General features: G+C 57.3%; 51 protein-coding genes (1 of these 51 running past the window's edge). 35 read left to right on the forward strand and 16 right to left on the reverse strand.

Annotated elements, in window-relative coordinates; translation table 11 throughout:
• Together HRF49_05090 and HRF49_05095 are read right to left on the reverse strand one after the other, a co-directional pair.
• On the reverse strand, positions 1–1184 hold a 1184-nt coding region (locus tag HRF49_05090; GenBank protein ID MEP0814021.1), incomplete at its 3' end, for a zinc-ribbon domain-containing protein.
• Positions 1185–1208: 24 nt separating this feature from the next.
• Complete coding sequence (locus HRF49_05095) at positions 1209–1937, reverse strand: zinc ribbon domain-containing protein (protein MEP0814022.1); 729 nt, start codon at positions 1935–1937, stop codon at positions 1209–1211.
• 180 nt (positions 1938–2117) lie between these two features.
• Between HRF49_05095 and HRF49_05100 the strand changes: the two genes are divergently transcribed.
• Positions 2118–2999 carry a VOC family protein gene (locus tag HRF49_05100; GenBank protein ID MEP0814023.1) on the forward strand — a complete coding sequence of 294 codons (882 nt, stop codon included), beginning with the start codon at positions 2118–2120 and terminating at the stop codon, positions 2997–2999.
• Between the two features lie 39 nt (positions 3000–3038).
• Positions 3039–4058, forward strand: a complete 1020-nt coding sequence (locus tag HRF49_05105) for a PD40 domain-containing protein (protein ID MEP0814024.1) — start codon at positions 3039–3041, stop codon at positions 4056–4058.
• 24 nt (positions 4059–4082) lie between these two features.
• Here HRF49_05105 and HRF49_05110 read toward each other — a convergent pair whose 3' ends face one another.
• Entirely contained in the window at positions 4083–5222 is a 1140-nt protein-coding gene (locus HRF49_05110; GenBank protein MEP0814025.1) for a hypothetical protein, read from the reverse strand.
• 163 nt (positions 5223–5385) lie between these two features.
• Between HRF49_05110 and HRF49_05115 the strand changes: the two genes are divergently transcribed.
• From HRF49_05115 to HRF49_05165, 11 genes are all read left to right on the forward strand, one after another.
• On the forward strand, positions 5386–6654 hold the full coding sequence (locus HRF49_05115) for a tyrosine--tRNA ligase (protein MEP0814026.1): 1269 nt from the start codon (positions 5386–5388) through the stop codon (positions 6652–6654).
• Positions 6655–7239: 585 nt separating this feature from the next.
• The gene (locus tag HRF49_05120; GenBank protein ID MEP0814027.1) at positions 7240–8019 is read left to right on the forward strand and encodes a flagellar biosynthetic protein FliR; all 780 of its coding nucleotides are present in this window, start codon (positions 7240–7242) and stop codon (positions 8017–8019) included.
• 41 nt (positions 8020–8060) lie between these two features.
• A complete protein-coding gene (gene flhB / locus HRF49_05125) occupies positions 8061–9137 on the forward strand; it encodes a flagellar biosynthesis protein FlhB (GenBank protein ID MEP0814028.1) in 1077 nt (358 codons plus the stop codon).
• A gap of 33 nt (positions 9138–9170) precedes the next feature.
• The gene (flhA, locus tag HRF49_05130; GenBank protein ID MEP0814029.1) at positions 9171–11291 is read left to right on the forward strand and encodes a flagellar biosynthesis protein FlhA; all 2121 of its coding nucleotides are present in this window, start codon (positions 9171–9173) and stop codon (positions 11289–11291) included.
• Entirely contained in the window at positions 11281–12567 is a 1287-nt protein-coding gene (flhF, locus tag HRF49_05135) for a flagellar biosynthesis protein FlhF (protein ID MEP0814030.1), read from the forward strand. Before flhA ends, flhF begins: the two co-directional genes overlap by 11 nt.
• A 9-nt stretch (positions 12568–12576) precedes the next feature.
• Positions 12577–13467 carry a MinD/ParA family protein gene (locus tag HRF49_05140; protein MEP0814031.1) on the forward strand — a complete coding sequence of 297 codons (891 nt, stop codon included), beginning with the start codon at positions 12577–12579 and terminating at the stop codon, positions 13465–13467.
• 81 nt (positions 13468–13548) lie between these two features.
• Positions 13549–13899: a hypothetical protein gene (locus tag HRF49_05145; protein MEP0814032.1), complete on the forward strand. Its 351-nt coding sequence runs from the start codon at positions 13549–13551 to the stop codon at positions 13897–13899.
• The gene (locus tag HRF49_05150; protein ID MEP0814033.1) at positions 13896–14654 is read left to right on the forward strand and encodes a FliA/WhiG family RNA polymerase sigma factor; all 759 of its coding nucleotides are present in this window, start codon (positions 13896–13898) and stop codon (positions 14652–14654) included. Before HRF49_05145 ends, HRF49_05150 begins: the two co-directional genes overlap by 4 nt.
• Positions 14655–14713: 59 nt before the next feature.
• Positions 14714–15007 carry a hypothetical protein gene (locus HRF49_05155; GenBank protein ID MEP0814034.1) on the forward strand — a complete coding sequence of 98 codons (294 nt, stop codon included), beginning with the start codon at positions 14714–14716 and terminating at the stop codon, positions 15005–15007.
• A 28-nt stretch (positions 15008–15035) separates the two neighbouring features.
• The gene (locus tag HRF49_05160; GenBank protein MEP0814035.1) at positions 15036–15581 is read left to right on the forward strand and encodes a hypothetical protein; all 546 of its coding nucleotides are present in this window, start codon (positions 15036–15038) and stop codon (positions 15579–15581) included.
• A complete protein-coding gene (locus tag HRF49_05165; GenBank protein ID MEP0814036.1) occupies positions 15578–16141 on the forward strand; it encodes a hypothetical protein in 564 nt (187 codons plus the stop codon). Before HRF49_05160 ends, HRF49_05165 begins: the two co-directional genes overlap by 4 nt.
• A gap of 14 nt (positions 16142–16155) precedes the next feature.
• Here the strand turns inward: HRF49_05165 and HRF49_05170 are convergent, their stop codons facing one another.
• From HRF49_05170 to HRF49_05185, 4 genes are all read right to left on the reverse strand, one after another.
• Positions 16156–17040 (reverse strand): HD-GYP domain-containing protein, encoded by an 885-nt coding sequence (locus HRF49_05170; GenBank protein MEP0814037.1) that lies wholly within the window; start codon positions 17038–17040, stop codon positions 16156–16158.
• Positions 17041–17258: 218 nt separating this feature from the next.
• Entirely contained in the window at positions 17259–18206 is a 948-nt protein-coding gene (locus tag HRF49_05175; protein ID MEP0814038.1) for a hypothetical protein, read from the reverse strand.
• 46 nt (positions 18207–18252) lie between these two features.
• Positions 18253–19884: a hypothetical protein gene (locus HRF49_05180; protein ID MEP0814039.1), complete on the reverse strand. Its 1632-nt coding sequence runs from the start codon at positions 19882–19884 to the stop codon at positions 18253–18255.
• Positions 19885–19990: 106 nt separating this feature from the next.
• On the reverse strand, positions 19991–20548 hold the full coding sequence (locus HRF49_05185) for a methylated-DNA--[protein]-cysteine S-methyltransferase (protein ID MEP0814040.1): 558 nt from the start codon (positions 20546–20548) through the stop codon (positions 19991–19993).
• A 91-nt stretch (positions 20549–20639) separates the two neighbouring features.
• Between HRF49_05185 and HRF49_05190 the strand changes: the two genes are divergently transcribed.
• From HRF49_05190 to HRF49_05295, 22 genes are all read left to right on the forward strand, one after another.
• Positions 20640–21980, forward strand: a complete 1341-nt coding sequence (locus HRF49_05190) for a thymidine phosphorylase (protein MEP0814041.1) — start codon at positions 20640–20642, stop codon at positions 21978–21980.
• Between the two features lie 350 nt (positions 21981–22330).
• Complete coding sequence (locus HRF49_05195; GenBank protein ID MEP0814042.1) at positions 22331–22915, forward strand: AbrB/MazE/SpoVT family DNA-binding domain-containing protein; 585 nt, start codon at positions 22331–22333, stop codon at positions 22913–22915.
• Positions 22872–23876, forward strand: coding sequence for a 16S rRNA (cytosine(1402)-N(4))-methyltransferase RsmH (rsmH, locus tag HRF49_05200; protein ID MEP0814043.1), 1005 nt, complete (start codon positions 22872–22874; stop codon positions 23874–23876). The genes HRF49_05195 and rsmH overlap by 44 nt, the downstream gene beginning before the upstream one ends.
• A 3-nt stretch (positions 23877–23879) precedes the next feature.
• Positions 23880–24356, forward strand: coding sequence for a hypothetical protein (locus HRF49_05205; protein MEP0814044.1), 477 nt, complete (start codon positions 23880–23882; stop codon positions 24354–24356).
• Positions 24357–24374: 18 nt separating this feature from the next.
• Positions 24375–26225: a penicillin-binding protein 2 gene (locus HRF49_05210; protein MEP0814045.1), complete on the forward strand. Its 1851-nt coding sequence runs from the start codon at positions 24375–24377 to the stop codon at positions 26223–26225.
• 49 nt (positions 26226–26274) lie between these two features.
• A complete protein-coding gene (locus HRF49_05215; GenBank protein ID MEP0814046.1) occupies positions 26275–27822 on the forward strand; it encodes a UDP-N-acetylmuramoyl-L-alanyl-D-glutamate--2,6-diaminopimelate ligase in 1548 nt (515 codons plus the stop codon).
• Between the two features lie 76 nt (positions 27823–27898).
• Complete coding sequence (locus HRF49_05220; protein ID MEP0814047.1) at positions 27899–29395, forward strand: UDP-N-acetylmuramoyl-tripeptide--D-alanyl-D-alanine ligase; 1497 nt, start codon at positions 27899–27901, stop codon at positions 29393–29395.
• The gene (locus HRF49_05225) at positions 29388–30398 is read left to right on the forward strand and encodes a phospho-N-acetylmuramoyl-pentapeptide-transferase (protein ID MEP0814048.1); all 1011 of its coding nucleotides are present in this window, start codon (positions 29388–29390) and stop codon (positions 30396–30398) included. The genes HRF49_05220 and HRF49_05225 overlap by 8 nt, the downstream gene beginning before the upstream one ends.
• Before the next feature lie 39 nt (positions 30399–30437).
• Positions 30438–31832 carry a UDP-N-acetylmuramoyl-L-alanine--D-glutamate ligase gene (murD, locus tag HRF49_05230; GenBank protein ID MEP0814049.1) on the forward strand — a complete coding sequence of 465 codons (1395 nt, stop codon included), beginning with the start codon at positions 30438–30440 and terminating at the stop codon, positions 31830–31832.
• Positions 31829–33136, forward strand: a complete 1308-nt coding sequence (locus tag HRF49_05235) for an FtsW/RodA/SpoVE family cell cycle protein (protein MEP0814050.1) — start codon at positions 31829–31831, stop codon at positions 33134–33136. Before murD ends, HRF49_05235 begins: the two co-directional genes overlap by 4 nt.
• A 129-nt stretch (positions 33137–33265) precedes the next feature.
• Complete coding sequence (gene murC, locus HRF49_05240; protein MEP0814051.1) at positions 33266–34675, forward strand: UDP-N-acetylmuramate--L-alanine ligase; 1410 nt, start codon at positions 33266–33268, stop codon at positions 34673–34675.
• The gene (locus HRF49_05245; GenBank protein ID MEP0814052.1) at positions 34672–35691 is read left to right on the forward strand and encodes a D-alanine--D-alanine ligase; all 1020 of its coding nucleotides are present in this window, start codon (positions 34672–34674) and stop codon (positions 35689–35691) included. Before murC ends, HRF49_05245 begins: the two co-directional genes overlap by 4 nt.
• Before the next feature lie 53 nt (positions 35692–35744).
• Positions 35745–36533, forward strand: a complete 789-nt coding sequence (locus tag HRF49_05250; protein MEP0814053.1) for an FtsQ-type POTRA domain-containing protein — start codon at positions 35745–35747, stop codon at positions 36531–36533.
• Positions 36530–37291, forward strand: a complete 762-nt coding sequence (locus tag HRF49_05255; GenBank protein ID MEP0814054.1) for a DUF881 domain-containing protein — start codon at positions 36530–36532, stop codon at positions 37289–37291. Before HRF49_05250 ends, HRF49_05255 begins: the two co-directional genes overlap by 4 nt.
• Complete coding sequence (locus HRF49_05260; GenBank protein MEP0814055.1) at positions 37288–37671, forward strand: DUF1290 domain-containing protein; 384 nt, start codon at positions 37288–37290, stop codon at positions 37669–37671. Before HRF49_05255 ends, HRF49_05260 begins: the two co-directional genes overlap by 4 nt.
• Before the next feature lie 5 nt (positions 37672–37676).
• Positions 37677–38945, forward strand: coding sequence for a cell division protein FtsA (ftsA, locus tag HRF49_05265; protein MEP0814056.1), 1269 nt, complete (start codon positions 37677–37679; stop codon positions 38943–38945).
• 53 nt (positions 38946–38998) lie between these two features.
• Complete coding sequence (gene ftsZ / locus HRF49_05270) at positions 38999–40129, forward strand: cell division protein FtsZ (protein ID MEP0814057.1); 1131 nt, start codon at positions 38999–39001, stop codon at positions 40127–40129.
• Complete coding sequence (locus tag HRF49_05275) at positions 40129–40851, forward strand: YggS family pyridoxal phosphate-dependent enzyme (protein ID MEP0814058.1); 723 nt, start codon at positions 40129–40131, stop codon at positions 40849–40851. Before ftsZ ends, HRF49_05275 begins: the two co-directional genes overlap by 1 nt.
• 56 nt (positions 40852–40907) lie before the next feature.
• On the forward strand, positions 40908–41336 hold the full coding sequence (locus HRF49_05280; protein ID MEP0814059.1) for a cell division protein SepF: 429 nt from the start codon (positions 40908–40910) through the stop codon (positions 41334–41336).
• A 9-nt stretch (positions 41337–41345) separates the two neighbouring features.
• Entirely contained in the window at positions 41346–43046 is a 1701-nt protein-coding gene (locus HRF49_05285) for a ribonuclease J (GenBank protein ID MEP0814060.1), read from the forward strand.
• 12 nt (positions 43047–43058) lie between these two features.
• Positions 43059–43883 carry an undecaprenyl-diphosphate phosphatase gene (locus HRF49_05290; GenBank protein ID MEP0814061.1) on the forward strand — a complete coding sequence of 275 codons (825 nt, stop codon included), beginning with the start codon at positions 43059–43061 and terminating at the stop codon, positions 43881–43883.
• Between the two features lie 406 nt (positions 43884–44289).
• Positions 44290–45696, forward strand: a complete 1407-nt coding sequence (locus HRF49_05295; GenBank protein ID MEP0814062.1) for a sugar transferase — start codon at positions 44290–44292, stop codon at positions 45694–45696.
• 248 nt (positions 45697–45944) lie between these two features.
• Here the strand turns inward: HRF49_05295 and larA are convergent, their stop codons facing one another.
• The 9 genes from larA to HRF49_05340 all read right to left on the reverse strand — a co-directional run.
• On the reverse strand, positions 45945–47384 hold the full coding sequence (gene larA / locus HRF49_05300) for a nickel-dependent lactate racemase (protein ID MEP0814063.1): 1440 nt from the start codon (positions 47382–47384) through the stop codon (positions 45945–45947).
• A 77-nt stretch (positions 47385–47461) separates the two neighbouring features.
• On the reverse strand, positions 47462–48340 hold the full coding sequence (locus HRF49_05305) for a hypothetical protein (protein ID MEP0814064.1): 879 nt from the start codon (positions 48338–48340) through the stop codon (positions 47462–47464).
• A 12-nt stretch (positions 48341–48352) separates the two neighbouring features.
• Complete coding sequence (locus tag HRF49_05310; GenBank protein MEP0814065.1) at positions 48353–50419, reverse strand: AAA family ATPase; 2067 nt, start codon at positions 50417–50419, stop codon at positions 48353–48355.
• A 14-nt stretch (positions 50420–50433) separates the two neighbouring features.
• Positions 50434–51018 (reverse strand): L,D-transpeptidase, encoded by a 585-nt coding sequence (locus tag HRF49_05315; protein ID MEP0814066.1) that lies wholly within the window; start codon positions 51016–51018, stop codon positions 50434–50436.
• 25 nt (positions 51019–51043) lie between these two features.
• Complete coding sequence (gene cdd, locus HRF49_05320) at positions 51044–51451, reverse strand: cytidine deaminase (GenBank protein ID MEP0814067.1); 408 nt, start codon at positions 51449–51451, stop codon at positions 51044–51046.
• 17 nt (positions 51452–51468) lie between these two features.
• Positions 51469–52608, reverse strand: coding sequence for a hypothetical protein (locus tag HRF49_05325; protein ID MEP0814068.1), 1140 nt, complete (start codon positions 52606–52608; stop codon positions 51469–51471).
• Positions 52609–52732: 124 nt separating this feature from the next.
• On the reverse strand, positions 52733–53158 hold the full coding sequence (locus HRF49_05330) for a hypothetical protein (protein MEP0814069.1): 426 nt from the start codon (positions 53156–53158) through the stop codon (positions 52733–52735).
• 172 nt (positions 53159–53330) lie between these two features.
• Positions 53331–54197: a hypothetical protein gene (locus HRF49_05335; protein ID MEP0814070.1), complete on the reverse strand. Its 867-nt coding sequence runs from the start codon at positions 54195–54197 to the stop codon at positions 53331–53333.
• Between the two features lie 217 nt (positions 54198–54414).
• Positions 54415–57671 carry the 3' portion of a VCBS repeat-containing protein gene (locus tag HRF49_05340; GenBank protein MEP0814071.1) on the reverse strand. The gene runs 436 nt beyond the window's last position, so the window shows 3257 of its 3693 coding nt (coding positions 437–3693); its start codon lies off the right edge, out of view; the stop codon is at positions 54415–54417.

The following is a 57671-nucleotide window of genomic DNA, read 5'->3' on the forward strand; positions in this document are numbered from 1 at the left end:
ATTGGGGACTTTTCGCACGGCTCCTCTTCCGGCGCCGTATCGCCGTAGTCGTACGCGCCCTCGCCCTGGATTTCGCCCGACTCGTCCACCCAGACCTGCCCGCCGCCGGGCAGCGTTATCGTGGCCCTGTACGTCTTGCCGTCCGTCTGGAATTCGAGCGTCATCCCTTTGACGCCTTCGAGATCGGTTATCGAGTTCGAGCCGTACTTCTTGTCCAGGTAATCCTTTTCCGCGAGCGTGGGCAGGTCGGCGTACGCGTTTTCGGTCGCGTAGTAAAGCGATTCCGCGAGCCGGATTTGAATGAGCGCGAGGTTCGCGCTTAGCTTCGCGGACGCGTCGGCGAAGTCGCCTTCCAGGATTTCGTCCGATTTCAATATGCCGGTGAACGCCTCGCCGAAATCCGCCATCCCTTCGGTGCTGATATTCCCGGTTTCGTCGAGCGTCATAGTCCCGCCCAGCGGCAATATTGCATAAGCGGTGTAGGACTGCTCATCCTCGGCAACCGATAAGGTGATCGAAACTCCCCGGTCGAAAAACGCGCCTCCCGCAAATCGCGAATCGAGAAATCCCGCGGACGCGAGAGCCTCGAAATCGCCGTATTTTCCGTTCTTGATGTAGTAGTTCGCCTCGGCCGCCCGAATGGACACCAGCACGTCCTCCGTGAACTGTCTGACCTCCGTTTCCTTCGATTTAAGAAAGATGGGAACGGAGACAGCTATTACAATCGGCAGGAAAAACATCCCGATCAGCATCACGATCGCGGAATAGACCAGAAATCCTACTCCTCCGCGTCTGCGGTTGGCCGCCCAGATTATTCCGAAAATGAGTCCGATAATCGGGCCGAGAACCGGGACGAGCAGCACGAGACATCCTCCCCCGTACAGCGCGCAGCCCGATACCGGCTCGCCTTCCGGCTTGGGCGGCTGTGCGTAATACCGGCCGGATGGCTGCTGCGAGTATTCCTGTCGCGGCGGCTCGCGGCTCTCCTGCGGCTGGGGATAAACCTGTCCGGCTTGGGAAACCTGTTGGGTTTCGGCTTGCGCATCGTCCGCGTGCGGCGAAGCGGCCTGCGCTTCCGGTTCCTGCGGCGGCGAATAGGGATGCAGTATCTGCGCGCCGCAGTGCGCGCAGAATTTAGCGTCTCCGGAATTCGAAGCTCCGCAACTCGTGCAGTGAAGAGGCATTGATTTCTCCTCGAGCCGGCCTCGTTACAATTCAAGATACTGCCGTTCAAATTCCGTCCGCTCGAACGCGATCGGGGCAACCGACTCTTCCGCAGCGGGCGGGGATTGGGGAGCCGGTTTCGATTCATCTTCCATGGTCAGACCCAGAACCAGCAGAAACCAAAAGAAACCGGCGATCATATTGACGATGACGGTGAACACGAGGAAGCCTATCGCGCCGGGACGCCGGGCTTTGAGCCAGTTGACGCTGAAAAAAATGCCCGCGACGGGAATCAAAAGCGTCAGGCATCCAGCTCCGAATGCCTCTCCCGCTCCGACGGGCCTGCCGGCTGCAGGCTGCGTGAATTGCGTTGCAGGCCTGGCGGCGGGCGCGGCGTCCATCCTTGATTCGTGGATTGCGACGCCCGCATCGGATGCCGAATACGTCTGCGCATCTTCGATGCCAAGCGTTGCGATCAATTCCGCCTTTATGTCCGCGGGATTTCGTTCCGAAAGCCGTCCGGTGCCTTCGAACCGCGTTTCGGCGTTGTCAATTTCCGGCGGCTCCGGCCACTCCAGCGGTTTGAATCCGGGCAGCTCATTTTGGGAATCGGCTTTTTCGGATTCCGGCGCGGTTGAAGCAACCGATGCCGAGGCCGCAAGGTCGTGGGACTGCGGCCGTTCGTAGGGAGAAACGAGCTTTGCCCCGCAATTCTGGCAGAAGTTGGCATCCCCCGAATTGGATGCGCCGCAGGCGCTGCAATGAAGTGGCATATCCGTCACCTGGCGGGCGCTGCCGCCGGGAAATCAATTTAACACAGCGCGCGCCGCGCCGCAATCGCACGTATGGATCGCACACCTGCGGCGCGGAATTTTCCGCGCGGCCGCAACCGAGGCGAGAATCTTCCCAGCGGCGTGGTAGTAATCCTGGTTTAATCGCAAGGAGCAAATAGAATGACAAGGATTTTCACGGGTACGCTGTCCGCTTTCGCAGCTTTGCTTATCGTTTGCGGAGCGGCGTCTGCACAGAATAACGGTTCTGAAGGAAACGCAACACAGGAGGACGTAATGAGCTACGGACCGCCGGAAGGATACGAAGGCCATCATTTTTGCTGGGTCGAGTTCGGCTATGCCGACAAGGACGCCACCACGAAGTTTTACGCCGATTTGTTCGGCTGGCGGTTCACGCCGTTCGAGGAAATGCCTGAATACGTCTTTTTTCAGGCTCCGTCGGGGCTGATGGGCGGATTCAACGGCCAGGGATTCGGCCGGATGCAGCAGACGATTCCGTACATTTACGTCCCGGAAATCGACGCGGCGCTTGCGGAAATCGAAGCCGCGGGGGGAAAGACGATCGTTCCCAAGATGGCGGTCGGTGGCGAAGCCGGGCACATCGCTTTGTTCACGGACCCCGCGGGAGTCACCTACGGGCTGGCGGACATGTACATGCCTCTTGAGCCGAGTCCGAATCCGTTTACAGGAACCGAAAAGCCCGAGCCCAACACGATTTGCTTTTTTGAAATTTTCGGCGGCGATTTCGAGGCGACGAATGCGTTTTTCACGAAAGTATTCGGATGGACGACTACGCCGACGCCGGGGCACACGGAGTATCTTGGCTTCAATCCTGGCGCCGGACTGGAAGGAGTATTCCAGGGTCATACCAAGGAAATTCCTGTGATGGCGTATATTTGGGTGGACGACGTCGCGGCGACGCTTGAAAAGGTCAAGGCCGCGGGCGGCACGCCATCGGGCGAGCCGATGGTCTCCGAGATGGGCGTGTTCGGCTATTTCCAGGATCCCTCGGGCGTGTGGATCGGCCTGCTGGGAGCGGCCTAGCCGGACTGGTACAATTGCAGCCTTCCAAAGGAGACTGCAATGAGTTTACGGGGATTGCCCTTTTTGCTTTTGGCGGCGGCTGTGTTGCTGCTGACCGCGGCGCCCGCTTTTGCAAACGGCTACGGCGAATATCCGCCTAAGCTGGTTTGGTCGCCCGACGGCTTCCATCTTGCGGCGGTCGTCGGTACCGAGCTTTGGATTGTAGATGCTTACGGCTCCGCATACGGGATCGCTTACGAGTCCCCGTCGTCGCCGTCGTGGAGTCCGGACGGCTCGCAGCTCGCCTACGTTCAGAACGGAAAGCTGTTCATATACGGCTACAGCTCGGACTTGAGCCAGCAAGTGCGGATGCTTTCGGGCGTACTGGACTGCGCATTCCTGCCCGACGCGGACAATCCGAGAGTGTTGGTCAGCTACGGCGAGCGGTTTTACGGCTGCGACATCGGGTTGTACGAGGTGCGTACGGGCAGGTTCGAGCCGCTCGTCGAAAGCCGCGACCAATCGGAGTGCTCGCCCGTGCCGAATCCGGACGGCTCGGGATTCGCTTACCTCGTCCAGGGCGACGGTATGCCCGGCGGCTACGAGCAGATTTTCTACAAGCCGTTCGGCAGAAAGCCGGGACGAGCGCTGACCGGCATCGCGGATTTCGGCGAGTGGGGCTACCACGAATCGAATCCCCGCTGGACGGGCGAAGGACTTCTCTTGTTCGAACGCGGCGGATGGGGAGACTGGCATCTGTATCAGTTCGATGTTGAATCCGGCACGGAGGAGCTTTTTCTTGCCGATGCCGAGCAGCCGGCTCTATCGAAATATATGGGGATGATTGCGTTCGTCCGCCGCGATCCGGAGTTGAAGGCCGAATACGAGTACGACTGGGAGATCGCGCCGTCGGTCTGGTTGCGCCATCAGGAATCCGGCGACGAGTTCCAGATAAGCCCGCCCGGCACTTGGGCCGAGTATCCCGCCATTTCGCCCGACGGGACTCATGTCGCCTGGATCGAAATACATGCGGAGATGCCGCAGGTCGTGATCCGCACGGTCGTCAACGCGCTGGGCTAGCCGGTTTCGGCGGCTGAATGCGGCTCAATAGTTGACAAGCGGAGTTTTCGGCAGTTCGGTGCCAAGCGGCGCTTCTTCTTTTTGCTCCTCGACCGGCTCCGGTTCGGGCTCGCGGATTGCCGGTTTCGCAAGTTTGCGGATTCCTTTCGGCGTCCACTCGCCTTCGTCTGTCAGAACATACACCACGCCGTCCGGCTTACCGTCCGGGTTGCCCACGACCAGCCTGCCTTCCTCGTTAAGTCGAAGCGGGCTGCCGTTGCCGGATTTGTCGCTTGCGACGAGAAAGCCTTCCGGCGCAGGGCCGAGTATGTCGTACCCCTCGTCGTAAAACGAACCGTACGCGCCGAGTACGAAGTGGCTGGTGCCATCCACGGAATCGCTCCATTCCTTGTAAAAGAACATTCCCGGAAGGAAAGGAAGCTTGCGCTCTCCGATTTCGCCGCCTCCCCAGGCGCTGTAACAGAACGAGCCGTGATTGCTGCGCACGTCGCCCAGCACCGAGCCCATCCGGAGCGCGTCGAATTCAGATGCGGTTCCGAACCGGGCAAGGGTGCTTTTGCGGTCGGAGTAAGGATCTCCAAGCTGGTACTGCAGGTCGATGGCGAAATTTTGGCCGAAGTGGCAGGGACGCTTGTCGTCCTGCAGACACTCCGTCAAAAAAGTTTTGGGATAAGTTACAAAGCTGCCCGGAACGCCGTACGGGTTTACGGGATACGAAATGATGGCTCCTTTGGCGATAAGCGGATCATCGGAAAGCTCCGTCGGGCCGGTCTCGACGCCGCCGATGAGGTAGGGAGGATACGCTCCGTTGTCCAGCTTGTATTTCCCGATCGCGTCGGCGATTGCAAGCAGGTTGGATTTCAGCTCCTGCTTTTTCTTGGCCAGCGAGTAGAACCCGACGATGCCCGGAGCCGCGAACCATCCCGCGAAAAGCCCGGCGATCGTGGCCAGCGAAAGAACGGCTATCGGCCATTTTTCCTCGAACGCCTGGTACATCAGCGCAGCCGCGAGTATAAAGCTGCATATCAGCGAAAAGAGGAAAAAGAACATGATAAACGGCGAGACCAGCTTGCCTAAAGTGAGTAACGTCGCGCATACAATGCTGACCAGGGCGCTGGTGAGGAACTGCGCCGCGTAATACATCGAAGGTCTTGTCTCTTCCACGCCAAAGTATATCGGAGCGGTAGGAATTGCGCCATAAACGATCGCGCGAATTCGCGTTTTGCAACAAACGGACGGATCGCGGTTTGGAGTCGGAAGCAGTTTCAAAGCCGTCTCCCCGGGTCTTTCCGCCTGGCGCTTGTGCTAGTATTTGTGCGGGATATCGATGCGCGTTTCACCCGAAGAACAGGTTGCAATCCTTATGCGCGGCACCAAGTTCGCCGACGAGAGCGCGGAATTCGGCGACCCGGGCGGCGAGAGCGTCCTGCGCAAACGATGCCAGGCGGAGCTGCTCGCGCGCATAAAATCCGCTGCGAAAGAAGGCCGCCCGCTGCGCGTATACCTCGGCGTGGATCCGACGCGGGAAAGCCTTCACATAGGCCACATGGTGCCTGCGCAGAAGCTCCGCCAATTTCAGGAGCTGGGCCACCAGGCGATATTCCTCATCGGCGATTACACTGCCCGAATCGGCGACCCGACAGGCCAAAGCAGGGAGCGCGCCGAAATATCCGGAGAGGCAATCGATAGGATGGCGCAGCTTTACACCGAGCAAGCTTTCAAGCTCCTTGATCGGGAGAAAACGGAAATCCGGTTTAACGGCGAATGGCTTGCCAAGCTTTCGTTCGAGCAGATAATTGACATAGCAAAGATCTTCCCGTTCAAGCGGATAATCAGCAGGCGTGATTTCCAGATCAGGCTGGAATCGGACGAAGAGTTCAGATTTCATGAAGCCCTGTACGCCTTGATGCAGGGTTATGACGCATACGTGCTTAGATGTGACGTCCAGATCGGCGCGTACGACCAGCATCTCAATATGCTAGCCGGCAGAACCGTCCAGGAGCACTACGGCGACCCGCCTCACGTTATGCTCACGATGCCCATCCTCGCCGGCACCGACGGGCGCAAGATGAGCAAAAGCTGGGGAAATACCATTGATTTGCTCGATGCGCCGGAGGACATGTACGGCAAGTGCATGCGCATCTCCGACGATTTGCTGCCGCAATATATCGAGCTTGCGTGCGATTTTTCCGCTGCCGAAAAGGATGCGCTGCTGGCGCGCCTCGAATCCGGCGAAAACCCGATGAATGTCAAAAAAGAAGTCGCGTGGAAAGTGACCCGGCAATACAACGGAAAGGAGGCTGCCGACCGCGCCGCGGAGCATTTCCGCGCGACGGTTCAGGAAAAAACCGCGGACGAGGACGCGCCGACAATCAAAGTCGGCCCGGAATGGTTGGACGGCAGTCGCACGCTTTTCGAATTCATCGTTGAACACAAGCTGTTCGACGGAAGCAACCGCGAACTTCGCCGCCTTTTCGAGCAGGGCGGTGTGAAATTGGGGGAAGCGGCCGTTTCCGATTCCAAGTCCGCGATGCCGGACGAATTGCCGGCCGTCGTGCGTATCGGGAAGCGCGGCTTTTTCCGGCTTGCAAGGTGATAATACGGGCGGAGCCTGCAGGAAGAGGAAAAAGGGCTTGTATAAGGCGCCGCCGGAATGCACTTGATTTGCGCTGTATAACTGCGGAAACATAACATACTGCAGGTCGAGCAGGTTTCCGCGCCCGTTTTCATCCCCCGTTGCCGCTGCTAATTACCATGTTTAATTACATTTCGCGCCCGCGGCGCGGCTTGGGCGACTTTCGCGGACTATCGCGGCCCCGAGATTGGTTTGCGCGTCGCGCGCGCGACCGCAATCGCGCGCGGTTTTGGAGCGCAAAACGCGGCGTTTTGGCGGGATTCGCGAGGTTGTGAATTTTGAAACGTTCGCCGTCACATCAAACCCACCTTTTATGTTGATAAGTGTTGATAACCTGGTTGTTTGTGATACAATATCGGAGGGATATCCGGCCGGGCGGTTGGGGCCGCCCGACATCACGCGCCGCAAGGCTCGTTTCAAGGGGAATTGGCGTTGTCGCCCGTGCAGGTGGAGTGCGGGCAGGCGGGCCGGGATTTGTTTCGGAAGCCGCGGCGTTATGCTGCGGCTTTTGGGGCGCCGGGCCGCGTTGAAATGCGGTGATTCTCGTTGAATTTGCTCGATCTGACGGCGGTGCAGTTTCAGGCTTTTCTGCTCTATTTTCTGCGCGGGGCGGGCTTCCTGTTCGTCGCGCCGGTAGTTTCCGCGCGCAGCGTGCCGTCTCAGTTCAAGGTGGCGCTGGCTGGCGGGCTTGCCCTGATGTTTCTGGCTCTCAATCAGCCGGCGCTTCCGGCGAGGCCGTATGAAACGGCGGTGTGGGCGCCGATGGCGGTGGGGGAGCTGATTATCGGGCTTGCGGTCGGTTTTCTGGTCGGATTGATTTACGTTGTTTTCGAGTTCGCCGGGCGGATATTCGGATTCCAGATGGGATTCGGAATCGTCAACGTGCTCGATCCGCAAAGCCAGGAGGAAGTCAGTCTTACGGGGGAGTTTCTGTTCACGATTGTTTCGCTCGCGATTCTCAATCTCAATTTGCATCATGCTTTTCTTCTGTATTGGGGCAGGTCGTTCGAACTCGTTCCCGCGGGCGGCATAGACGCCGCGGGATTCTCGATCGAAGCGTTCGGCGGGATGCTCACGACGCTGTTCGTGGTCGCGCTTCAAATCGCCGCCCCGCTTCTGGCGATTCTGTTCATGCTCGATTTCGGGCTGGGGATTATCGCGCGCGTCGTCCCGCAAATAAACGTTTTTCTCGTGGGGATTCCGCTCAAGATCGCCGGCGGGCTTTTCGTGATGGCGATGGTCGTCGGGTTGCTGAATCCGGTCGTATGGCGCGTGGTGGATAAGTTTCTTACCGACGCGATGTCGGTTGTGACTTCATTCGGGTAATCGCAATGGTGAATAATTTTTGCAGGGAGGTGATTTGCTAGTTGGCCGAAGGCGGCGAGAGAACCGAGCGGGCGACTCCGCGGCAGCGGCGCAAGGCGCGAGAGCGCGGCCAGGTGGCGCGCTCGAACGAGTTGACCAGCGCGCTGCTTCTGTTGGCGCTTTTCGTCACGCTTTCCGCGGCGTCCGATCGCACGGGAGGGCTTTTCCGCGCTCTTACGTTGGACACCATCGGCCGTGCGGACCAACTTCGGCTCGACCAGTCCACGATAATGCGTTATACGGCGGAATGGGTAGCCGCATCGCTCAACATTCTCGCCCCGTTTTTCTTGGTTGCGATTGCCGTGGGCCTGCTGACCCAGGTCGCCCAGACCGGCGGCATCGTGTCTGCGCATCCGCTGCAGCCGGATTTATCCAGGCTCAACCCCGTGCGCGGCTTCCAGCGGCTCTTCAGCCTGCGCGGATTCGTCGAGCTCGCGAAAAGCTTGGCCAAGCTCGCGGTCGTGGGAATCATCGTGTACGTGATTCTCAAAACGGAGATGTTCAACTTTCCCGGATTGATCGGCGCGTCGATTGAGTCGAGTTTCGCGTCGAGCTTCGGCATCGCGCTTCGAATAGGGATTTGGACAAGCGTCGCGCTTCTCATTCTCGCGATATTCGATTATGCGTACCAGGTTTACGAGTTCGAAAAAGGCATCCGGATGACGAAGCAGGAGGTGAAGGACGAGCTGAAGACCGAGGAAGGCGATCCGCTGATCAAGCGCACTCTGCGGGAACGCGGGCGGCAGATCGCGTTCACGCGGATGATGAAACGCGCTGCCGAGGCGGATGTTGTCATCACGAACCCGACGCACTATTCCGTGGCGATTTTGTACGAATTCGGGATGACCGCGCCGCGGGTAACCGCCAAGGGCAAGGGATACATCGCGCTCAAAATCCGCGAGGTGGCGCGCGAAAACGGGGTGCCGATCGTCGAAGACCCGCCGCTGGCGCGCGCTCTGTACGCGACGGAAATCGACGACTACATCCCGGCGGAGCATTTCCGCGCGGTGGCGCAGATTCTTGCGTTCCTCGCGCGCAGCAACGAACGCATCAAGGCGCGCCTGGTGGCGCAGCAATAAAATCCGGCCGCGGCTTGCGGCGGAGTTTTGTAAATGGAAGGTCGAAGCATACCTGCAATCGGTGAATTCGCTGGGATAGCCGGTTCCGCGCGCAGGAATATCGAGATGGCTGTGCCGCTGATATTCCTGGCGAGCCTGCTCTTGATGATCATCCGGTTTCCGCCTTTCATGCTGGATGTATTCATCGCGGGAAGCTTGATTGCGGCGATATTGGTTTCCGTATTGACGATGTACGTCCGGGAGCCGCTGGACTTCAGTATATTCCCGACGGTTATCCTGCTCACGTCGGTATACCGTCTGTTCCTTAACGTCGCGACAACGCGCGCGATTTTATCTTCGGCGAACGCGGGCCACGTCATCCAGACTTTCGCAAGCTACGTGGTCGGCGACAGCTACATAGTCGGCATAGCGATTTTCGCAATCATCATCATAATCAATTTCGTCGTCATCACCTTCGGCGCGCAGCGCATAGGCGAGGTGGCGGCGCGGTTCACGCTGGACGCGTTGCCCGGCAAGCAGATTTCGATAGACGCCGATTTGAACGCGGGGATAATCAACGAAGAGCAGGCGCGCGCGCGCCGCAAGCGCCTAGAGGACGAGGCCGACTATTTCGGAGCGATGGACGGCGCGTCCCGGTTCGTGCAGAGGGACGCTTTGGCGACGATAATCCTGATTTTCGTGAACATCATCGCGGGATTCGCGATAGGCATTACGCAGATGGGGATGACCTGGCAGGAGGCGCTGCAGACCTTCACGCGGCTCACGATCGGAGACGGGCTGGTCGCGTCCATTCCCGCGCTGCTGATCAGCACGGCAACGGGCATAATGGTTACGAAATCGGCCGCCGAAGAAACCGTCGGCGAAAGCGTCATCGGCCAGCTGTTCGCGCAGGCCAGGGTAATGTGGATTGCTTCGGGATTTCTATTTGTAGTCTCGATGGTTCCAGGAATGCCGAAAATAATCCTGTGGCCCGCCGCCGGGATTCTCGCGTACCTCGGCTGGCGCGTGTCGCAGGAAAGGAAGCGAAAGGAAGAGGCGGGCGAAATCGCGATTGCTCCTTCCGCTGCGGCCGCAGCGGAATCTCCCGCCGACCGGCAGCGCCGGCAGCTTGAAGAAATGCTTCAGGTGGACCAGCTTGAGCTCGAAATAGGGTACGCGCTCATTCCGCTTGTGGACGCCGAGCAGCAGGGCGACCTTTTGGAGAGGGTGAACAACATCCGCCGGCAGATCGTGAACGATCTGGGATTCATCGTTCCGCCCATGCGGATAAGGGACAACATCGCGCTCGCGCCGGGCGGATACGTGATCAAAGTAAAGGGCACGACGGTCGCGACGGGAGAGCTGCAAATTGACAGGTTTCTGGCGATGAATCCGCGCGATCCACAGGCGGAATTCGAAGGACTCAAAACCAAAGAACCCGCGTTCGGAATCGACGCGTATTGGATCGAAACGCGCGATCGCGCGCGCGCGGAGGCGGCGGGATTCACCGTGGTCGATGCTTCCACGGTTCTTGCGACACATTTGACCGAGGTCATCAAAAATTACTCGGCGGAGATTTTGGACAGACAAGCCGTCAAGACGTTGCTGGATAATCTTAAAGAGCGGTTTCCCGCGCTCGTGGAAGATCTTGTACCCGGAAAGCTTTCCATTGCGCAGGTGCACAAAGTGCTTCAGCTCCTCCTGCGCGAACGCGTGAGCATCAAAAACCTGGCGGTGATTTGCGAAGCGCTTGGCGATTACGCCACGGAAGTTGAACGCAATCCGGAAATATTGACCGAATACTGCCGTCAGGCACTGGCTCGCCAGATAACGGCGCAGCATACGGGCGCGGACGGCGTATTGGTGGTTTCAACGCTCGATCCGGCAATCGAGGAAAGGATTGCGGCGAATCTCCAGCAGACGCCGTCCGGAACGGTGCCGGTGCTCGATTTGAAATACAACAAAGCGTTAATGGAGAACGTTGGAAAACAAATCGAAAAAATGGTGAGGGCGGGAAATCCGCCCGTGTTCCTGGTCAGCCCGCGCGTTCGGCCGTATTTCCGCAAGCTCGTCGAGCGCACCTATACCGGTGTGACGGTGCTATCGTACCTGGAAGTGACGAAGGACGCGCAGCTGAGAACCGTGGGCTACGTGGAGAATCCAGATGCAGGCTAAGAGATACGAAGCGAAACTCGTGGATTACGGCGATCTCCTCGGCAGAATCAAGGAGGAGATGGGGCCGGACGTCCTGATTCAAACGCGGCGGTTTCAGCGCGGCGGATTCCTGGGGCTTTTCGGAGTTCAGGAGTGGATCGAAGTTCTCGCGGCGCCGAAATCGCAAGCGAAGGACCGCGTCGAAATTTCGGGCGACGCGGCTCCTCGCGCGGGCGGACAGGTCGAGCCGGGCAGACGGTACGTGGGCGCTCCTCCCCGGGTTTTCGCGGCTGAAAGGCGCGTTGAAACGCAGGAAACATCGGCGGCTTCGGTCAACTCCGGTTCGTCAAACGGAAACGGAAAAGATTCGATCGCTGCCGAAATTAGGCAGCTCAAATCGCTGGTGGAGGGACTGGCGCAAAAATTGGAAGGCTTGGAGCGGGAGACGAAATCCTTCAAACCCGCTGCGGAAACGGCATCCGCTTCGGCGCCCGAAACGAAATCGCGTATCGAGAGAACAGTTTTGAACGAAGTAATCTCATGGGACATATCGCCCGATCGCGCCGCCAAATTGGTCGAAAAGGCGATCGCGCTGAATCCCGCCAACAAAGAGGCGCTTACGCCCGAAATGTTGATGAACCGCGTGAAACGCGTCGTAATCAGCGAAATCCTGCTCGCGGGAGGTGTCAAGCTGCCGGCCGCGGGGCAGGGGATGACGATCGCTTTCATCGGGGCGACCGGCGTGGGCAAAACGACGACCATCGCAAAGCTCGCCGCGCAATGGGGAATAAAAGAAGGCCGCAAGATCGCGCTGGTCAGCCTTGATACTTACCGTATCGCTGCGGCCGAGCAGCTGCGGACTTATGCCGATATCATGAAGATGCCGATTTCGATCGTGTTCACGCCGAAGGAATTTGGTGATGCGGTTGCGAAATACGCAAAAGACCATTTGGTGCTTGTGGATACGGCGGGACGCAGTCCTTTCAACGTCGAGCATATGGAGGACTTGCGCAATTACTTCCGCGTCGCCGCGCCGGACGCGACCGAGCTTGTTATCGACGCGCACACGAAAGCGGACGACATTCGTTTGATGCTTGAAAAGTTCAGCGGGATAGGATTCGACCACATAATCGTAAGCAAGCTTGACGAGACGGGCAGCCTTGGCAGCGTTTATGCGATAAACTGCCTCACGAACCGGCCGGTCAGCTATTTCACGATCGGCCAGAAGGTGCCAGACGACATAAGGGCCGCTTCGGTGGATTTCATCCAAAAGTGGGCGGCGACAGGAAAGGTTTAGATGCACACAATGGATCAGGCATCGGAGCTGAGACTTCTGGTTGCGGGCAAGACCGCCGCCGATGTCGCATCGCGCGGCGGAGCCAAAGTCTTGGTTGTAGCGAGCGGCAAGGGCGGCGTCGGCAAAAGCACGGTGGCGCTGAATCTCGCGCTCGCGCTGAACCGAATGGGGAGGGGCGTCGTTCTCGTTGATGCCGATCTAGGGCTGGCCAATTTGGATCTTATGCTGGGGATAACTCCCAAGCTTACGCTTTGGAACTTCATCCACCAGGGAATTCCGCTGACGGATATCGTAATCAAGGGGCCGGAAGGATTGGTGCTTCTTCCCGGTGGCAGCGGATTCGAGGATATGGCCAATCTGTCGCCGGACGGAACAAAACGGCTGCTGGAAGGGCTTGAATCCGTTATTCAGGCATCGGATTACGTCGTCGTGGATACTGCGGCGGGAATCGCCCACCAGGTGACATCGTTCGCCGCAGCGGCGGACGAAGTTGTCGCGGTCGTGGCTCCCGAAAGCACGTCCGTGATGGATGCATACGGGCTGATAAAGGTGACGTGTGCGCATCATCCGGGCCAGCGGTTCGGCGTGGTCATGTCCATGGCGGGAGACCAGGGAGAGGCAAGAAGGCATTATGAAGCTCTTTCGCGCGTGTCGGGCAAGTACACGACGGCGAAGATGCGGATGCTGGGACATGTCCCGCGCGACGAGGCCGCCAGGCGGGCTGTGAATATGCACGTTCCGTTGCTGGTGGAATTTCCAAGAAGCATCGCGGCGCTGAGCTTTCAAAAAATTGCCCAGAACGCGGTCGCCGAGCCCGCGTGGGCGGCTTCGGAAGCGGCGGAAGGCGCGAAAAGCAGATTTATTGGCAGGCTTTGGCGCTCTTTATCCGCCCGAAATTAAATTTTCGCGCCAAATGGGCTTCATTGCGGCAATCTTGGCGATGTTATAATTCCCGTTCGTCCGCATCCGCGGTGCATTTCCATGCCTAAAACGCAACAGCAGAAGCGCAATTACCGACAGGCGATCATAAGGATCGGGCACTCCTTCGTCTGGGCGGTCGTATGCTTGTGGCTGATCGTCACGGGCATTATCGGCATCGTCAAGGACATGCCCGCGGCCGCGCTCGCGCAAATGATGCTCGGCGGCGCGGTGTTGCTCCTGATCGGCGGAATGCTTGTCGCCTCGATCGCCATACACCTGGTTGTTGCGTCCATTACCTCCGAGCGAAAGAGGAAGGTCGAGCGGCTTACGGAGGAATTCACGCGCCTTATGATTTCGAACCCCGGCTCGGGGGGCGATGCTGATCAGGCATCTGGCGGTGAGGAGTATTGACTCATGGCGCGCCTTTAAGCGGCGGAAAGGAGCAGTACGCCGACGCGCACGCAAGACGCGCCGCGCTGGAACAGCTTGTCAAAGCCTATTCCCATTTGGTCGAGTATGTCGTCCATCGGATAATGGTTGACCTTCCCGCAAGCGTTGATCGCGCCGACCTTGTCAGCGAAGGCAAAATCGGGCTGATTGAGGCGATTAACCGCTACGATCCGGAGCGGAACGTCAAATTCGAAACGTTCGCGACATGGCGTATCCGCGGCGCCGTGCTGGATTATTTGCGCAAGCTGGATTGGTCCCCGCGAAGCTTGCGCAAACGGGCGCGGGAAATCGGCGCCGTCCAAGATTCCCTTACCAAGAAACTTGGCCGCCCCGCGTTTGACGAGGAAGTCGCAAAGGAGCTCGGCATCTCTGAAAGCGAGTACCGCGACTCATTGTCGAAAATCAGCGCGCTGTCGGTGGCCGGATTCAGCGACCTGGACGAGCGCACGGCGGCATCGTTCGAGGACAAGGGCAGAACGCCGGAGGAATCGGCCTCCGAAGAGCATTTCCTTGCGAATCTGGCAGCCGCCATAAAAAAACTCCCCGAACGCGAAAAACTGGTGCTGGATTTGTATTACTCCAAGGAGCTGTCCCTTAAGGAAATAGGCGCGATTCTGGATTTGTCCGAATCCAGAATCTGCCAGATACACGGTTCGGCTGTAATACGGCTGCGTTCCGCGCTTGCGGATTGGACGGGCGGCGCCGCCGGAAAGTGATCGGGCTTGCGATCGCGCGTAGGTCGGGTATCATTAATGGCTAGCCGGGATTGAACGAAATGGTAAGGCCTGTGGACCTTCAGGTGAATTTGCTCAAGCTGGACGAAATCGTCCAGCACCAGCGCATCGCTCAAACGCAGGCCGTTCTTTCGGAGCACGAGCAGGACAAGCGCACCCAAGTGCAGAAGGATGTTTTCGAGCGCACGGTCGTCCGCACCGAGCAAGCCGGACAGGAAGGAATCGTGCGGGAACGCGAAGAGCGCCGGCGCAGGGGAAGGGAAGGGCGCGGCGGAGCGAAGGACGAGCGGGAAGGCTGCGCGCCGCCGCGCAAGCACATAGACATCACAACCTGAATCCGGAGCATGGATTAGGGAGGATCGTTTGGTTGTAGTCGCATATTTGGGAACTAGAGGCTGGCCGGACGGTAGACTTTACGGTGCCATTTTGGCCGTGGATGAACTTGGATTGCCTGTTGAGTTCAAGCATACGGAGCCGGTAGCTCCCGCAGGTTTGGTCGCGGCGCTGCACGGCCGCAAGCTGGACTGGCACTTGAAGTTGAACGTAATCGGCGCGCCGCTGATATCCGCACTGGGCGCGCAGGCGGCGGCTGTGATTTGCGACGAGGCTGTGTACCTGAAACTCCAGCCAAAGGTCAAGCCGCCTTTGGTGCTTGTTTCGCAAACGACGCAGCAGCCGTTGCCCGAATCGGGCAAGGCGGAGGATGTGGGGCAGGGGCGGTTTTTGGTTTCGCTTTCGCCCACCGAAAGCCCCTACATTCTCACGCCCGCCGAAGGACAGGAAAAGGCGATTCCCAAAATCGCTGAAGCTATGACCGCGATCGCCAAATCCATTTCGATACTGGAGCCCATGGACAGGCTGGCGAAAGCCCTCGAAATAATCGCGTCGGAAAGAAACGAGCATAAGTGACGAAGATAATCAACCTGCGGATTGTCGAGGAACCGGCCGGCATTGATCTTACCGGGACGCCGCCGGAAATAATCAATGAGCAAATTCCCGCAGACGCGCCCGTCCCGGTGAGTCGCGAGTTGGCGGTGGATTTCCGTCCGCTCGTTTCGACCCCCACTTCGATAATGTCCGCGGTTGCGGGAAGAAATCCCGCGCTCGGCCGCGCCGCGGTTTTCAGGAAACACTGCTCGTTGATGGAGGCAAAAGTCGTTTCCGCGGATGCATTCGGGCTGCCGATCCGCTACCGGATGGTGCCATGGATGCATAATCCCCCCGAAATCCGCGGCAAGGGCGCTTCCGCCTTGCTCGCGGCGTCCGGTTGCTCTCCGAACGAAGTGGAATTTGTGGGAACGGTGACGGCTCCGCTCGAGTGCGCCGAACGGATTGAAATCGCGGCATTGAGCGGCAAATTGCTTCTGTTTCCGAAAAAGGGAAAGCCTGAAATGCGCAGACCGGTGACAGCTGCCGTGGCAATGAAAAAGGAAACGCGGGAACCGCTGATAGCGGTGCTTTTCAAATAATCGCCGCCGGAAAATCAAACAGCCGCGGCGACCTTTCCGGATTTGGCCGATTCCTTCTCGCGGATAATTTCGAGAAAAACTTCGACCAGTTCCGCGTCGAGCTGGGTTCCGGCTATTTCCTTGATGATCTGAAGCGCTTTGTCTTTGGGCATTCCCTTTCTGTAAGGGCGGTCGCTGGTCATCGCGTCGTAAACGTCGCCGACGGAAATCACGCGTGCGTCGAGCGGAATGTCGTAGCCCGAAAGTCCGGACGGATAACCTTTGCCGTCCATTCTTTCGTGGTGATACAGGATTCCGTCAAGGCACGGTGCCAAGAATCTGACGCCTTTGAGTATCTCGTAGCCGTAAACCGGATGCATCTGCATAGCTTTGCGTTCTTCGTCGGTAAGCGGCCCGTCCTTCTTGAGAATGGAATCCTCTACGCCGATTTTGCCGAGGTCGTGAAGCAATGCGCTCTGACGTATGCGCTGAAGATCCTCGCGCGAATAACCTATCCGCTCCGCGATAAGCACCGCCCAACCCGCGACGCGCTCGCTGTGGCCGTGCGTGTATCTGTCGCGGCTGTCGAGCGATTTCGCGAGCGAATTGACGGTGTCTATATAAGCCGTTTCGAGTTCCTGGGAGAGACGGGTAAGCTCGATGACCTGGTCGTTGACCATCTGGTTGATCGAGACTATTTCCTCGTTTGCCTCCTCTTCGATGCGCTGAAGGCGTTCAAGTTCGGCGATTTTTTCGTCGCGTTCCCTGATGCGGTTGTCGATCTGGCCAAGGAAGTAACTTCCGACAAGGAATGTAACGATGAAAATGCCGCCAAAGGCGAGGATTTTGATCGCCCAAAGGCTTTCGCGCCAGACTGGATTCTGCGCGAGGATGTTGAAAACCATGAATACGACGACCATGAACCCGGCCGCCGCACCAAGGATCAACCACCGCTTAAGCCTTTCAACCCCAGACATACCGGCCCAATGAACAAAATTGGGGCAGCCTGCGGCCCCGTTCATTTATTATACCGAGTTTTCAACAAAATGCTCGCGCCGGCCGCGCTTTCCTGAATTTTCAACGGGCGGACCCAATGCCGAAACCTAGATAATTCGAGCCGCAAAATCACATAAAGGGATTATGCGGGCAGGTTTCTGACTGCATCGCGCATCGCGAATATGTGACTCTCCCAGATGTTGGTTTTCAGGCTGCAGCCCGGAGTGCATATCCATCCCCGGCCGCCGGTTTGACGGAATGCGTCTTCAATTTCCGCCGCCAGAGACCGCGGATCCGATTCCTTCGCGTCCAATTCTCCGATGCCTCCCATCAGGCACCAATCCGACTTCAGCCTGCGCATTTCATCCAGCGATGGGTTTGAAACGAACCGGTCGCTGTAGTTGACAACCTTTACGGGATAGTCTCTGTACAGGTCGATATAAATGTGCTCGCCGTGCGCGTGCAGAATGTTGAACGGAAGCTCCCGAACGGCATTCAGGATTCGAATGTCGAACGGCTTGACGTACCGCTCGAATTCCTCCTCCGTCGTAAACTCGGGGTCGCCCGCGACCTGCGAGTAGAAAATCCCGTCCACCCCTGCCTCGGCCTGGGCCGCCACATACTTGACGATGTTTGAAGTCGCAATTTCCATCGCCGAAAGGAACTTGTCCGGATGCTCGCGCATGGTTTCCCTCCAGGCAAGCCGGCCGTAGTTGCGCAGCCAGGTGAACGGGCTGAAGATTGTATTGACGAAATACGCTTCGCCGGAAAGCGCTTTTTTGATTTCCGACAGGCATTCAAGCTGCCTGCGGTATCCCTCGAACTCCGCCGCGGAGTGTATCGCCGTCAGTTTTTCGTAATCTTCCGGCTTGCGGAACCACTCGAAACCGTCCGGAAACGGGTAGCCGAAATCGTCCATCACCTTCAAAAAGTCGAGGTCGTAATGCCTGAAAAACGCGATCTCGATTTCCGCTTGTTTTTTTCCGCTTTCATGCTGGAGTCCGAAGTGGTACCAGCACGAAAATGGTATGCGGGCGGGGCGCCCGCCGGAAAGCGCGACATCCACTATTTCGGTTTTGCTTATAGCCATGACGGTTTCTTATACCATTTTTCAATGGCCGGTTGGTCGAGCAAGCTCAACTCCGTTTTCTTTGCCATAGATCCACGCGGATTCCCGCGAAACGTTTGCTTCCTTCGTACCGGAAGCTCCCGCCCAGAATTTCCCCCAGGTCAATTTCGGGATCGGGCGGCGGTTTGGCCGCGATGTAGGCAACATAAACTTCCGGCGGCAGCGTCCAGTTTCCTTCCTTCAATATTTCATTGAACTCCGGAAACGAGTAATGCGGAGGGTAATACCTGGCGAACGTTTTGCGCACCTCGTCGCTCATTTTCGCCACTTCCGAGCGGACTTTCATCGGAAGGGGCGATGCTCCTTCAGGACTGATTGAAAAAATCCTAAAACCTTCGGGAAGAATTTCGGGCAGGTACGCGCGCAGGCATGAGGTTTCGCTGACGACGTAATTCGGGTCGGCTTCGCGGACAATCACCCACCTGCTTGAAGACGTTCCGGGCCGCAGCCAATCCGCCACGCTTTTCCAGTCGGCCGGATACTGGATGTAAAACACCGCGTACAGCCCCATCAAGCTGAACATCGCCAGCGCGGCGATAAACGCGACTCGCACCGGTTTCCATTTGATTTCCGCTGCGCCCAGAGCCCAGGCGACCAGCACGGCGATTGCCGTTGGAATCATGTACCTTCTGCTGAAAAGCTGGGCGTTGCCGAGGACGTGCGACGCCGCAAAAAGCAGCACGGGCGGAAAGAGCGCTATCCAAATGCAAACGGGAACGAGAGCCGGTACAAGCTGCCCGGCGCGTTTTTTGTCGAGCGCGTTCCAAATCAGCAGCGCGATCGGGCCGAAAACGAAAATCACGCCGAGCCATATCGGCACCATGCTGAACAACAGCAGGAAGTCGTTCAGCGCGGAAAGGAAGTTTTCGAAAGCGGGCATCGGAAGCGTCGTTTCGTAGCCGAAGGCGAACTCGGCCTGCCAAAGAAACACCCTTGCCCAGTACGCAAGCGGAGCGACAATCCATAAATACTGCAGGGGACGGTTGAACAAGGCGGGAAAAGCGCGGCCGAGGCAGAACATCAAACAAAGAGTGCCCGCGAGCCAAGTCGCCGCGAAGATGTTGTGGGTGAGCATTCCCAGAGCCGAAAACAGGAGCCACAAATGAACCGTCACGGATTGCTGTGTGCCGTTTGTGCGATTTCCGCGCGCGTTTTTCAACTCCCTTCCCAGCGATACGAGCTTCACCGTCAAAAAGAACCAGGTGATTGAAATGAAGTCCATCAGCGAGTAATAGCGCAGGTCGAGCGCATACCAAACATGAATCGGACTGATAGCCAGGATTGAACCTGCGAGCCACATCTCGCCGCGCCGGAGATGCCTGCTTCCCAGCCACAAAAACGCCGCGAGCGCCAGGATTCCGAAAATTCCCGGGACAATCCTGGTTATTTCGCCGTCGGGTAGCTGCGGGGTCAGCCGCAGGAACAGGTAGCTGAGCGGCGGATTGGCGTCGAAATGATGAATGAAATATAGAGCGTCCTTGAGAGGAAGCTTGGAAATCAGTAACGTCCAGACTTCGTCGAACCAAATGCTGTACTGGACGCCGCCGAACGACATCGGGATTTCGGGCGCCAGCCTGACCACAATGCCCGCCAAAAGCGCAAGTGGAAACAAAATCCATTTAACCGCGGAAGTCGTCATCGCATCGACGCCGGAAACGCGCGTATGCAAAGCCGGCGCGGCAGTCCGGGCTGTATGCTTGCGCTTTTGAAGTTTTGATTTTCCAGGATTCATTTTCGGGCGGCGCTCAACCAACCGCTTGAATGCCCTCGTGGGCAAGCAGCATCGCCTTGAGCTTGATTCCGCCTCCGAAGCCGCGAAGGTCGCCGCCAGCACCTATCACCCTGTGGCAGGGGATTATCACCGGGCAACGGTTCGCGCCGCAGGCGCCGCCGACCGCGCGCGGCGCGCTTTTTATCTTGGCGGAAAGCTCGCCGTAAGTCGCAGTAGCGCCCCATGGAATCGAGAGCATGCTGTTCCAGACCTTCTTGCGATGGTCGGTGGCCAGCGCGAAGTCGAACTTGGCCGAATCCGAAAGAAGGCGCTTGCAGGTCTTGCCGTCGCCGTTTGCATAGGCCGTGAAGAACTTGCCTATCCAGGCTGGAGGCGCATCGGATTTCGAAACTTCGACTTTTTCGATGCCGAGCTTGCGCGCTAGTGGAGCGATTTCCTTGAGCGCGGAGCCGAGGGACTTGTAAAAAAAGGAGTTGGCAACAAGTCCCTTCGCCGACCAGATGAATGCGACCGTTCCCAACGTTGTGGAGACGGCGCCGATGCAATACTCGAAGTTGGATTGTTTTCCCATACATCTAATATATGGCCGTCCGGCCGACAAATCAACCTGTGCAAGTGGCGGGAATCGAAGAGTGGTCGTCAAGTGGCGCTAGAATTACTCCGTGGGCGGATTCGACATCCTTTGTGCCATCGAAACCAAGAAGCGCGGCGATGCTTTGTCGGAAGATGAAATCAGCGGATTTGTAACCGGATTCGTATCCGGACAAATACCCGATTACCAAGCGAGCGCCTTGCTGATGGCGATCGTGCTGCGCGGCATGAGCGACAAGGAAGTGTTCGCGCTCACCGAGGCGATTTGGAGGAGCGGCGGCACGTTGGCGTTTCCCGGCCTGGGAAAGCCGCTGGTGGATAAGCATTCCACGGGGGGTGTCGGCGACAAGGTAACGCCGCTTTTTGTTCCGCTTATGATGGCCGCGGGAGCGGTATGCTGCAAAATGAGCGGGCGCGGCCTCGGCCACACCGGCGGGACGATTGACAAACTCGAAACCATTCCCGGATTCCGGACATCGCTTTCCGCAGACGAATTGGACGGGCAGATTCGCTCCATAGGCGGGGCGATAGTAGGTCAAAGCGCGGATCTTGCCCCCGCGGATAAAAAGCTTTATGCGCTGCGCGATGTGACGGGAACGGTGGACAGCATTCCGCTGATCGTCGCAAGCATAATGGGCAAAAAGCTTGCCGGCGGCGCGGGGACGATCGTGCTCGACGTGAAAGTAGGAAAAGGAGCCTTTTTTCGCGACGAAGCTGCGGCGCGTGAATTTGCGCGGCTTGCTGAAGCGGCGGGAGCGCGTTTCGGACGGAAAGTGGTTTGCGTTCTCACAAAGATGGACTCGCCGCTCGGTCACGCGGTCGGGAATCTGCTGGAGATGATTGAAGTGTGGGACGCGCTTCTGGGCAAAGGGCCTGCTGATTTGCTGGAGGTAGTGTACGAGCTTGGCTCGGCGGCGCTGGTTGAATCCGGCTTGGCGGTTTCCAAGGCCGCGGCCCGCGACAAACTAATGCAGCTTATTGCCGACGGCTCGGCGCGCGTTGCCTTCGAAAAGCTGGTCAAAGCGCAAGGAGGGTCGTTGGGCGCGCTTAGGGAAAGATTCGGCGAACTCGCATCCGTCCCTCGGGCGTACATCGCGGCCCGCAAGGCAGGGTTCATCCATTCCATTGACGCGCTTGCGATCGGGGAAGCCGCGCGGGCGCTCGGCGCAGGCAGGTTCGAACTCGACGATTCCATCGACCCGTTTGCAGGCATCTTGCTTCTTAAAAAGCCTGGCGACAGAATCGAACTCAAGGAGCCTTGGGCGCTCTGCTACTTCAATCTGGGCACACCGTCGGTAATCGCGAGGCTGGGCTCGACACGCGAAGCTGTCGGCTCCGGAATTGAAATGCTGCTGCATGACGCGATTGCCATCGGCGGAGAGCTTCCCGAGCCGAATCCGAATTCCAGGTGATTGGGGTATGAGCAGAGCCGAACCTCATTTGGGAACAGCCTTCGACAGTGAAAAAAAGAAGTGTCGAGGACTCGAGCAGGTATTGTGTTTTATGGTTCTAACCAAAAAAGCCTGATTTGGCTTCCGTAATTGGCCTCTAAAATATCTTTACTTATGTATAGCTAAAAAGGCGCCAAAAATTGCCTTTCCCGAAATTGGTTGCTTTTGGCGGGCAGAAGGGAAGAAAAATGCCCAAAAAAGTGCCCAAATTCTAGCTAATGGGATTGATTTCCCGTCCAAAGGGCTGTTCAAATTATCTTTCTTAGTTTAAAATTCCCTTGCTCTTCAGGTTTGAAGAGCGGTTTAGGGAAATGAATCAAGTCGCTTTCAATTCGGTGCAGGAAGCTATGCCTCCCAAGATGCTTGTGGGACGCGAGTCGCAGGTCATTGACGGGCGGTTCCGCATCAGGCTTCCGCAAAATCTGTGCAACACGGAGATCCGTGATGTGGTGATCACTCTCAGCCCGCACAGAAAGTGGCTTGAGATTCTTCCCAAGTGGACGTACGAGGCTCTTTACAACCAACTTTGGCCGAAAACCAGCCTCAGCTCGTATTCCGGATTCATCAACTACAGCGATCGCGATTACGTGGACAATCTGCGCGAAGTGCTCGAAAGCCATCACAGGACGGCAATAGACGATTCGCAGCGCGTTGTCATCCCGCAGGACCTGCGCGAGGCCATCGGTCTCAAGCAAGGCGACACCGTGGTTCTCATCGGCATGCTTGACAAGGTCGAAGTGTGGCGTGAAGAGGACTACGTTTCCTACTCGCAAACCCGCAAAAACAGGGACTTGTCCCTGGTTTTCGGTTCTGAAGGGCTCAAGGCCGGCGGCAAAGGCGGCGACGCCGGTCTTGAGCACCTTAATTTGCCCGGAGGAGATCCTGCTTCGGGCTAGCAGGTTCATGGAGGAAAATCCCAGGCTTCACGCAAGCGTGATGGTCGAGGAAGTGGTGCGATACCTCGACCCGAAGCCGGGAGGAAAGCACCTGGAATTGGGAGTATCAACAGGCGGTCATCTGTTAAGGGTGTGCAAGTTGATTTCTCCCGGCGGATTCGCCGTCGCCGTTGATCTCGACGGGCAGGCCATAGAGATCGCTCGGCGAAGGATTGAAGAAACGCTCACGGAGTGCCGCGTTGTGTTTTTGCAAGGGGATTACGGGGAATTACCCGCTCTTCTTTCCCCCGCGGGGATTCCGGAGGATTTCTTCAACAGCTGCGTCCTGGACGCCGGAATGAGCGGTTTTCAGCTCGAAGGCGGCAGGGGATTCAGCTATAAGCGCGATCAGGAATTGGACATGAGATTCGATCCGGGAATGAAACTTACTGCAAAGGAATTGGTCAACGGCGCGAGCGTCGAAGAGCTTTCCCGCATACTGGCCGAAGTCGGCGACATTCCGGAAGCCGCAAAAGTCGCCGCGGCGATCGCCAAGGCGCGGGCGATACGTCCGATAAACACAACCTTCGAGCTTATCGAGGCGGTGTCCGAGATTTGGCCGGAGAAAATGCCGTACGGGAAGCGCATGCGCAGGCTTGGCCAGCTTTTCATGGCGCTTCGCGACATCGTCAATCCGGGCGCGAAGGGATTGCGCGGCGGTATCGAACACGCCGTCAAATATTTAAGCAAAAACAAGGGCCGCTTTGCGTTGCTCACGTTCAGCGGCGGCGAAAACAGGGTGGCGAAATCGGTTCTTAACGCATACAGAAGGCCCGGTGAATCCAACTCCGATTGGGTTGTAAAGGAAATTACGCCTGGGGCGGTCAGGCCTTCCAGGCAGGAAGTTAAAGCGAATCCAGCCGCGCATTCCGCGATGCTGCGCGTATTCGAGCGCCGCGCGGTCGCGCAGGAGAAGGAGTGAAAGATGTCGAATGTTCGCACCGTTCTGCCTCGCGAGGCTTACGAAGGGGCGCTTTCCTTCGACGAAAGCAGAAAGTTCCGCCAGAAACCGCCAAGGGTTTACGAATCCGTCGAGTTTTCGATCAAATGGCGGATTTTTCTGTTCCTCACCATCGCCGGTTTGGCGATGACGCTTTTCGGGATCGCATATCTTGCGACCCAGGTATCGATTAAGCAGTACAGGTTGCAGCAACTGGAGGAATCCACGCGCAACCTGGAGGTGCAGATTTCGCAGGCGCAGGCGCAGAATCTTGGCGTAAGGCGCGACATTTTTTTCAATACCGGACTTCAGACAAGACTGGGCCTCGAATACCCTGCAAGTACGCTGTTCGTTTACCACAAGCCTGTGGAGGGGGGGGCGTCCGGCGAAGAACTGGTGCGCACGCTTTACGGCGCGGCAAAGCCGGAAGTGAAATGGGGTTCTTACCTTTTCAAGTATTAGGGGCGCTGCGGCGTTTTCATGGCGATTCGCGAATACAGAGGGCATGACTGCGGATTCGACCCCGCCATTCTTAAATGGCGGATCATCTGCGCGTCGTTGCTCATGGCATTCTTTTCCGTATTCATCATCGCGTTCGTCGTCAAATGGCAGACCGTGGATCGCGACAAAGTCCTCGAAATGATGCGCTCCAAATGGCAGGCGTCATACGAAGTGCCCGCGCGGCGCGGTGCGATTCGCTCTCGCGGCGGCTCGCTGTTGGCGATCAGCGAAAAAACCTGGGAAGTCGTGGTCGATCCGCTGATAGTCGGCGACGGTGCCGTGGCATCCGAAAAGCTCGCCGAATTGTTCGGCGGCTCGAAGGAAGAGCTGTTGGCGCGCATTGCCGATGGAAAGCGTAAGGGAAGCAGGTATCTGAAAGTGGCGGACGGGCTGTCGCAATCCGAAATGGTTGCCACCATGAACCTGAATCTCAAAGGGGTTTTCGTCTCGGAAGGTTACCGCAGGTTTTATCCGTTCAAAGATCAGATGTCGCCGCACACCATCGGTTTCATCCGGCTGCGCGACGACGTCCATTTTCAGGCGGAATCCGCGTTCGACGAATATCTGGAGGGCGAGCCCGGTCAAGTATTTTACCAGCGGGACAGCAAGTGGGGCAGGATTCCCGAATCCACTTTCATACAAAAAGAAGTCCGCAACGGCCTCGATGTTTACCTGACGATCGACGAAAACATTCAGATAATCTGTGACGCGGAGCTGGATGTCGCTTTCGCTTCCAACAAGGCGGAGTGGGGGCTTGTTTCGGTGATGGATCCTTACACCGGCGAGATTCTCGCGTGCGCCGTGCGCCCCACTTTCGATCCCAACGAGTGCGTCCGTGGAGCGAAGGTAGGCTCCATCGCGGTCAATCCGCTGTACGGCATGGTCGTCGAGCCGGGAAGCATAATCAAGCCGATAATAATCGCCGGCGCGCTTGACCGCGGCTATATAACGCTTGACGACAAGTACTATTGCCCGGCGACGCTGAAGATTGACGACACAACGGTTTCGGAAGCGCATAAGGGAAAAGGTTTCGGCCTGATCACGGTCAAAGAAGGAATAATCAAGTCCAGCAACGTCCTCATGGCGCAGGTTGGAACCGACTTGGGGATGAACAAGCTCATGGAAATTCTTGACGGGGCCATGCTTCTCGAACGGCCCGGGCTGGGATTGCCCACCGAAACCGCAGGGCTGCCCCCGAATTTGGCGAAGCTGGACAAGCACGGCCGATATTACGAGCAGTACGATTCGGACGAGGGCCGCATCGCATTCGGCCAGGGGCCGGCCATGTCGCCTTTGGCGATTCTCACGGCATACGCCGAGCTTGCCAACGGCGGTTACGCCGTTCAGCCGAAGATTATTTTGGGAACTGCGAAAGACGTCGGAGCGGCGCTGGAATACGCTGGTTTGGCGAGAACCGAATACGCCCCCTTCAAGGTTTCCGCTACGGACAGGCTGAAACGCAAGCAGGTTTACAGCAAAGACACGGTCGAAGCTGTAAGGCAAGCTCTGGTTGAAGTTGTGCATAGCGACAGGGGAACAGGCAAAGCCGCCCGGCTGTCGAGCGGGCTGACCGTCGCCGGCAAAACCGGCACCGCGCAGATTCACAATCCGAACGGCAAGGGATACTTGAAAGGCCAGTACCTTTCCAGTTTCGTCGGTTACTTTCCGGCGGCCGCGCCCAGATACGTCGTTATGGTCATGTTCAAAAATCCGCGTGGCAAGTATTACGGCGGCGAGGTGTCGGCTCCGGTTTTCAAGCGGGTGGCGGATCGCATCTGTTACCTGGACAGGATAAGCCCGGAAGTCGTTGAAGGCGACGGACGGACTTAGCCGTTGACAGCTCTTAATTTGTCCTTCGCTCTTTCGAGGCGCAGGTGAAATGAAGTTGGCGAAGCTTGTGGAAAAGCTTGAGGTGGTTGAATTGAGAGTGGCCGACCCCGAGGTCGAGATCACTTCGGTCAGCCACGATTCCAAGAAATGCGGAAAGGGAACGCTTTTCGTCGCCCTAAAGGGGACAAAGCGCGACGGCCACGAGTATATTCCCGAAGCAATCGCCAACGGTGCGGATGCGGTTCTTTGCGAGCACAGCTTGAGCCTTGTGGATCCAAAACAGAAAGTTGCAAACATCGTACGCGTAGCGGATGGGCGGGACTCTTTGGCAGCGGCCGCAGCCGAAATCGCCGGCAACCCTTCAAAAAAACTCACCGTAATCGGTGTCACGGGCACCAATGGAAAGACCACCGTCGTCTCGATGCTTTGCCACATTCTTGAAGGCGCTGGTGTCCCGGTGGTCGGTTTGACCACGGTCGGAACCCTCCGGGGCGGCGTTTACACTTCTGAAAGCGATCTTACCACTCCGGATCCGGTGTTTCTGCAACACACGTTCGCGAAAGCGCTGGCGGATGGCGTCACGCACGTTGTGATGGAAGTATCGTCGCACTCGCTCTCCCAGAAGCGCGTCGCGCATACCAAATTCAAGGCGGGCGCATTCACCAATCTAACGGAAGATCATCTAGATTTCCACGGCACCATGGACGCGTACTTCGCGGCCAAGGCCGAATTTTTCAAGTCTTACTTGGTTGACCCCGCAGGGCAGTACGCGGTCATTTGGAAGGACGACCCCGCGGGCAAAAAACTGGCCTCTCTTTCCGGAGCGCAAATAATAACCTGCTCCATGGAAGACAGGAATGCCGACATATGCGCCGAACCAATGGAGCTTACCCCCTTGGGCTCCCGGTTCGAAATGGCGCTGGATGTCTCCAAAATTTCCCAGGTTTCCTCCGCCTGGATCCCCCAAACCGGCCGGGCAGTACGCACCGTCGGCATGCGTCTGCCCGGCACTTTTAACATCGCAAACTCGCTGGTCGCGGCCGGCCTTGCGCTCGGACAGGGCGTGGGGATTGAACAAGTCGCGGCCGGAATCGAATCGTTTCCCGGCGTGCCAGGGCGCCTCGAACGCATCGACGAAGGGCAGCGGTTCACGGTCATCGTGGACTACGCCCACACTCCCGATGCGCTCGAAAACGTGCTCCGCACGCTCCAACAACTTCGCCATCAGAGGGGGCGCGTAATCCTTGTCATGGGCAATGGCGGCGACCGTGACAGGGATAAGCGCCCCCTTTGTGGGTCTATCGGCGCGGAGATGAGCCATCGGTTTTTTGTCACGACGGACAACCCGCGAACCGAGGATCCCGACGCGATCATTGCGGGCATAGTTTCCGGCGTGAAGCCCCCCCACAAGGATCGCATAACTGTGATTCCGGACAGGCGCAAAGCCATCGAAGCCGCTATTTCCATTGCCGGGCCGGAAGACATCGTCCTGATTGCCGGAAAAGGCCACGAGACCTACCAGATAATCGGGACACAGAAGTTTCCTTTCGACGACAGGGAAGTCGCCAGGGAAATATTGCGGGGAATTCAAAGCTGAATGCGCAGAGTGTTCCCCGAACGAGGTTGATTTTGATGGGGCGTTTCGCCCGAAAAACATATGCCGGGGTATTTTGGTGCGGGATTTTCGCATCACAGTCGGTGAACTTGCGACGGCCGCGGGGGCCGAAGTTTTGCGCGGCGACCCGGATACACTCGTCCTCTCTTTCGATATAGATTCAAGAACCATCCAGCCCGGAGCGTTGTTTTTCGCGCTGCGCGGCGCGCGCGCGGACGGGCATGATTTCGTCGCTGCGGCGGAAGAGCGCGGCGCGTCCGGCGCGGTAGTGCGGAGCGGATTCGAGCCGCCAACCGGTCTCCCGGCCCATTTCTGTCTGATTGCGGCGGGCGATGTGCAACATGCTATGGAGGAAATGGCGTCGCATATCCGGCGGAAATCGGCAGTAGTCCTCGTCGGAATAACCGGCAGCGTCGGCAAGACCACCGCCAAAGAAATACTTGCGCACGTCATCTGCGAAAGGTTTTCCACGCTGCACAGCAAGGCAAATTGGAATACCGAAATCGGAGTGCCCCTGACGCTGTCCAGAATTACCGGGGAGACCGAAGTCGTGGTACAGGAGATGGCGATGCGCGGGCGCGGCCAGATCGCGCGACTCTCGGAAATCGCGCGCCCCGACCACGCGGTTATTACCAATGCGCGCTCGGTGCACATCGAGCTGCTCGGCACAAAGGACGAAATACTCAAGGCCAAACTGGAAATCACGAAGGGGCTTGGCGCGGACGGCTCGCTTTGGCTGAATCGAGATGAAGCGGCGTGGACCTGGCTGGACGATGTCTCCGCGCGCGAAGCCGCGCACAAGCGCATCGGCTTCAGCGGCGAAGTGCGCACGTTCGGAATGGACGAGCGCGCGGATGTATCCGCCACGGGCGCTGAATTGCTTGGGCTTTCCGGCTCCGAATTCAAGCTTAATTTTCCGGATGAAACTGCATTGGTGCGGTTTCCGCTTTTGGGGAACGGCGCGATTGCTTCAGCGATATCGGTCGCCGGAGTTGCATGGAAGTTGGGATTGTCCGCGCGCGACGTTGCTGACAGGCTTGAAACTTTGAAGCATACGCCCGGCAGGCTGAATCCCGTCGAAAGGCCGTTCGGGACGGTCATTGACGATGCTTACAATGCCGGCCCTGATTCGGTTTTGAATGCCATCGGGCTTTTGCGCTCGGTTCAGGTGACCGACAACAGGCCGGTAATCGCGGTAATCGGGGACATGCTTGAATTGGGCGCGCAGGCCGAAATCGAGCACCACAGGATCGGCCGCTCGCTTTCCGCGCTTGAGCCGTACCGGGCGATCGTAGCGGGCGATTACGCGGCCACTATCGAGCAGGGAACCGGAGATCACGAGCCGTGGCTTGTGCCCGTGCCTACGCATAATCGGGGGAGGTACGACGAAGCATTCATCGCGCGCGTGCTTGCAGAAACGCGGCGCGCGATTAAGTCCTGTCCCGAGCCGCCGGTTGTGCTTGTCAAGGCAAGCCGGTCGGTCGGTTTGGATCGCGTCGTCGCGGAGTTGGTCAATCGAGACGTGATTCCGGCCGGGAGGTGCGGCAATGGCTGATGCCTTCCGTCACCTGGCCGAGTTCGCGATATTCGGCGCAGTAGGATTTGCCTTGACCTTCGCACTGGCGAAGGCGCTGGGCAAGGCCGGTGCATTCCAGCAATACCGCAGATGGGGGCCGATCGCGCACTTTGCGAAAGGCAACGTTCCCACGGCCGGCGGCGTCGTTTTCATTCTCGGAACGACATTGTTTTGGATTTATCACGTTGCGTCCAGGCCGTGGGGCGGCGACATGCCGCCGATTTTGGCGGACCGCGCGTTTATCACGATTACGGTCATCTGCGCGACGACAGTTCTTACGGGTTTGGTCGGATTCGCCGACGATTACCTGAAGCTCGCGGGGAAGGGAAGCCTCGGCGTCCCGGCCCGCTACAGATTCGCCCTCCAACTCCTCCTTGGAGCATTTGCCTCTTTCCTCCTTGCCCCAGAGGGCTCCCAGCTCGAACTTCCCCCTAATCGAGTTATATGGGAGCCCTCCCCCCTTCTTTTCGCGATACTGGGGGCGGTGATGTTCGCGGCGATTGTCAACGGAGTGAATTTTACGGACGGACTCGACGGACTTGCGTCCGGCGCTGTGCTTATTTCGTTTTTCGGACTTTCCTCGATCAACTCGTTCGCGTCGAACGATATTCTTCTTTCGCTTGTCTTCGCTTCCTGCGGGCTGATTGTGGGATATCTTGCGCTCAATTTGAAGCCTGCAAGGATTTTCATGGGAGACACGGGGAGCTACGCCCTCGGGGCGCTGGTGGCGCTTTTGTTCATTTCCAGCGGTCTATTGTTCGCGGTTTTCCTTCTGGGAATCGTGTATTTCGTGGAAATCGCGAGCGTGATTGCACAGGTCGCAATCTTCAGGTTGACGGGCAGGCGCCTGTTCAGGATGAGTCCCGTTCACCATCATTTCGAGCAACTGGGATACCGCGAGGAAACGGTCGTTGCGGGGCTTTGGATTGTCCAGGCAATCGGCTGCGCGATTGGAGTGCTTGCCGCGGCGAAGGCCGCCTGAATTAGACCTTAAACGGGCGATGCCCGGAAAGTGGAACCGATGGATTTAAACGGTAAACGTATCGGTGTTTACGGATACGGCGTCACGGGGCGCGCGGTTGTGGCCGCGCTGATCGGCCATCCGTGCCAGATTGTGGTATTCGACGACAGGGACGACGCGCAGTTGGCATCCGAGCTGTCCGCGCTTGCGAAAGAGGGCGATGTCGAATTCCATCTGGGCGGCTGGTCGCCCGAAGAGCAGTACGCGCGGCTCAATCTGCTCGTGGTCAGCCCGGGAATCAATTTGGAGCGTCCGAGCGTCGCCCTTGCCCGCAATTTCGGCGTCGAAGTTTTAAGCGAGATTGAACTTGGATGGCGGCTCGGCAAGGGTACCGTGCTTGCTGTAACGGGATCGAACGGCAAAAGCACGACGACCGCGCTTTTGGGCAAGATAATCGCTCGAAGCCTATCCGGCGGGAAGGGCAGGGTGCACGTTGCGGGAAACATCGGCTCGCCGTACATCGCGGCCGCCGTCCTATCCGGCGAAAATGACATCACAGTTCTGGAAGTATCGAGCTACCAGCTTGAAGCGAGCCCGACTTTTCACCCGCATGTCGCTATTTACACGAATATAACGCCCGACCATCTCGACCGACACAAGACTTTCGAAGCGTACGCCGCGGTTAAGCGCAGCATGGTTCGAAACTTAACGCGGAACGATTTCGTCATCTACAATTCCGAGGACGAAAACCTCCAGCCGGAAAAGTTTCCGAATTCCTCGCCGGTTTTTTACGGATTCACAAGCGCGCATGGCTCGATGCCTGAAAAAGGAGCTTGGCTTGAAAACGGAGAGATCCTTGTGGATCTGGGGCGGGGCGTCGTGGAGCGCTACCCGCAGTCCATGGTCAAACTCCGCGGACTGCATAACGTAGAGAATTGCATGTGCGCGCTGCTCGCGGCGCGTGTGATGGACGTATCTCAGGCAGACATCATAGATGCGGTAAGCGAATTCGAAGGATATCCGCACCGGATCGAATTCGTGAGGGAAATCGGCGGGGTCAAATATTACAACGACAGCAAGGCGACTAATCCGGAAAGCACGATTACGGCGCTGCGAGCGTTCGATGAGCCGATAATCCTCATCCTCGGGGGGCGCGACAAGGGTACTTCGCTTGAAGCGCTTGCCAGGATGGTCAGAAACAAGGTCGAAAAGGCCGTGTTGCTCGGCGAGGCCGCGCCGCGGTTTGAGGCCGCGCTGCGCGAGTTCGGATTCGGAAACATCGCGAACGCGAGGTCGCTCGAAGACGCGGTCGCGATCGCGCGCGAAGCCGCGCGGCCGGGCAGGGTGGTTCTATTCAGCCCCGCCTGCGCGAGCTTCGACATGTTCAAGAGCTTTGAACACAGGGGAGAGATGTTCAGGAAGATTGTGGGTAGTCTGGAGGAGGTCGGCCCTTGAAAGCTTTTGCCAAAGCTCCCATATTCGAGGCGGTACGCGGCGTAGAGCGCGCGCATGTTTCGGGAGAGGAAATCGCCGATTCGTTGAGGTTTTACACGGCAAACCTGGCGTGGCTGGTTTGCGGAATAACGATTTTCGGACTCATAATGGGTTATTCCGCCTCCTCGACAAAACTGATCAGCGAGGGGCTTTCGCCGCTAGGGGACATTATGCCCCAGTTCGTTACAACGGCGATCGGTTTTGCAGCATTGTTTCTGATTAGCATGATGAGATTCGCTCCCAACGCGCGGGACTTGAAAATGCGGTTGATCGTGAAATTCAGCTACTGGCTCTCCATTGCCGCGCTGGTTTTCGTATACATTCAAGGCGATATCGTCAACGGCTCGCGAAGAGCGCTTACGATCTTCGGTGTTCAATTTCAGCCGACCGAACTCGCGAAGTTCGCGCTTGTGGCTTACATACTTTACTTCCTGATTGTTGACGCGAGATCAATGTCCACCGTCAAAGAAGCGACGGCTTCGCGATTCGACGCCTTGGCGGCCGGTATTCCCATCCGCATTTCTAAGACCGGATTCGCCATGATTGCCGCCGCTGCTCTTATCGCTCTTGTGCTTTTTCAGCCGAACTTGGGCGGTGCAATTTATCTTTTTGTGCTTGCTCTTGTGACGTTTGCGCTTTGCGGCGCCAAAAAACGCTGGCTTGCACTCGCCGCGGCGGTTGTCGCCGTGCCGGCGCTTCTTTTGCTTTTCCTTCCAAACGACTATTTCAGCCACGCGAGGGTAAGATTGGCTGCTTGGCAGAATCCCTTCGGCGAAGCGACGGCATCAGGCCGATCGGTGAATGCGGATGCGGACAAAGAGAGCTACCAGATCATCCAGAGCCTCGGCGCGGTGGCGAACGGCGGGCTGTTCGGAAGAGGTTTGTTTCAAGGAATTCAGAAGATCAACCGTCTGCCGGAAAGCAAAAACGACTTCATATTCGCCGTCATATGCGAAGAGCTGGGCCTTTTGGGTGCGCTTCTGGTTATCGGCGGATACCTCGCATTGCTTTATTTCTCCGCGGGGATCGCTCTCTGCATCCGCAATCCGTTTTACAGCGGCCTGGTGTTCCTGATCGGGTTCGGAATCGTGCTCCAAGCCGGAATCAATATGGCTGCCGCGGTCAATTTGGTGCCCACGACTGGCATAAATCTGCCTCTGATCAGTTTCGGCGGCTCCAGCAAAATCGTCACATTGGCCGAACTCGGCCTTGTATTGGCCGTCGCCAACTCGTTTCTTAAGTTTGAAAGCCCGAAAGTGAGGTGATGCCGAAATCCGGCGGGGCGCCGCGATTTTGAATTGGCGGCGTTTTGGCCTAAAATAAGCGGTTATCCCTCCATTTGGAAGGCAAGGCTGTAAATGGTACTGACACAACGAATAAGGCGGATTCACTTCGTGGGCGTCGGCGGCTCCGGAGTGAGCGGACTCGCTAAGCTCATGGTCGACATGGGCTACGAGGTTACCGGCTCGGATATCTCCGAGTCGCAGGTCACGCGCAATCTTCAGTTTCACGGCGTACAGGTGCACTACGGACACAACGCCGGCCTGGTAAGGAGCGCCCAACTCATTATCGTCTCGACCGCGATTCCCGAGGACAACGTGGAAATCCAGGCAGCCCGCGAAATGGGTGTTCCGGTGCTCAACAGAATCAAGTTCCTTTCGTACCTTATGCAGCACAAGTACGGAATCACCGTCTCGGGCAGCCATGGAAAGAGCAGCACCTCCGCGATGATCGCTTATATTTTTCACATAGCGGAATCCGATCCGACCGTGGTCATCGGGGGAGTTATAAACAACCACCTGGGTTCGAGCTGGCTGGGCAAGAGCAGGTATTTCATCTGCGAGGGCGACGAGAGCAACAACGCGTTTCTCGAGCTTTCCACTTCGGTGGGAGTGGTGCTGAACATTGACGACGACCACATAGACTTCCACAAGTCTATGACCAATCTTCAAAACAGCTTCATCAAGTTCATCAACAAGCGCGACCTGGACGGAGTAAGCATCGTCTGCATGGACGATCCGGGCGTGCGCGAAATATACCCAAAGCTTTCGACGCGGTTAATTACCTACGGGATAGACGCGGAAGACGTGGACTACCGCGCAAAGAATATACGCATAAGCAATTTCGAAACCAGATTCGACGTGGTTCACAGGAGCCGCGGCGAAATCGGCTCCATCCAGCTTCGCTTTCCCGGGCGGCATTTCGCGCTGGACGCCTTGGCCGCGCTTGCAGCAGCCGAATGGTGCGGCATAGACTTCGGCAAGAGCGCGTACGCGCTCGAAACTTTTCCGGGCGTTCTGCGCAGATTCCAAAGGCTTGCCGAAGGGAACGGCGTCATGGTGGTTGACGACTACGCGCACCATCCGACCGAAATCGCCGCGTTGCTTAAGGCCACGCGCGCCGGCGGGGCGAAGCGTGTCCGCGGCGTTTTCCAGCCGCACAGATACACGAGAAGCAAATTGCTGGCCTCGCGCTTTCCGGAATCGTTCGATTACGCGGACGAGGTGATACTGACCGAGCTTTACGGCGCGGGAGAGACGCCAATTGCCGGAGTGGGTACGCGATACCTGTACCGCTTTTTCGAGGAGCGGTTTCCGGAAAGCAGAATCAAGTGCATCGAGGATTCTGCGGAGCTTCTGGATTACTTAAAGAACACGATGCATCCGGGCGACGTGATTCTTACAATAGGCGCGGGCGATGTTTACAAAATCGGCCTCGCGCTGGCCGAGCATATCGACGGGAACGGCGGCCACCTGTACGACACCGCGCCCTTCGACCGCATTTACTTTGGGAGCGATTCGTGAGCGACAAGTATTATTCGAGCGAAGAAGTGTTGAGAAGGATGCAGGCGCAGGTGCGCCGCGCGTCCAAAAAAATGTCCGAAATCAAGATAGCGATCCTTTCGGGCGGACCCAGCCCGGAGCGGGAGGTTTCGCTGGCCAGCGGCAACGCGGTCTACAACGCGCTCAAGCAGGACGGCATGAACGTGGAGCTTGTCGAGGTCGAAAAGGATATCCTTTCGATGACCCGCAAGCGGTGGGATCGTTTCGGTCTTGTCTTCAATGTCATGCACGGACGCTACGGCGAGGACGGCGCGGTGCAGGGCTTGCTGGACATTTACGGTGTGCCGTATGTCGGCTCCAAAATCCTGGGCAGCGCGGCATGCATAGACAAGTCGTTTTCCAAGCTGCTGTTCACCCTGCTTTCCATTCCCACGGCAAAGTGGACTTACGTACCTCACCTTGAGGCCGTGCGCCCTGACCTGGTTGTGGAGAACTGGAGCGGACCGTCCGTCGTGAAACCGATAAAAAGCGGCTCCAGTCTAGGAATCACATTTTGCAAAGACGTCAGCGAGCTTTTGCGCCAGCTTCCCGGCTTGGTGAAAAAGCACAAGGGCGTCGTAGTCGAAGAGCCGATCGAAGGCCGGGAGATGAGTTGCGCTGTGATTGACAGCGTCAATCCAATCGCGCTTCCGGTTGTCGAGATAATCCCGCAAAACCAGGAATTCTTTTCCTACAAGGCGAAGTACACGAAAGGCGAAACCGAATACCAATCGCCGGCCCGCATCACCGGCGGGCAGTTCGAAAAGATCGCCGAGTATTCGCTAAGGTTTTTCCGCGCCGCGAAGCTATCGGGTTACGCAAGGTTCGACCTGATTCTTGATGACGCGGGCAAACCCATTTTTCTGGAATGCAACACGCTGCCCGGATTCACGCAAACGAGCCTTGTGCCGATGGCGGCCAAGGCTTTCGGACTCGAGTACACCGAGCTTCTTAAATTCCTGATTTTCGACGCGCTGAGGATTGAGCATTACCTTTGAAATCTAAAAGCAGAAAGCGGAAGCATGGAATTCCTCCCTCCGGGAGGCTGTTCATGCGCGCGGCGGGTATAGCCGCGGCGACGCTGGCGCTTCTCGCCGTTACCGGAGCCGCGGCCTTCGCGTTCGTCAAGCCGCGACTTGCGGATTCCGTGCTTCTTAAGCAAATAGTGGTAAGCGGAAACGTAATCACTCCAAGCTCCGAAATCGTCCGGGCTTTGGGCATGCATCCCGGCGAATCCCTGATAGACTTGGATTTGAAATCGCTTGAACGAAAAGTCGAAAAGTGCAGATTTGTTTCATCTGCCGAAGTACGCCGGGTGGTCAAGCCGCCTTTCGATATTATGGGCGGAATTCTGGAAGTCCGGGTGCTTTCCGAATCGCTGCCCGTCGCGCGAGCGTTCCTTTTCGGGCGGAAGTACTGGCTCACGAGCGAAGGCCGGCTGATTCCCGCGTCTCCATCGGATGCCGATTCGCGATTCGATTCCGCAAGACGTTCCCCCAGCGTCTATTTCCATTCGACCAGGCAAGTGGAATCGCCGGAATTCGTGCAAAGCACATTGGCCGTTCTTTCCGCGATTTCCAAAACGGCGCCCGGACTAATCCGCGAAGTGAGGATTTCCGGCGGCGATGTTGTCACGCTTGTTGAGACCGGCGGGACGGCAATCCGCCTCGAAACGATGGACAAGCCGGAAGCGTCGCTCGCGAATCTGGCGGACGTGGTCAGGCTGATTTCCGCAAACCGCTTGAAATATCGGGAAGCCGTTCTTTCTCCCGACGGAGAATCGTTTTTCCAGCTTGCGCCCAAAATCGAAAGCGATTCCGAAAAGGCGGGTGAACGATGAAAGACGCCCACGCGATGCTGAAAAATGGACTGCTGCTCACCGGGGCGCTGTTCGGCTTTCTGATAGTGCTTCTTTTCCGGGTGTCAAAGCCCGCCGCCGGTTCGTCCGGCGACCTGCGGCAGGAGGAGCTGGTGCGAATGCTTGCGGCCGCCGAAAACGAACGCAAGCTGTTGCAGGCCGAAGTGGACAACCTGCGGGGCGAGGTGGACGCGTACCAGCAGGACGCGCTGTCGGGCAAGTCTTCTTTGAGGAATATCGAGGAAAAGCTGGCCCAAATCGAGACGCTGGCCGGATTGTCGGCGGTTCACGGGCCGGGCATCGAAGTGAAAATGACGGACGCGAACCGCGGGGCGATAGACATCGGGCCGGGCTCGCTTGGCTCGGACGCCTTTGTAATCCACGACCAGGATTTGATGCTGCTTATCAACGAGCTGAAGGCCGCCGGAGCGGAAGCCCTCAGCATCAAAAGCGGCGAATTGGAAGAGAGGATTGTGAACTCCACGTTTATCCGCTGTACCGGCCCCACGGTGATTGTCAACAACCGCAAAATGACAAGCCCGTTCACGATCAGGGCAATCGGGGATCCGAACATACTTGCTGCGTCGCTTGAAATGCCCGACGGGCTTGTGGATCAGCTCCGCGTTTTCGGCATTCGCGTTGAAATCACGCGGTCTCAAAATCTGACGATTCCCGCGTATACCGGAAGCAGGATTCTGACATACGCGCAGCCGGAAACCGGTTCGAGGAGCGGCAAATGATTCTCGTCGGAGCGATAGTGTTTGGCGCGTTGATCGGACTCGTAGTGCCGGTTAGAATAGAGCATGCCAATTTGGATTGGCTCGTCGTGGGAATCTTTTGCGTCGGCGACGCTTTCTTGTCCGAACTTAACATATTCCTGCACAAGAGGCGCGGCACCCACGTTTTAACGCGGATTATGTTCAACGCGCTGTTCGGAGCGGCGATCCTGTTAATCGGCGAGCGCCTGGGGTACGATTTGTATCTCGTTGTAATCATTCCGTTCGCAATCCGGACGCTGAACAATCTGAACCATCTCAAGGATCTGCTTTCCGAATCCATTGCCGAGGGCGACATCACGATATTCCGCGATCGGCGCGCGTCGGTGAGGGAAAGGAACTGATTTCGATGACGAGAAAGCGCACAGTGGCGGCGATCGATCTTGGAACTTCCAAGACCGCCACGGCCATCGCGGAAATCGGCGACGTGCGCGGCTTGTATATCGAAAGTATGTCCAGCGTTCCTACCGAAGGCATGGTCAAAGGCGTCGTCCGCGACCTGAATGCGGTAGGAATGAGCATATATCAGTCATTCTCCCAGGCGGCCCATACGGTTGGCGACGTGCCGGAAGAAGTTTACCTGTCGGTCAGCGGCGGTTCGATGGAAAGCTACGATTTCAGCACCACAAAGACGCTTGCCGGAGACAACGAAGAAGTTACCGAAGAAACCGTTGAGGAATTGCGGGACAAGCTGCGTGAGACAAAGGTGCGCGACGGATTCAGGCTGATTGACGTCGTGCCGCAGAATTACACGCTGGACGGCATTGAGAACATTTTGAATCCGGTCGGTATGTTCGGCAAAAACCTCACCCTGAACGCCCACATCGTGATCGGCCCGGAAAGTCAAGTTCTGAACTTGGAACGGGCGGTCGAACGCACCGGACTGAAAATCTGCGGACTGGTACCGGCGGTACTCGGCAGCGCCTACTCGGTGATGAAGGAAGAGGAAAGCCGGGGCGGAGTGCTTATAGTGGATTTCGGTGCGGGCACCACCGATCTTGCCGTGCTTGTGGACGGATTGCTCCGGTATATTTCAATACTTCCTGTCGGAGGAAACCACTTCGACAACGACTTAAGACAGGGTCTTGGAATTTCCATCGAAGAAGCGTCCAGGCTGAAACTTAATTACGGCCGCATCCGAATCGATCCCGACAACGGGGCGACCGGCGAATTTGTGGATATTAAAAGGCTGGGCAAGCGCGATTACGAAAAAATACCGAAGCAGGAAATATACCGGATTCTCGAACCCAGATTCGAAGAGCTGATCGAGCTTATTTGGCAGAATGTCAAGAGCAGCGGGTTCAAGGACGACATCGCGGGCGGGGCTATCCTCGTCGGCGGCGGCGCCCTGTCCCGCGGATTCAGAGCGGCGCTGTCAATGCGCATCGGCGTCAACGTGCGAGTGGGTTATCCGGAAGGCTTTAATCATTTGCTGGAAGAATACAGGACTCCGTCCTACACGGCGGTCCTGGGAATGCTTAGATACGCTTCAATGCAGCCCGTCCATGAAGCCGAAGGCCCCGGATTGCTCGGATACCTCAGGGCGGGCTGGGATTTTATCCAGCGCCAGATCGCGGCGAAAACCGCGAAGGGCGCCAAAACCGAGGCAAAGAAATGAACAGCCAACCCCGCGGGCAAGCCGGCGGCGGCCCGTACCTTAAGGAGACTGGAATGAGCGATCTTTTTGACAGCGATCTTCAAGCGCGGATTAAAGTCGTAGGGGTCGGCGGAGGAGGTACGAACGCCGTCGATCGCATGATATCAAGCGGTTTGCGCGGCGTGGAGTTCATCGCGCTTAACACCGATTTTCAAGCGCTTTCGCGCAGCCTTGCGCCAATCAAAATCCAGGTGGGGACAAAGCTCACCAAAGGATTGGGTGCGGGTGGCAATCCGGAGATCGGCCGAAAAGCGATGGAGGAAAGCCGTCCCGACGTGCTCGAAAAGCTGGAAGGCGCGGACATGGTGTTCGTCACTGCGGGAATGGGCGGCGGCACCGGAACCGGCGGAGCGCCGCTCGTGGCCGAGGCCGCAAAGGAGCTTGGAGCGCTGACCGTAGGCATCGTGACCAGGCCGTTCAGGTTCGAAGGTAAACGCAGGGCGTCCGTGGCACAGGAAGGTGCAGATACCCTCCGGGACCGCGTCGACACGCTCATCGTCATTCCGAACGACAAGCTGCTCGATCTGGTCAAGGAACAAACGAGCCTCCAGGAAAGCTTTCTTTTGGCGGACGAGGTGTTGAGGCAGGCGGTCACCGGAATCAGCGAGCTGATTTTGAAGCCGGGCCTGATTAACCTTGATTTCGCAGACGTCAAGATGATTATGAGCAACAGCGGCACGGCGCTAATCGGACTCGGTGAAGGTTCAGGAGGCGAGAAGGCCGTTATGGCGGTTCAGCAGGCGATGTCCTCGCCGCTTCTCGAATCCAGCATTGACGGCGCGTCCGGTGTATTGATCAATTTCATCGGCGGGCCGGATCTCGGCCTCCACGAGGTGGACAAGGCCGCCGAGATGGTAGCGGAGCGCGTCGACGTGGACGCGAACATCATTTTCGGCGCGACGGTGGAAGAGGAAATGAAAGACCGCGTGCACGTGCTGCTTCTCGCCACAGGTTTTTCGACCGCCAGGGTGCGCGACGTCCGCGCAAAGCGCCCCGCGGCCGAGCAGCAATCCCGTGTAAGGCTGCTGGCCGACGAGGAAAAGAAGCGTGAGCAGGCCGCGAAGGAAGAGCAGGCAAGGCAGTCCGATCCGGAACTGGAAAATTTGGATATACCGAGCTTCCTTAGGAGGATTCGGAAGAACTGATGGCGTCCGTAATCGCCAGCGGGGATCGCGTTATCGCCGACAATTTCGCGCGCGTGCGCGAGCGAATCGAACGCGCGGCGCACGGCCGGGATGTGACTCTGGTCTGCGTTACGAAGTACGTCGGCGAGCGGGAAGCCGCGGCGCTGGTCCGCGCCGGCGCGACCGATCTGGGCGAAAACCGCGTTTTCGAAGGGGCGGAGAAGTTCGCGGCAATCAAGCGGGAGGGGCTTGCGTTTACTTCGCACATGATCGGCCCGGTTCAAAGCAACAAGGCAAAGCGCATTCCATACGCGTTCGACTGGTGCCAATCGCTCTCGCGCGAAAAAATTGCCCGGCTCATTCAGGAGGCCTGCAAGGAGCACGAAACTTCGCTGGACGCGACAATCGAGGTCAACATCGGTCGCGAGGAGCAAAAGGACGGAGTTATGCCGGAAAGTTTGGGCTCGCTCGTGAAATTCGTTTTGTACGAATGTCCGCTTGTCCGGCTTCGCGGGCTGATGTGCATCCCTCCTTTGGCAACCGAGGATGCGACGAGGGATTACTTCGCTCAAACGAGGAATTTGTTCGACAAAATCGGCGCGGAATTCCGGAGTTCGTTGCCGGCGTGGGACACGTTGAGCATGGGAATGAGCGCGGATTTCGAGGCCGCAATCGAGGAAGGCTCGACAATGGTTAGAATCGGAAGCGAGCTTTACCGCGGGCTTCAAGGATTCATGCATTAGCAAGGAGAGTTGAAGGGGTTCAAGAGTCGCCGCCAAGACTTTTGGAGGTTATTGCGATGAAAGGTTTTTTGGACAATCTCTCGAAGTTTATCGGGATTCCTCCCGAGCCCGAGATCGCGGACGACTTCGAGTCGGAGCCGGTGGAGCAGGCCGCGCACCATCATTTCGAACCGTCGGCGGAGCGGTTTCCGCGTCTGGCCGCGATTCAGGTAGTCAAGCCGCGGATGACCGAGGACGGCTTCAGGGGTTATTCAATCCGGCACTATGCTGACCTTCTCAAAGAGCAAAACGCGTTGATTTTGGATATAACGGAAGTTGCGGAAGGCAGGATAGAGCTGGCCAAAAGGCTGATAGACTTCCTGGCGGGCGTGACGCTTGCGCTCGGCGGCACAAGCCGCGAGATCAATCCCAACATGTTTCTTTTCGCGCCGTCGAATTTCCTGGTTGGCGGGGATGCGGTCCGCATGTCCGACGATTACGAGTAGGCTTTGACCATGACGGAATCCGAAAGCTTTCTTTTGACATTGCTGGGCGGTGTCGGCGAAATCGGCAAGAACTGCGTCTCCCTGGAAGTGGACGACGATTTGTTCATCATTGACTGCGGCCTGTCTTTTCCCGACGTGTCTGCATTCGGCGTCGACATCATCATCCCGGATTTCACATACCTGTACAAGAACCAGCATCGCATCAAGGGGCTGTTCCTGACTCACGGGCACGAGGATCATATCGGCGCGATTCCTTATCTTATTGAAGGACTCGATGAGCCGCTTCCGATTTACGGGACCAAACTTACGCTGGGCCTCGTAAAGAACAAGATTTCCGAGTGGAATCAATTGGATAAGGTCGAATACAGGGAGCTTGTGCCCGGCGAGACCGTATCGGCAAACGGAACAAGCGTCACCGGTTACCGGGTGACGCACAGCATTCCGGATGCGGTGAGCCTCGCCTTCCGCACGCCGTACGGCACGCTTTTGCACAGCGGCGATTTCAAAATCGACCCCTCTCCCGTGGACGGGCGCTTAACCGACAAAGACGGCCTTGCCGAGCTGGGCAGGGAGGGCGTGTCGCTTTTGATGTGCGATATCACTAACGTCGAGAGGCTCGGCAGGACGATCAGCGAGTCCGCCGTCGGCCCTTCGCTTGAGGCTGTATTCAAGTCCGCGGGCGGCCGCGTTTTTACAACCACATTCGCCAGCAACATCCACCGAATCCAGCAAATTATCAACGCGGCGCACCACTTGGGCCGCAAGGTCGCGATAGTCGGCAGGAGCATGATTAAAAACGTCGCTATGGCGCAGGAAATCGGCTATCTGAAAGTGCCGTCAGGCACGATTATCGATATAGACGATATCAGAAATTATCAGCCGGAACAGATAGTAATCATCGTGACCGGAAGCCAGGGCGAGCCGATGGCCGCGCTCACCCAGATTTCGCAGGACAGGCACGCGCGCGTTGCAATCGAGAAGGGCGATATGGTCATTTTCAGCGCCAGTCCGATTCCGGGAAACGAAACAGCAATATACGGCGTTATAAACGATCTCTTCCGGCTCGGCGCGGATGTGATTTACGGCCCGGAATACGGCGTGCATGCGAGCGGCCACGGCAGCGAAGAGGATATTAAAGAGTACATTGGTCTGGTCCAGCCGACCTATATCCTTCCGCACCATGGCCAGTACCGCCACCTTCGCAAGTTCGTATCGCTGGCCGGCACGATGGGTTTCGACGAGGATCGGATTATTCTTTCGGAATTGGGCGACCAGTGGGAATTTTCGCAGTCCGGTTTCAAACTTGCGGGCAAGACAAGAAGCGGCGTAGTTTACATTTCTGGAGACAACTCGGCCGAAGTGGCGAGCCGCACGATCCAGGAACGGCGCGAGCTTGCCCGGGACGGCACGATTTACATCTCGGTCGTGCTTTCTGCGGACGGGAAACGGCGTCTCAGCGACGTAATAGTGGAGCACAAGGGCTTCATACCTGAATCGAAAGATCCCGCTATTTACGAAAAGATACGTGAGGCCGTTTTGTTGGGAATAGCCAACAACAGACTGAGAAGCCGCGAGTATCGTCTGCAACTTCAAAACAACGTGGGGCAATCAGTACAAGCCGTCGTTCAGGCCGCGTCCGGATTGCGTCCGAACGTGCAGATGCTTGTAAACTACGCGGATCGGGACGAAAAAATAAACGGAAAGCCGTAGCGCCATTCCTTGATGAACGAAATTCTTACTTACATCCTGCTCGGCCTTGTTCAGGGTTTGACCGAGTTTCTTCCGGTTAGCTCCAGCGGACATTTGATAATTGCGGAAAAGCTGTTGGGTTACTCCGCGACATCTGTATCATACGAAGTGCTGCTGCACCTCGCAACCCTCGCCGCGGTTTTTTGGGTGTTCTGGAAGGATATCGCGAAGGTATTTGTCAGCTTGTTCCGTCAAAGGGATAAATCGAATGCCTTCGTTCGTGACAGAGGGCTTGCGCTTTGGATACTCGTGGGTTCGACGGCGACCGCCGCCGCGGCGTTGCCCTTCAAGGATTACCTTGAACGTCTGAAGGGGCAACCCTGGCTCCTCGCCGAAGTCGGCTTCGCGCTGCTTTTGACCGGCATTCTGCTTATCACGGTGGACAAATTGGGACGCGGCCAGTCGGCGTCTTTCGACAAATGCTGGTGGAAAAGCATTTTAATCGGACTCGCCCAGGCCGTCGCCGTTCTGCCGGGCATATCCAGAAGCGGCTCGACCATCTTCGCGTCCGTAGCGTCCGGTTTGAAACGGGAGGATGCGGCAAAGTTCAGCTTTCTACTTTCCATCCCGGCGATCCTCGGCGCGGCCGCGATCGATGCAAAAAACATAACTGGATTGCTGGACTTGTCGCCGGTTCCGACATTGCTTGGGATGCTTGCCGCCTTTCTCTCCGGTGTGGCGTCGATAAAATGGCTGATCGGACTGATCGTCCGCGCCAGATTGGCCGGTTTCGCTGTTTACTGCTGGATTCTTGGAGCCGGCACACTTGCAGCATACTTTATCGGACTGGGCTCCTGACAGCGTAAATCGCGCAATTAACTTCGCATTTGTAAAGTAAAATGACCCCATTTTGGTCATCCTGCCCGGCTTCAAATGTTAAAAGTTGTAAAAAGTTATGTAGAGTTGCGAAATAGCGCGAACAAATGTTAAAATCTGTGGTCTGTTGTTGTGGCTGACGGAGCGGCGAATCCGGAATCGCCGCAGCCCTCAGGGCGGTGGTACTGGACGGATGGCCAGAACCCATCGGGTGTGCGACCGGCCTCCAAATCCTGGAACCGGCGGCTCCATCGGTCGAAATGGAGCTTCCGGCGGGCGTTCCTTAGGCCAGAATGTTTCCCCAACGTGTCCCGGCATTCCCCGCCGGGACGCGCATTTTGAGGGTCTTGTCTTTGCCGGGCGAGGACGCTTTGATAGAATTCGAAAGGTGAATACAAAAACCGAATACGCCCGCCCGCGCGCTCCGGAATCGCTGCCGATCTCGTGGCTGCATTTGCTCGGCGAAGCGGTAATTTTGTGCGCCGCTTTCGCTCTGGCCCATTATTTCAGATTTCAGAGCGGCTACCTGCCTCCGGCGGTCGAGTTTATTCCGATTGAAAAATATTTGATCCTGATGGCGGTTACCGTGCCGCTTTGGCTGATACTTCATCTCGGACACGGCCTTTATTTCCAAAAAATCGGCGCATCTTCAGGCGAAGAAATTTCCGCCCTGGTCAACGCCCAGATGCAGGGCTTTCTTCTGCTTGTTCTCGCAAGCTTTTTCATCCGCGACTTTCCCGAAAGCCGGCTTACGCTTTTGCTCATATTCGCCTTTTCGTTTCTCCTTTGCCTTGGCTGGAGGATTGCGCTTCGTTTTTTTCGCACCGGCAATCTGTTGCGAGGCATCGGCGCGATTCCGGTGATAGTGCTCGGCGAGAGTCCTTTGGGGGAGTTGCTGGTAAAACGAATCGCGAAAAGCCCGCAGGTCGGATATTCAATAAGAGAACGTCTTTCCCTGGACGCGATTGCCAAGGGCATTGAAGCGCCTGTGTTGAGACACGTTTTCGGGGAGACCGGCTCGCCCGCAGCGCTTTTGATTGCGGGAGAAGTGCCCGAAGATGCGCTCGGAACGATAATAGCCGAATGTCACCGGACGGGAGTAGAGTGCATCCTGCCTCTCGAACGCACGGGCGCGGCCGGCGTGCCGTCGTCCGCGTCCATGCTGGAAGGCGTACCTGTTGTACGGCTTGCGTCGCCCGGTGAGCTTGCCTGGATTCGGCTTAAAAAGCGGATTTTCGATCTTTTGCTTGTAATCCTGTTTCTTCCGATCTGGCTGCCGCTGTTGATTTTGATTTCGCTTGCGTCGCTCGCGGCGCAAGGCGCGCCGGTATTCTTCAGCCATGAGCGGCTGGGCAGGGGGGATTCGACCATCCGTTTGCTTAAGTTCAGGACAATGGTGCGCGATGCATCCAAAATGAGCATTCCAGCCGGATTCGAGGATAAGTTCAAATCGGAGGCGGATCCGCGCATCACGCGGTTCGGCGCGTTCCTGCGCAGAACCAGCCTGGACGAACTTCCGCAAATCATCAACATCCTGCGAGGAGATATCAGCATCGTCGGCCCGCGTCCGATAGTTCGCGATGAGCTGTCGAAGTACGGTTATTGGGCTGGTTTGCTTCGTTCGGTGCCGCCCGGACTAACCGGGCTGTGGCAAGTGAGCGGCCGCAGCGATCTGTCTTACGACCAGCGCGTGGAGCTGGATACCTATTACATTCACAACTGGTCGTTGGCGCTGGATATCAGAATTATTTTGCAAACGCTGCCGGCGGTTCTTTCGCGGAAAGGCGCGTATTGATCCATGACCATAAAAAAAAGGGTCCTCCCGGATTGAGGACCCCCAGGGGGTGGTACTGGTTTGTGTGGGATATTCCCACGTGCAAATTATGCCGCCGTCAAATCGGTCATGCAATACGTTTTACGAGCCGAAACAACGTTTAACAACTTTTTACAAATGGAAATTGGTCGCCTTGACAGCCGTAATATGCGCGGGCTCGATCAAAAGCTGGATATGCGCAAAATCCCGAAGGAACAACGATTTGACGATTAGCCGCCGAATATCTTACGGGCAAGTTCGCTCGTATTCGAGTCGCCGTCGTCAATCTCAATTTCGTCCGGTTCCTCGGCCGACTTGTCGAATTCGTCGTAATACTTGGTCATTTCCTTTGCGGTGATTCCGACGCGGTCGCTCGGCCGTATCGGCGTGGCGAGAGAAGCATATGGCATAATCGTGATGGGAGGGAAGGGAGGTCTGACCTTGGAGAAAATCATGCCCATCGCCTGTCCGGCGGTTTTTGCCGGAATCAGGCCGAGCGATCGGACTTCCTCGTCGGGCAGGGAGCTGACCAAATAAATTTTGTGCTTTTCAGCGCGCGTTCGAAGCGATAGAATCAAATGCCCAAGCGGGGAATACTTGTTTTGCAGGCGCAGCCTGACGGTGTCCGCCGTTTTGAATTCCTTCCAGTCTTCGAATACAGGATGTCCCAATCCTTCCCTGCACTCGGCGAGCAGCACCAGTTGTCCGCCGTCGGGATTCAGCAGATTGGTTCCGTTCACCAACGATTTATGGGTCTGATAAAAGTTGATGTCGCGCGGGTATCCGCCTGCGCTCGCGATTGCAATATCGGCGTATGGATTCTCCCTGCCGCCGACCACTATTCCGTAAAAGTCCTCGACGAACTGGCAGCCGACGCGGTGCGCGTAGCTGAAATCGCCCGCAAAAACCCCCGCGATTCCTCCGGAGGGCGTAAGAACCACATCCATTAGAAAGTCCGGACGCAGCTCCCCCGCCGCGTCGAGCATATCCTCGTGCACCGGGTTGCCCAGCAGACTGCCCGGCCGCACGCGGTCATGGAAGAATCCCGTTTCGGGATCGATACAGAGGGAGTGATTCTGGATGATGCTTTCGCGCGCGGCGACGCCGGGAAAGAGAGCTTTTCTGCCGCCTGTGAATCCCGCGAAATAATGGTAGGTGATCGATCCGGTCAGTATGATGAAATCAGCTTCGAACGCGACGGGATTGTAATAAATTATCGTGCCGCGCGTTGTTTTGCCGCAACGCTTCATCTTGCCGGAATCGCTTCCGTCATGCTGGACTATTTTGTACTTTTTAACTATTTCCGTTCCAAGATGAGCAGCCAATTCGGCATCGGTCATGAAGCGGTGCGTGCCGGTTGCGACCAAAATCGTGATCGCCTGCGCGGGAATCTTCGCCACCCTCGTCAGCTCGTCGAATAGAACCGGCAGAGTTGCATCGTATCTGCACTTGCGCGTGTGATCGGAAACGATGACAACCAAATTTTTCTTCCCGCGGGCCGCCTCCATAAGCGGAGCGGCTCCGATGGGATTTCTAAGAGCGCGGCGTAGCGCGTTCTCAACGTTGTCCAGCGGCGGGCATGCGCGCGGGGCGAACTCGCGGCATTCTATTCCGATCGGAACGGAAATCGTTTCTTCCCTGTCCCCGTATTTCAGTTTGTAGTCAGGCATCGCCGGCTCCGGGCCGATTTGTCACTTTGCCTTCACGCGAAGGATGCCTGATTGTACCACTTTGCGGGAATGCCTTGTCAGCCGCCTTGCGAAAACTGATGATACCAGCGGTACCAGCTCCGGTACTTCGGCGAATCGGGATATTTCAGGTAGGCTTCCTTCTGTTCGATCAACACTTGCGGCGCACCCGCGCGCAAGAGAAAGTCGTACGCTTTTTCTTCGCAGTAAACCTCTTCGGCAACCGTGTCCAGGTCGAGGCCCAGCCTGGACGATTCAACATGCGAAGCCTCGTGAACCAGCGTCGCCGCGTAATTGAAAACCGCCCAATCCGAATTGTCCGCGACGTTCGCGCCGAACGCCATTCGGGTTTTGATCCACATTTTGCCGGATAAGCTGTCCACCATCGCGCCTATGGACTTTAAATGCACCGGATGTTCGTTCACGTAAATTCGCGTCCGGGTTTTTATCTCGCTGACCTCCGTGATCCTGTCGGCCACGAAGTCGTAATAAGTCGGCGTCCGCTGCTTCATCAGAGCGAGGGTCAAAAGCGTCCGCTCCTTGAACAAACCGTCGCCTTCTATTTTGAGCCAAGGAACATCGGATTCGGAGAGCGGCGCTATCGAATCGGCGACTGCGGTTGTAATACCGAAATACTCGTCGCTGTACGACCGGTAAAGGAAGTAAAACGCCTCGGTCAGCCCCAGCGCGACAATCGCCAGCAAACCCAAAACCTTCCAAAATCCGCGGACGCCCTTTTTGCGTTTTTGGTATTCGGGCGGAATTTCCACCGGATCGCATACGAAGGGAAACTCGCACTTGGCGCACGCTTCGGCATCCGCTGGGACGAATCTACCGCAATTGGGGCATTTGATGATGACCGCGCGGGGCTCGCCCGGCGGCCGCTCGAACGACGGGCCGGTGCGCGAATAAGAAAAAAATTTCGGATCGTCGGGCAATCTGGCGAAAGTTTACACCGTCTGCTTTCTTCCGCCCGGGTTGCGGAATCCGATAACGGTCTTGACTCTCGTCTGGCGGGCGAATTCCTCGTAGCGGCGCACGAGTTTGTCCCATTCAAGCAGGTCCGCCTGGCGGGAATCTAGGGCGGCGAGCAGGTCTTTCATTTCCAATGGCCGCGCCACGCCGGTTTTAATCGCTTCCTTCCACGGAATCGTGGCCGCGTCCTCGACAAGCTGGCGCAGGTTGTCGCTCGAATGATACTCGGTCTTGGCCGCGAGCTCGTCGAAGTCGATTCCCTCCCGATCCACGAAAGGCTTCTTGCCGACGTACAGCTCAAGCACGGCCTTTCGCTCCTCCGCGTTGGGCGGTGGGACGAACACGCTCTTGCCGAACCTTCCCGCGCGCCTAAGCGCCAAATCCACGTTCCACGGCGCGTTGGTTGCACCGAGAACCATAAGATTCTCGTTGTTGCTTTCGATTCCGTCCATCTCGGTCAAAAGCTGGCTGATTATTTTCTTTTCCCAGCCCGTGTGGCTTTCCTCGCGCGCCATTCCGAGCGCGTCGAGTTCGTCTATGAACATTATGCAGGGCGCCTTTTTGCGAGCCGCGCGGAAGATGGTAGCTATGGCCTTTTCCGAATTGCCGACCCACTTGTCGAGAACGGTGGACAGATTCACGTTTATGAAGAAAAGCTTGCACTCGCCGGCGGCCGCGCGCGCGAGCATCGTTTTGCCGCAGCCCGGAGGCCCGAAAAACAGAACGCCGCCCCCCGCGCGCTTGCCGTATTTCGCCGCGAGTTCCGGATTCGTCAGCGGATATTGAATCGTCTCGCGCACGATTTCCTTGACCGATTCAAGCCCGGCGATGTCCGCGAACGTGTCCGCCGGAATGCGCTGCTCGCCAAGCAGCTTCTCCTCGCTGCCGGTCGAATATGCGGAGTACACGTCGTCGTCCATTCCCATAGAGCGGCGCTTCAGCAGCGACTGGTCGCGGCCGAGCTGCGCCTCCACAAGCCCCGGATCGAGCTCCAGCGCGCGCGCGTAATCTTCCATCGCGCGGTCGCTTACGTCCAACTGGTCATAGACGCGGGCGCGTCCCAGGTAATGCGACGCCGTTTCAGGGTCGTTCTGTATCAGCAAAGTGAACTGCTCGATAGCCTCGATGGGGCGGTAGCTCATCGCGAGCGCCTGCGCGTACGCGGTGCGCACCTCTTTGTCGCCCGGTACCATATCGAGAAACACGCGCATGTCCTCGGCGGCGCGTGCGTAATCCTCGCGGTCGAAATAAATGAACGCACGCCGCCGTCTGAATTCAGGAAGGTCGGGAAACAGATCCAGCATCCGCTCAAGCTCGCTCGGAGTCCTTTCAAAAAAGGTGTCGCCCGGAGAGCGGTCCGCTTTGTAAGCCATCAGCTCGGGTATGTGGGGGAAAAAGGCGAGGCCTATTTTTGCTACGGACTCCGCCTCTTTGTTGAGCCCGTCTTCGGCGAGGGCGGTTGCAAGCTCCACGAACATATTCGGCCCGAACGGTTTTGACGCAGCCGGCTCGTCGAGATTGCGCAGCAGCTTGTGAATCAGCTTCGAAGCCGCCATGCCTTCCTGGCCCATATTCAGCGAGTTGCACAAGTCGGCGGTAATCACAAGCACGGGCCGCAGCAACTTTTCGCCATGCGTCTTCGCGAGTTTGAGCAATACGCGCTCAATCAACAAGAGCGCCGCGCCGTATAGATCAAGTTGCTTCAGCGGCCTGCTGTGCATTTGAGACAGCAGCCGCACCGACGCGGAAAAGTCCCAAGAGCAGCCCGCGAGTACGCACCAGGCCGCGAATGCGCAATGAAGCTCCGCTTTTTCGGCGAACTGCAGTCCTATGTTGAAAAATCGCTTGCTTTTCAGCAAACCGGGCGAAGGATTTGGAATGTCGGCCAAATACTGCCGCGCCAGATTTTGCCACGGCTCGGGCGGAATGTCTTCCATCAGCCGTCGCGCCGGACTTTTGTTCGGCTTTTTAAAGCCCGAACAGATGGATGCAAAATCGTTCCAGTAGGAAATTGCCCGAATATCGGGCGATTTGTCAGCCATATATTCGATTACCTCTAAAGGCTCGCGTCTCCGTAGAGCCTTTCAAGCGTGGATTCTATCAGCATAATCTCGAACAAATGAGTGCCTGACGTGTTTGCGAAAGGCAGGTTCAGCGGCGGAACCTTTACGATATCCACGGGGATTCCGACCGAAACGTCCGCGTAAAGTTTCTTCGCGTCTTCCCTTTTCAGCCTTATGCACCCATGGCTAGCCGGCGTCCCGATCAACTTGTAGTAGGACCATCCAAGAAGGCCGTGTATGCCGTAAGCGCCGTCGGGGGTTAACGCCATCCAATTCGTCATTGTCGCGCTGTACTTCCTGCTGTATGCGCTCGGGTGTTTATTGTAAATCTTATAGCTTCCCGTGGGCGTTCCATATCCGGCCTTTCCGCTGGAAATGGGGAACGCATGCAGCACGAATCCATTTGAATCGAGAGCGAACAACCGCTGCTCTTCAAGGTTGATTATTATCCGGGCGACCTTTGAAGTATTTTGAGTTTCCTGGCTTTCAGGTTCGGCAAATGAAGCAGGAATGCACGTGCAGAAAGCGGCAATCGCGGTGACCGCCGTCACGGATGCAATTTTCAGTACAATTGGCACGCCAGATTATACCCCGCGAACGAAATCAAGATTTGGTTTTCGGCTTCCCCAGATTGAACGCGAACGGAAGAAATTCCATCAGTCGCCGGCTGGAAATCCCCCCCGATTCATCTTCGCCTAGCACTACGCAATCAGGCGCGCCGAATTCGGCAAGCACCTGCAGGCAGGCTCCGCACGGAACGACATCCGGCTGTTTTTCCGCGACGACGGCCACTGCGACAATCGTTCGGAAGCCCGCCTCGGCCACCATTCGCGCGACCGCGGCGCGCTCCGCGCATATAGTCAGTCCAAAACTGGCGTTTTCCACGTTTGCGGCGGAAAAAACGCGGCCGTCGTGCGACACCACGGCTGCGCCCACCGGGAAGTGCGAGTAAATGGAATACGAGCGCTTCATCGCGTCGCGTGCAGATTCGAGAAGCTTTGCGGGCTCCACCGGTAATTGAAATCCGATCATGCTTCGGGCAGGGGATCAAAGCTGATTTCGTAATACTGGTCGGTGAAGTCCACCAGGTGGTATTCCTCTTTTTCCGCTCGCGTTTGAAGTTCCACCCTGGCGACGCCCAAAAACCTGCCGGCCATAATCGCCGCGTTTTGCCGCCTCGGCAGCACTTTCAAATTGTTCTGTTTGGCGATTTCGGTCATTTTCTCGATCGCGGCGCGAGGAACGCGGGCCGCCTTGGACTTGTTCTGATACTCGAAAATGGCTATTTCGAACGTTTCGCCGCCAATATTCATGCTTTTGGTTTCAATTCGCTTGCGCTGAATCGTTATCGTTCCCGCGCCTTCGACCGTCTGAACCTTGATTTTGTCAAGCAGGTGTGAGTCCTCTTCCTCTTCGTGTTCGGGCTCCGGTTCCGCAGCCGGTTCGGCGGATGCGGCCGGCCTGTATGCCTCTTCTACAGGTGCCGTTGCAGCTTCGGGCTTCGGCTCTTCGACTGTTACTCCCATTGCGGAAAGCTCTTCAGGACTCGCGGCCTCGCCGCCGAGCTCCACGACTGGTTCCTCGGTATCTACGGAGGTAGCGGATGCTTCCGCCGGCGCGGACGCGGCTTCGGGATGCGCGGACTTTATTTCGCGGGCAAGATCAAGCGGCGACCAGTCGTCCGCCGGAGGCGGCGCCGTCGCAGGCTCGGGCTCCGGCGCTTTTTCGGGTTGCGCGGCCGTTTCGAACGGGCTTGCTCCGGACGGCGACGACCACCTGTCCGGCTGGGGCTCCGGTTCCGGCTCGGGTTCGGGTCGCTTATCTGTTTCAAAAGGACTCGCTCCCGGAGCGGAAGACCAACGGTCGGTTTTCGCTTGCTCTTGGGCGGCGGCCTCTTCGCGGGCCTTTGCCTCCGCCGCGCGCCTGCGCTCGGCTCGGTCCCCCGCAAGGTCGAACAGGTCGCGTTCTGCAGCCGGCGGCTCCTGGTGCTTCTCTCGCGGACTTCTGGGCGTGTACGAAGTCGAAGGAGTATAGGTTGAAGAAGGCTTTGGTTCGGAAAATCGAACGGAACCTTGCTTACCCGGGCGCGACCGGTACTCGACGATTTTCGCCGGTATTTTTGACTGCTTTTTTCCGAACAAACGACCGAGCCAGCTGAAAAGACCCATATCCAACCTCGAGCAATAAAACGGATTTGAGTATACAGTCAATCTTGCGGGCGCGCAATAAGGTCGCCGGTCGCGTATTGCGGGGCTGCTGCCGGACGAGCGGTTTGTCCGCCGGGCGGAAATTTCAGGCCAAAATCAGGAACGCGCCTTCCGGTCCGGTTTCCACCCTGCCGGTTGAGCCGCTGCCGGACTTGCCGACCGCGACGTTTTTGATCAAATACACTTCGTCGGCAAGATGAATTCCGGGCAGGTTACGCAGATGCGCGTGCACGAAATCGGTCATTTCCACGACCTTTTCCATTCCGAAGTCGCCCGGCAGGATCATTCTGCAGTTCCCGCCTTCTCCTTGCAGCTTTTGGACGGGAAGATGCTCCACGTACATCTGCCAGTGGCACCGGTACGAAAAATCCCGGACCGCGGCTTCGTTTTCGAGCACAATCGCGGGCACCTTTTCGAATCCGGCAAGGGAAGGCGCCGGGCGGTTGTCGATTACGGCCGCAAGGGTTTTGTCCTTGCAGACTGTCCACCATTTGAGTTTGATGGGAGCCATTTCAACCTCTTTGAAACGGGACGAGATTAACCGCCGCCGCGCCGCATGTCAACAATCGATGTCCATAGCGCGCATCGCGCAAATCCCTGTCGGCAGGACTGAAAGCAACCGATTCACGCGAAAAAGCCCCGCCCTGAAGCGGGGCTCGTAGTAGTCGGGAAGAGCAATGTTGCTAATACCTGTTCGGATCGCTGAGTTTGGCTCCGGTCCACAGCTTCTTGCGTTGCTGCTCCATTACCATATCGAAATACTCGGGATCGAGCGACTTGATTATCCAGTTGCCGAACCGCCTGTCGAAGGTGCGTTTGCCGTACAGGTTGTACTGCGAAGAGACAAGCCTGAATGTCGGGAAAATTTCGTTCTCGATAAGATCCTTTACGAGCTGGATGTCGCTGTCGGTGAACCAAAATTCGAATCGGTACTCGTACGCGTTGGGCACCCGGCGGTATTCGAAGCTGTATTCCGGCTTGATCGCCCAAATCCAGTCGTCGGTGTAATGGAACGTTATCGGATTGATGCCGCCGCCGTACTGGTTGTCGCCCTCTTCCGGCTCGCCGCGGTAGTGCTCCACGTTCTTGCGCTGGCGCTCGATGATCCGCTGAATCTGGTCAACGCCGAATTCGAAGTAAACGGTTTCGGGCCAAGTGTCCAGAAGTTCCTTGTAATAGCGGTTCTCCATATGAAAGCCTTCGAAGTACGCGAACACCAGAACCTGTCCGGGCTCCGGCGTGTAGTAGGCGTACTTGTCGATCAGCCACTGGATGTCGCCTGGATCGTTTAGGCCGTATTCGTCAATAACAGCCTGAATAAAATCCTTGACCATCTCGCGGGTGAATAGGTAACCGTACACGGTGTACCCCATTTCCTTGTCGTGTACCAGCTGAAAACGTTGGGACGGGTACTGCAACAATGCTTCGCGGTAATCGATCATTGTGCGCGACGGCATCGCGGGATAGAAGTCGTCGACCGTAAGTCCGGCCGCGATTGCGCCGCCCGCCATCGCCACCACGAATAGCACCGCCAAGGTAAGCGTTCTCATCATCCGCTCCTGTGGGAAAGCAAAACTTGAGTCGGGTAATAATAGCACGATTATTCGCGAATGCAAAGCGCCCGGTGCGAGGCCAAACAAGTGCCGCCAAGCCTGTCGGCGAGCCGCCGCGCCGGGTTATCAACATTACCGGTTTTAGCCCTCTTGGGCGGCGCGTTCCCCGCGCTGCTTGCAGCCGGGAAACAGCCGGAATTTCTCCGCTGACCGGCTAGTGCTGCTCTACCTCCAGGGTTCCCTTGCCAAACTTGTTGACAAACGATGTTCCGCCGTCCGGCCAGTTAACCGAAAGACTGACCGGCTTTTCGCCCTTCGGGATGCCGAAGTGCACCGCTCCGGCGTAGCTTGACAGATATCCGCTTCCGGCCTGAACCTCGCGAACAATCTTGCCGCCGCCGGACAGCTCCAGCTTCAGCCTTGCGCCGACGCCGAATGTGTTGGGCGCCTTGCCTTTCAGCGATACCCACAGATTCGTGCCGAGGCCGGAATCCTTTTCCGCAAATGCGACCTGGGGCTTGCCGTTGCTTGCGGATACGACGAAATCGGGCCGGGCGTCTCCGTTGAAATCCGCCGGAACGACGCCGCGGCCCTCCCAGTGCATCGAAATCCCCGATTCGTCGCGGTCGAGCGCCCTGAAAGTGCAATCGCCGTTTCCCAGAAGAAGCACTCCGTATCCGGCGTTCCAGCGCCCGGTCTCGCACTGCGGCAGCTCGAAATTGTTCGCGATGTAACAGTCCAGGTTTCCATCCAGGTCGAAATCCGCGACACCGATTCCGAACGCGGGAGCCCACTGGGCCATCGGCGGAAGTTCCTTGGCGATGAAGTTGCCCGCCCCGTCGTTGATAAGGATCATCGAGCGCATTTCTTCGGCATCATAGCGTTCGGCGGCTTTGTCGGCTGGCCCGTAAATGTCCTCCCAAGTGGCGTCGGCGAAGCTCGCCCAGGTCGGGAATTTTTCCGGGATATAGCTTATCGCGTATCCGCTGCAGCTTCGACCTCGGCCGGGCAGCATGCAGCCGTCCTTGCGGTATTTCACTTCGACGACGTCGCGCGTGCCGTTCTTGTCGAAATCGTCGCAAATCACCGTCCAGGGCTTATCGGAGCTCGGGTGGTATTTGACGTTTTGTCCCCAGTTCCCGGCCACTATGTCAAGGTCGCCGTCGTTGTCGAAATCGCCTATGCCGAGGCTCGTCCACATTCCTGACGGCCCGGCGTCCGCGAACTTGGCGAGCTTTCCGTCGTCGTTTTTCCAAATTTGCACATGGCCGAACTCGGTCGCGAGAATCAAGTCCTGCCTGCCGTCGCCGTCTATGTCCGCAAACTGGGCTTCCGAAACGAGAGCGGGCGACTGCATCAAAGCGGGCGCGAGCTTTTCTATTCCGAAGTCGAGTTTGCCGTCTCCCAAATTTTCGAAAACGTACGACGGGACGGGCTTGGCAAACTTGTACGGCCACAGCCTTCCTGCGACGAAAACATCCAAATCGCCGTCGCGGTCTATGTCCGATGCCACTGCCGAACCCGAGGATACCCTGGTTTCCGGCACGTTCATCTTTTTCCAACCATCGGGCTTGTTCAAGTAAAAGTTGCTTCTCATTTCGGGGCTTGTGGGTTCTGCTTCGAAACTTCCGCTTGAGACGAACAGATCCAACCTTCCGTCTCCGTCTGCATCGAAGCAAAGCGGCGCCATTTCCTCCGTGCCTTTCGGAATAAAATCTTCCGGCAGGGGCGATTCCGCGAAATTACCTTTCCCGTCGCCATTGAAAAACGCGCCCTTCTGGCCCGCCGGGCCGGCGAAATAAACATCCAAAAATCCGTCTCCATTGAAATCTGCGACGCTTACCCCGGTTCCCAGCGTGCTTCGCTGGTTGGGCAAGAGCGGCTCCGCGGCGAATTCCTTTTCGAGAGTGTCGCTTTCCTTTTGCTCCCATTGCAGGTCGGTTTGCACGAACATCGGTTTGGGCTTAATTTCCATCCATTCCGGAAGATTCGTTCCCTTGTATACCGTGTGCCTTTTGTTGGCCGGCAAGTCCGTAAACGTTTCGTACGTCCCATCGGGCCAGCGGACTTCCAGCTTGTCTATCTTTTCGTGCTCTCCCAGGCCCAAGTGAATCCTGGTGCTTTCGCCCGAGCCGAAGCCGCGTCCGATTATCACCTCTTGAGTAAAAACGTCCTCGCCGCAATACGCCCAAACGCGGGCGCCGACGGCGGTTGTATTCGGCGGATCCTGCTTCAAATCGAGCTGGACAAGATTGCCGCTTTCCAGGTCGTTCCTCCAGATAGCGGCCTCGGCGTTTGTTTGGTTTACAACTATATCGGGATCGCCGTCGCCGTCGAGGTCGGTGATTACGCACCCTCCGCCGACTGCGCCGTCCTTGATTCCCCAGTTGTCTTCTGGGCTTTTGTATTTTAACGGCTCCGCCGCGGTGAACACGGCGTCGTTGTGCAGCAGCGGCGGCACATGCTCGACGAATTCCAGCTTCGCCTCCATGCTGCCGAGCGATTCGATTTTGTTCGCAGTGTCAACGTCGATCGTGGAGGATACGTGCCCCGTCGTCGCGAAAATCTCCGGAATGCCGGACGAATCGAGGTCGGCAATCCTGCAGCTCCACGTCCAGTCTGACGCCTGCACTCCCGCATATTCCGCCATTTCGGTCATCCAGCCTTGGCCGCGGTTCAAATACATGCAGTTGCGCATGAGTTGCTGCGGCTTGAAGTTGATCAACTCATAGCGAAATGCGTACATGTCGCCGCTCTGCTTGCGGGCTTCCTTGTAGTCGCGCGCAAGCATGTCTCCGGCGAAAATATCCATCCTGCCGTCGCCGTTCAGGTCGCCCGCGTCGGAGCCCATCGAAAACCATGGGGTGCGGCGCAGCATGTCCTTGTTGCGGTTCGTGAAGGTGCCGTCGCCGTTGTTGATCCAATAATGGTCGGCGGTGTCGAAGTCGCCGTTCACGTAGAGGTCGGTGTATCCGTCGTCGTTGAAGTCGCACGCCAGAGCGTTGAAGCTCCAACTGTATCCCGTGATGCCCGCCTTGTCCGTACCGTTGGTGAAGTTGCCCTTGCCGTCGTTGATCATCAGCAGGTCGGGGTCGGGCTTAAGGCGGTACTTGTTCGCCTCGTCCAAATACCACTTGTCCTGGAACTGGGGGTCGAGTTCGAACCGTCCGTACTCGGGCGCCCAGCGTCCGGTCATCTTGTCCGGAACCGGTTCGTTCGTGAAAAAGTGGGGCGCGCGGTAGTTGGCAATGTACAAATCCAGGTCGCCGTCGCGTTCCGCGTCCAGCACGGCGGTGCTCGCCGTCGCGTAGTCGAACGCAAGCCCGCGCATCCCTGCCTCTTCGGTGAAATGCCCTTTTCCGTCGTTGACGAACAGCAAATTCGGATCGATTCTGTTGCCGACGTACAAATCGAGATCGGCATCCCCGTCTATATCGAAGAATGAAGCCGAAAACGCGGGATAGCCTTTGC

The organism is bacterium, from assembly GCA_039961635.1.
Lineage (GTDB): Bacteria > 4484-113 > 4484-113 > JAGGVC01 > JAGGVC01 > JABRWB01.

Excerpts from the sequence above, each read along its gene's own strand:
- HRF49_05095 (MEP0814022.1), bottom strand. The coding sequence starts at position 1,937 with ATGCCACTTCATTGCAGCGCCTGCGGCGCATCCAATTCGGGGGATGCC.
- HRF49_05100 (MEP0814023.1), top strand. The coding sequence starts at position 2,118 with ATGACAAGGATTTTCACGGGTACGCTGTCCGCTTTCGCAGCTTTGCTT.
- HRF49_05105 (MEP0814024.1), top strand. The coding sequence starts at position 3,039 with ATGAGTTTACGGGGATTGCCCTTTTTGCTTTTGGCGGCGGCTGTGTTG.
- HRF49_05115 (MEP0814026.1), top strand. The coding sequence starts at position 5,386 with ATGCGCGTTTCACCCGAAGAACAGGTTGCAATCCTTATGCGCGGCACC.
- flhA (MEP0814029.1), top strand. The coding sequence starts at position 9,171 with ATGGAAGGTCGAAGCATACCTGCAATCGGTGAATTCGCTGGGATAGCC.
- flhF (MEP0814030.1), top strand. The coding sequence starts at position 11,281 with ATGCAGGCTAAGAGATACGAAGCGAAACTCGTGGATTACGGCGATCTC.
- HRF49_05140 (MEP0814031.1), top strand. The coding sequence starts at position 12,577 with ATGGATCAGGCATCGGAGCTGAGACTTCTGGTTGCGGGCAAGACCGCC.
- HRF49_05145 (MEP0814032.1), top strand. The coding sequence starts at position 13,549 with ATGCCTAAAACGCAACAGCAGAAGCGCAATTACCGACAGGCGATCATA.
- HRF49_05155 (MEP0814034.1), top strand. The coding sequence starts at position 14,714 with ATGGTAAGGCCTGTGGACCTTCAGGTGAATTTGCTCAAGCTGGACGAA.
- HRF49_05170 (MEP0814037.1), bottom strand. The coding sequence starts at position 17,040 with ATGGTCGTCGTATTCATGGTTTTCAACATCCTCGCGCAGAATCCAGTC.
- HRF49_05175 (MEP0814038.1), bottom strand. The coding sequence starts at position 18,206 with ATGGCTATAAGCAAAACCGAAATAGTGGATGTCGCGCTTTCCGGCGGG.
- HRF49_05180 (MEP0814039.1), bottom strand. The coding sequence starts at position 19,884 with ATGACGACTTCCGCGGTTAAATGGATTTTGTTTCCACTTGCGCTTTTG.
- HRF49_05185 (MEP0814040.1), bottom strand. The coding sequence starts at position 20,548 with ATGGGAAAACAATCCAACTTCGAGTATTGCATCGGCGCCGTCTCCACA.
- HRF49_05195 (MEP0814042.1), top strand. The coding sequence starts at position 22,331 with ATGAATCAAGTCGCTTTCAATTCGGTGCAGGAAGCTATGCCTCCCAAG.
- HRF49_05205 (MEP0814044.1), top strand. The coding sequence starts at position 23,880 with ATGTCGAATGTTCGCACCGTTCTGCCTCGCGAGGCTTACGAAGGGGCG.
- HRF49_05210 (MEP0814045.1), top strand. The coding sequence starts at position 24,375 with ATGGCGATTCGCGAATACAGAGGGCATGACTGCGGATTCGACCCCGCC.
- HRF49_05215 (MEP0814046.1), top strand. The coding sequence starts at position 26,275 with ATGAAGTTGGCGAAGCTTGTGGAAAAGCTTGAGGTGGTTGAATTGAGA.
- HRF49_05225 (MEP0814048.1), top strand. The coding sequence starts at position 29,388 with ATGGCTGATGCCTTCCGTCACCTGGCCGAGTTCGCGATATTCGGCGCA.
- murD (MEP0814049.1), top strand. The coding sequence starts at position 30,438 with ATGGATTTAAACGGTAAACGTATCGGTGTTTACGGATACGGCGTCACG.
- HRF49_05250 (MEP0814053.1), top strand. The coding sequence starts at position 35,745 with ATGCGCGCGGCGGGTATAGCCGCGGCGACGCTGGCGCTTCTCGCCGTT.
- HRF49_05255 (MEP0814054.1), top strand. The coding sequence starts at position 36,530 with ATGAAAGACGCCCACGCGATGCTGAAAAATGGACTGCTGCTCACCGGG.
- HRF49_05260 (MEP0814055.1), top strand. The coding sequence starts at position 37,288 with ATGATTCTCGTCGGAGCGATAGTGTTTGGCGCGTTGATCGGACTCGTA.
- ftsA (MEP0814056.1), top strand. The coding sequence starts at position 37,677 with ATGACGAGAAAGCGCACAGTGGCGGCGATCGATCTTGGAACTTCCAAG.
- ftsZ (MEP0814057.1), top strand. The coding sequence starts at position 38,999 with ATGAGCGATCTTTTTGACAGCGATCTTCAAGCGCGGATTAAAGTCGTA.
- HRF49_05275 (MEP0814058.1), top strand. The coding sequence starts at position 40,129 with ATGGCGTCCGTAATCGCCAGCGGGGATCGCGTTATCGCCGACAATTTC.
- HRF49_05280 (MEP0814059.1), top strand. The coding sequence starts at position 40,908 with ATGAAAGGTTTTTTGGACAATCTCTCGAAGTTTATCGGGATTCCTCCC.
- HRF49_05285 (MEP0814060.1), top strand. The coding sequence starts at position 41,346 with ATGACGGAATCCGAAAGCTTTCTTTTGACATTGCTGGGCGGTGTCGGC.
- HRF49_05290 (MEP0814061.1), top strand. The coding sequence starts at position 43,059 with ATGAACGAAATTCTTACTTACATCCTGCTCGGCCTTGTTCAGGGTTTG.
- larA (MEP0814063.1), bottom strand. The coding sequence starts at position 47,384 with ATGCCTGACTACAAACTGAAATACGGGGACAGGGAAGAAACGATTTCC.
- HRF49_05310 (MEP0814065.1), bottom strand. The coding sequence starts at position 50,419 with ATGGCTGACAAATCGCCCGATATTCGGGCAATTTCCTACTGGAACGAT.
- HRF49_05325 (MEP0814068.1), bottom strand. The coding sequence starts at position 52,608 with ATGGGTCTTTTCAGCTGGCTCGGTCGTTTGTTCGGAAAAAAGCAGTCA.
- HRF49_05330 (MEP0814069.1), bottom strand. The coding sequence starts at position 53,158 with ATGGCTCCCATCAAACTCAAATGGTGGACAGTCTGCAAGGACAAAACC.
- HRF49_05335 (MEP0814070.1), bottom strand. The coding sequence starts at position 54,197 with ATGAGAACGCTTACCTTGGCGGTGCTATTCGTGGTGGCGATGGCGGGC.